Genomic DNA, 51038 nt, shown 5'->3' on the forward strand with positions numbered 1-51038 from the left:
ACCACGCGCTCCGCGCGTGCGATTAGTCGGCATCAGGATTATCAGCAAAATACATTCGAACTTTGTTTAATACACACCGCAACGGCCAATTTTAATACCTATAGAAACGGTATTAAAATTTTGCGTTAGTTTAGTGGAGTAGAGATTCGAAAGGCGGAGGCAGGGAAAAGTTTGTAAAACTTTTCGGTCTGCCGAGCCAGGGTCGTGAGCACATATTTATAAGAAGCGAAGTGACTATGTAAATAGCGACTCCTGACCGAATCTCACCTCTTCCGTTACCACCTAGGGATTTAATTATCCCAAAATTTTCCAAGGTGTCACCTTGGAAAAGTGTTTACTTGAGATTTATTATCCTCTTAGCTTTAATCAATAAAACCGAGATTACCGCAAGCGTTACTATCAAAATCAAAATAAGCCAACTTGAGAAAGAAAGTGTCTTTAAGGCATCAAAGATTGAAGCTCCAAGTCCAAAACCATCCCCCACCACAGAAGAAGCAGACAAAGAGATTATAGGCTGAGAGCTACCTGAAGTGTCTTGATAATTAACACTGGCAATAGCCGTCAATACATCTCCTACTTTAGCATTAGTCCTAACTCTCCCTGTTACCGTTTTTACTATCTCTTCTCCCCCGCCAAGGGTACCAAGATTAGCTGACAATATACCTGAATCATCGCCATTTGAAAGCGGAATATCATAATCTACTATTTCAATATTCTCCGGCATACCTAAAGAAAGTTGAACTATTTTCACAGAAGAGTCATTCTCATTTTTTATAACGATAAGATATTTTAATTTACCTTCAACATTCACCTCGCTTTTATCCACTTCAAATCTAACCAAGAGCGGTCTAAAAGCTTTAACAACCGGAGTCGTAGCCGGAATACTTAACTTTATACCGCCTGTAGTGAAACTATTTACCACTCCATAACTTATACCGGCTGAATTCTGCGCTACCGGCCTATAATAATATGTAGCGTTAGGCAAAAGTCCTTGCGCAATTATCGGAGAGTCTACATAATTATTGCCCATACCCGCGTTTCTAAATGTAGTTTTACTACCTAGCAAACCGGCAGATGCGCCATACTCAAACCACACGTTTGTTGCGCTGTTGTTTGGATTTACAGAAGCATCTAAAATAGCGGAATTTGAAGTAATGGAATATGCCGGCTTTGTAAAGATAGAAGGGAGTCCGCCTGTCCTTATCACATTTACTCCGCCAAGCGAAGTAAAGAAAGACATCTGACTGCCGTAATTTGTGCCGTATAGATTTTTACCGACAATCCTAAAGTCATATAAAGTGTTTGGCAAAAGATCTCTAACTTCAGCCGACACTTTTATAGCGTAATTGCTTTGCCCGGCCGAACGGACAGGAGTCACTCGATATACTTTATCTATTGAAGAATTATATTCAAACCAAACGTCGGTGCTGACGTTGTTTGGATTTACCATAGCGTTTAATATCGCTGAAGTCAGACCGACATTGGTAGCCTCAAGAGTGGAGACATTAGGACCAAGAGAGCTTGTGCCACTGGCAAAAGTTGTAGTAAACGAAAGCGTGGTGCCATAAGCGATACTATTGGAATTTTGCGCCACTACCCTAAAGTAGTAAGTGGTGTTTGGCAAAAGATTTAATATGCTTGAGGAAATATTGTAATTGAAGTTGCCTGAACCGACAGACTGAATAGAAGAAGACAGGGGCATAGAGCTCGGAGAGTTGCCGTATTCAAACCAAGCATTCGTGAACGAACCATTAGGATTAACAGTGGCATTTAGAGTAGCTGTATCTCTAGAGATACCTGAAGCGAAGTTTGTAGTAACAATAGGCGCTGAAATTCCTCCCCCGCCACCTCCTCCGCCATAGAAGCCGGTAGTGAAAGACAGAATATTGCCATAATTAGTGCCGGCTGAATTTCGCGCCACCGCCCTGAAGTAATAAGTGGTGTTTGAAGAAAGACCGTATATATTTACAGAAGTGTTTACACCGAAACTGCCAGAACCGATATTCTGCGAATTGGTAGTTAGACTAAAGAAACCGCTGGAAGTGCCATACTCAAACCAAACAGCAGTTAAGTCGTTGTTAGGACTTACTACGGCATTTAATACGGCTGAATCACTCAAGATATTTGTCGCGCCGTTAGTTGATACTGTCGGCGAACTTATATTTGTACCTCCGCCTCCGCCTCCAGAGAAACTGGTTGTAAAAGATAAAACATTACCATAACTGGTGCCGGCAGAATTCTGCGCCACTGCTCTGAAATAATAAGTAGTATTTGAAGAGAGGCCTGATACCCCCGCAGAAACATTCAGACTTGAAGTCCCCCCGCCAATACTCTGAGATGAACTCATATTAGAAAGCGATCCGGGAGATGCGCCATACTCAAACCAAACATTTGTATTTGAACCATTAGGATTAACAGTGGCATTTAGAGTAGCTGAGCTTGTAGAGATGTTTGTAGCTGTTGTAGTGTTCACAATAGGCGCACTAGCTTGAGGCTGACTGACACTGCCCACTAACGCTCTGAAGACGACATGACCTTGAGTTGCCCAACCCGGAGCGATGCTTCCTATATTTAGCCCTGAGCCCACCACCTCACTGCCGTTCTGCCCCAAAGGGAGTGCTTGCGCGATAAGAGTCTGGTTCGGGTACCATTTTACAGAACCGGGGATGAAGGTAAGAGTCTGTGCTGAAGTTAAGTTAAGAGATACGCTTCCACTCGCCTGACCGCCGGCGCTGTCTGTGATAACGACAGGGATATTAGCGCTAGTGAAAGTGCCGGACGGAAGTGTGGACCTAAGAGTGACATTGTTTGCCGTCTGACTGCCGGTGTTATGGTAATAGATATCAAAGCTCACTATCTCACCCTGGTTAGCAGAGGCCGAAGATGTCCAGCAAGTGGAACAGCCTGGATTTTTCGTATAATTTGATATCCTGAAAGTCGGATTATCTTGCGGATCATTATTAAAAGTAGAAGCAAGCGCGCCATACATAGGAGCGAAAACAACAATCAAAGCCACTACTGCCAAAAGAGCTGATTTTATTTTATTGTTTATAATTTTATTATACATATTTTTATTGATTATATTTATAATTTTTTACTCATTTTTAAGTTTTTAATCCGCCGTGGCGGATTAAAAACTTAAAAATGAGTCCCTTCCTGCACTGTATAGATAATATCCATGCAGTACAGGAAGAGACATTCTACTTAAAACTAAATCAAACTAATTGCCAGGAACTGACGCCGGTCCATTTGGCGGTTCTGGTCCGGGTTCTGTTGGAGGACTTGATCCCGGTCCTCCAGATGAAACACTGCCCGATTGGCGTGCATTATGGTAGCTAATACCACTGATTGCGCCGACAGTGCCACCAAAAAGGCCAGCGACCGCTTTACACGTTGGGTCTGAGTCCTTGTCTATAATGCCATAAGCACTAAGACCAGTACCGACAGCCATGGAACCCCATCCTACAGGATTAGCGATATTCGCCAACCCAAAAGTAAGGAAGAATCCTCCTGTACCTGAAGCGATAGTGCCCTTCCCAATGCAGTTTCTGTCAGTTAAGAACCAGAAAGTTCCTCCTTCTCTTTTACCGGCAATATTTATCGCCACTGCCTGATAAAAGTATCGGGAATTTGCATCCAGGTTAGTAAGCTTGGACTCCACCAGTCCGCCATTTGCATATTGAGGTCTTGTGGCAAACTTATTATTACCGCCATCTCTCCAATATACAAACCAAGCGATTGCTTGATCTTTGGAAGTGACGACGCCTTGAAGGATAGCCTCCGAAGAAGTTACTCCGGCTGGAGGCAATGTCTCCACCTCAAGAGAAACAGCGGGCAACTCTACCCTCAATGCTTCACCGCTTAGCAACGTGACTCCGTTTGCACAACTGCAAATACGAAGCACCTTACCAGTGGTATCAACTACAAGCACAGTCCCAAGAGGAAGAGTCCCTTTCACCCACTTACCGCCCTTTTGTTCAACCTTTAAAAGCTTATCCTGTTTGAGTCTTACGAGAAACTCCTTACCGGAATCATACCCGCGATCCGGATCAACAGGATTTCTTCCTAAATGGATATAATTAGCCTGCCTGCCCGGATCAGACACAGGGTCATCCTTAGGGCAAACAGTATTATCTCCATCATGATGAACAATGGCATTTTTTGCGGCATCCTCTACATCATAAGGCGCATATTTACCATACGCCTCAGGCGGCGGACCGCTATATTGGAATAGCTCTTTTTGACTGGCGCAACCAGCCAACAAAGCTATCACCGCCAACGACAAACATACTGCCAAATTCACGCCTTTCATTTATGCCTCCTGTCATTTTTAAGGCAGAAAATAGCCTGCCAATTAGTTATTCAATCTATTAAAGAACTGCTTCTAGATACTAGACTATACGCTTCTTACTCAAAATCGTCAACATCTTGTTGATAACATTTTAAACCCTCCTTATCATGTTATTTTTTGCTCTATTTTTACTTATCATCTATACTTTAAAAGTATGAGAATACTTGCCATTGAAACGAGTTGTGATGAAACAGCAATAAGCATTATTTATGCGAAAAGAACTCCCTCTTCAGGTCGGGAAAACGGAAAAAGCGCAAGCCATAAACCTTCCATTAAATATAGACGGCCACAAGTCAAAATCCTTTCAAATATCGTTTCATCGCAAATAAAACTTCACGCCAAGTGGGGTGGCGTTGTCCCGAATCTCGCGCGCCGCGAACATGAGAAAAATCTAATCCCAGTCCTAAAAAAAGCGCTAAAAGAGGCAAAAATACTAGACATCTCCTCCAGGGACTCACCTTGGACAGGTTTCCAAGGTGTCACCTTGAGGAAAATACTGGAACGCGAACCAGAACTGTTAAGACGATCACTAAAAGAATTTCCGAAGATAAAAACCCCAAAAGTGGACGCTATCGCCGTAACTTACGGTCCAGGACTTGAACCGGCTTTATGGGCTGGAATAAACTTTGCTAAAGCGCTAGCCTATCTTTGGAATAAACCCCTTATTCCTATAAATCATATGGAGGGACATATCCTCTCTGCTTTGCTCCCGCAAAATAGAGAAAGCACGAAGCACGAAGCACGAAGCACGAAAAAAAGTTTTCAATTTCCAGTTATCTCACTCTTAGTCTCGGGTGGGCACACCGAACTTGTGCTTATAAAAAAATGGCTTGATTATAAAATAATAGGAGAAACACGCGACGACGCTGTCGGCGAAGCCTTTGATAAAGTAGCGCGAATGTTAAACCTCGGATACCCAGGAGGACCAAAAATTTCTCACTTAGCAGAAAACTATAAGCCAACAGCTATAAGCTATAAGCTTAGCCTACCGAGGCCAATGATAAACTCAGGCGATCTTGATTTTTCTTTTTCCGGGCTTAAAACGGCTGTGCTTTATAAAATAAAGGAGTTAAAAGAAGCTAAAGATAGCGGAGCCAAGGATCACAAACTCAACAAAACAACGATATCGTCAATTTGCCATGAATTCCAAGAGGCTGTCGTAGATGTCCTCGTGTCTAAGACAATAAATGCCGCTAAAAAATATAAAGCCAAAACGATAATAATAGGCGGAGGAGTAGCTTCAAATACAAGACTAAGGGAACGGTTAAAAGAATCTTCGGCTGAAAACTCTGTGGATTTAATACTCCCGCCAAAAGAACTCTCCACGGATAATGCCGTCATGATAGCCATGGCGGCTTATCTAAGGATAATTGGAGTAAAAAATCCGGCTATTAAAGATATTTCCAAACTCAAAGCTAACGGAAATCTTAGACTTAGATAAACTACCTGCCTATCCCTTTATAGCTAATACCGGCTTTAATAAAAGCTTCTTTATCTAGGCAATTGCGCCCATCCACAACGATACGCACGCCTTTTTCTACCAGATATTCCGGATCAATCTCTTTGAAAACATTATGAGCCGTAGCAACAACCACCGCCTTTGCGCCGCAAATAGCACTAGAAAGACTCTCCGCAGAAGAAATAAAAGGATCATACGAAGAAACTGAGAGTCCGGCATCTTTAAGATGTTCTATTATTTTTACAGCCGGACTTTCTCTCATATCATCAATCTCCGGTTTATACGAGAGACCCAAGACAGCAATCTTAGTCCCTTCTGCCGGTATTTCATTTTTATTTAAGATATTTACAACTTGATCTGCTGTAAATTTAGGCATATTACTATTTATCCGGCGAGCTAAAGAAAGAAACTTATGATCAAAACCGCTTTTTTTTGCATACTCAATCAGATAATAAGGATCTACCGGAATGCAATGCCCGCCAACACCGCAACCCGGATAATGAGCCATAAAAGCAAACGGCTTTGTAGAAGCCCCTTCAATAACCCTAACTACATCAATATCAAGATGGTCAAATGACATAGCAAGTTCATTAACAAAGGCAATATTTATATCACGAAAAGAATTCTCTACCACTTTGACAGCCTCAGCTTCCCTAAGAGACCCCATACGTTTTATATTGCCGGAAATAATTGATTCATAAAATTCAACCGCCTTAATGAGACCGATATCATCCAAACTTCCGATTACACGATCTATGTTTTCTACACTCCATTTCTTATCACCGGGATTTATTCTCTCCGGGCAATGAACAAGGTAAAAATCATCTCCTCCTTTCAACCCGGAAGACTCTTCAAGTAACGGCAAGACGACCGTCTCTGAAACGCCAGGATTAACAGTTGATTCCAACACAACCAATTGTCCTTTCTTCAAAAAAGGACCGACACTTTTACATGTATTCTCTACGGGAGACAAATCGGGCATATTATCTTTATCAACCGGAGTAGGTACGCAGATTATAATAATATCTGCTTCATTAACTTTTCTAAAATCAGTAGTGGCTTCAATAGAATATTTTTTAAGATCTGCATCAATCTTTTCATCTTTAAATGGAGAAGTATTATTCTTTATGGAATTAATTTTTTTCTCATCAATATCTATGCCCATAACACGATACCCCTTCTTTCTGGATAATAAAGCAAGCGGCAAACCAACATAGCCTAAGCCGATAACTGCTATTGTCTTAGATTCTTTTTGCATATATTTTAATAAATTCTACCAATAAATAACATTAATATCAATAGAAAAATAATTTGAATTAAAGCGTTTTTCTGATATCATTTATTGTATGAACGAAAAACTATTAAGCCCTTACGACCCAAAAGAGACTGAGGGAAAAATTTATAAACTCTGGGAAGAGGGGGGTTTTTTTGCGCCCGAGGCGCATCAGCCAGAAGATGATAATCCGAATTCAAGAAAGTCCTTTACCATAGTATTACCTCCCCCTAACGTAACAGGCGTACTCCACATGGGGCATGCATTAAATTCCACAATCCAAGATATCCTAATAAGAAAAAAAAGGATGGAAGGATATAAAACACTCTGGCTACCGGGGACAGACCACGCCGGTATCGCCACCCAAAATGTAGTTGAGAAAAAATTAAAAAAAGAAGGCATCACCAGGCATGACCTTGGAAAGGAAAAATTTCTTGAGAAAGTCTGGGAGTGGAAAGAAGAATATGGCAACAAAATACTTGGACAACTCAAAGAACTCGGCGCATCATGCGATTGGTCTCGGACTCGCTTCACAATGGATGAAGATTATCAAAAAGCTGTTGAAAAAGCCTTCTTGGAATATTACAACAAAGGGCTTATCTACCAAGGAGAGCGCGTTATAAACTGGTGCAAAAGATGCCAAACATCACTCTCTGACCTTGAACTTGAATATGAGGAAGAAAAAGGTGTCTTATATTATATAAATTACCCGCTAAAAGACGACACGAGTAAATTTATAACTGTCGCCACAACAAGACCGGAGACAATGCTCGGTGACACAGCGGTGGCCGTATCCCCGAAAGACGACCGATATAAAGACCTAATCGGCAAAATGCTGATTTTACCGATTGCAGACAGAGAAATACCGATAATTGCCGATATCGCCATAGACAAAGAATTCGGGACAGGCGCTGTAAAAGTGACCCCTTCTCACAGTATCATTGACTCAGAGATTGGCGACAGGCATAACCTGCCAAAATTAAAGATAATAGATCCGTATGGAAAGATGACTAAAGAGGCTGGGGAAGAATTTGAGGGCCTATCAAGTAAAGACGCGAAGGAAAAAGTGATAGAAAAACTTAAAGCACTTAATCTCTTAGAAAAGTCTCTGGAACATACTCACCGCATATCAAAGTGCTATAGATGCAACTCCGTCATAGAGCCACAGCCGAGCAATCAATGGTTTCTGAAGATGAAAGAGCTTGCCCAAAAGACCAAAGAAACGCTTGAAAGCGAAAAAGTTAAATTTAATGATGAACGATGGAAGAAACTTTCTACTGATTGGCTCGAAAATATCCGCGATTGGTGTATTTCACGCCAAATCTGGTGGGGGCACAAGATCCCGCTTGAAGGCACTGACGATGTGCTTGATACTTGGTTCTCGTCAGCCCTTTGGCCATTTGCCACACTTGGCTGGCCTGATAAAGGCTCTAATGACCTAAAAGACTTCTACCCTACTCAAGTGCTTTCAACCGCAAGAGACATTATAAACTTATGGGTAGTAAGAATGATTTTCTCCGGACTTGAATTTATGGACGAAACACCGCCATTTACAAATATTATCATTCATCCGACCGTCCTCGCAAAAGATGGAAGAAGAATGTCTAAGTCGCTTGGCACAGGAGTGGACCCTATAGACCTTATAAACAAATATGGCGCTGATGCGACGCGCTTCGGTCTTATCTACCAAATGATGGGAAATCAAGATATGAAATTCGACGAATCTCACCTCTTGGCCGGCAAGAAATTCGCAAATAAATTATGGAATATAAGCCGTTTTGTAATCCAAAAAGTTGGTGACGATTTTCACTATGAATTACCGAGAGAGAATGATCCAAAGAGCAAAAATTATGATGCATTAGATGGCGCGGACGGCGACTCTTTACTTAAAAATTTATCAGAAACAATTGAATTGATTAATAAAGATATTGAAGAATATAATTTCGGACAAGCGCTTCACGCTCTATATAATTTTATCTGGCATGATTTTGCCGATAAATACATTGAGATTTCAAAATCAAAAGACACAAAGGATGTTAAGATCATATTATCTTATACGCTCGTGAACATCCTAAAGCTCCTTCATCCTTTTATGCCTTTCATCACAGAAGAGATATGGCAAAACAGCCCCGCAAAAGACACTAAGCCTTTAATAATCCAAAAATGGCCAGCTTAATAACATTTAGCATACTTATGCCTCTTGCGACGGGGATTATCCCTGCTCTTATTTGGCTTTGGTTTTGGCTTAAAGAAGACAGGAAATATCCTGAGCCAAAAAGGCTTATTGTGCTAACATTTATATTCGGAATGATTTTTGTCTTTATGGCGCTAGCCCTGGAATATTTGCTTCATTTGCTTATTAAAGGTCAAAATGCCATAAATATCGACAAGGGAATAATATTCCTGCTTTCTCTTGCCTTCATAGAAGAAATTATGAAATACTTCGCCGCCAGGCCGGCCCTAAAATCAAAAAACTTTGACGAACCGATAGACGCCGTAATGTATCTGATAATAGCGAGTCTTGGTTTTGCCGCTATGGAAAATATATTTTTCCTTATAAGCACATTCAAAGATGGAGGTATGACAATAGGCTTCCTAACCGGAGATATGCGCTTCTTAGGAGCAAACCTTCTTCACAGTATGACTTCGGCAGTTATAGGCATAAGTATTGCAATGTCATATTATCGCAGAAAAACAATCAAAATAACCTATTTAAGTATCGGGGTTATCCTCGCGACTTTATTGCATGCTATTTTCAATTTATATATAATAAAGATGCCAGGACAAAACAGTTTAAATGTATTTTTAGGTCTATGGATTTTTACAATCATAATAATCCTGGCTTTTGAAAAAGTTAAAAGAATAAAACTAAAACAAATAAAATTAGAATAAGAATTCTAACACTTACATACAAAAAAATGTTTAATAAAAATATGAATATGAGAAAAAATAAACAATCATTTTTTGAAAGACTCACCGGAAGCGCCACCATAAAAGAAGACGATGAATTTGTATCTTTTGGAGAAGAGAAAAAAAAATTAGAGAAAGAATCTTTAGAAAATATGAACAATGACGAATGGTTGGAAGAGGAAGAAGAGGCTCAGCTCACAATAGACTTGCTTCAAGACCACGAATATATCATTATTCAATCAATGTTAGCCGGCGTTAAACCAGAAGACTTAGATGTGGAGATAAGCCAAGAGATGATAACTATCCGCGGTAAAAGAAAAAATCCTCACGGAGGACAAAAACAAGAAGATTATTATTGCCAAGAATTATATTGGGGACCATTTTCAAGGTCAGTGCTCCTTCCTCAAGAAGTTGACACGGAAAAATCCGAGGCTTCACTAAAAGAAGGACTTCTTATAATCAAGCTTCCTAAAGTAGATAAAGAAAGAAAACAAAAACTCAAAATAAAGAGCTCATAGATTAAATAAAAAAAACCGTCCGCTCGCCAGTTAGAGAACGGACGGTTTTTAACTGGTACATGGGGGCAGGATCCCTATTCATCACCATATCAGACGTCCGACGTTTGACATAAGATGGGTATATATGAAATAATAATACATATGACACGAGCAAAAGATATTGATGTCTCAGCTGGAGAATACTATCATCTTTACACGCGTGGTGTAGGGAAAAAAAATATTTTTCTCGATAATCGCGACTACGCGCGTTTTCTTTTTTGCCTTCTCTATTTTCAATACAATGAAAGCTTTAATAACATTAGTGGTGCGGTTACCAGATTTTTGAGTAGTGGGTCATTTACATATCAAAAGAGAGGAGATCCGGATGAGGAAAATCGCGAAGTTGAAATCGTTGCATTTGTGTTGATGCCGAATCATATACATATAACTGCACTCGAATTAAAAGACGGAGGTATTGCTCGCCTTATGAAGAGGGCTCTTGGTGGCTATGCAAAATACTTCAATACAAAATATAAAGTGTCAGGACATTTATTCCAAGGTGCATATAATGCGGTCCATATTAAAGATAATACCCAATTATTACATGTATCGGCGTATTTACACCGAAATCCGCGGGAATTACGCACATGGAAAAATAAAGAGGATCAATATAGATGGTCAAGTTTTTCTGATTTTGTCAAAAAAAATAGGTGGGGTAATTTAATCAAACCAGAAATTATCCTCAATCAATTTTTAAAGAAATCTGAGTATCATGATTTTGTTAATGAAAGCACCGCTAAAGAAAAGACAAAAGATCCAACGAAATTCGAAGTATAAATATAATAAATATAAAATGAATATAGGGATATAACACCCCTCCCTTTTCCTTTATCAGACGTCGGACGTCTGATAAATGTTTTAATACATCTAATAAATGTTACTTTCCTTCCGCAGGGCGGGCAAACTAAGCTGTATTCACTATGTGCCTGGGGGCAGGATCGAACTGCCGACCCCTGCTTTTTCAGAGCAGTGCTCTACCACTGAGCTACCCAGGCATTAAATTTCATTTTTACGGAAACAATTTTTTTATCTTTTCTATAAGGTCAGGAGAGATATTGTTTGGATTAACCGCTCCACCTACTGCCTCGCCCGTCTTCTGGATACCTTGCACTCCGGAAACCAACCCCTTATATGTATCTAGTATATCTATAAGTATTGGTTGGACATAATAATAAACCCCTACCATAGAACTGATTATTATAACCCAATATAACAATTTAAAAATCCGCGCCCATCTATTAGCGCTGACAATCTTCCGCAAAAGGCGGTTGTTATCTTCCGCAATCCTTATATTCTCGCGGATTAGATTTTTCAAATCGCTTGTCGGTTCCACTTCAAACAGTATACCAAAATAAAGAAAAATGGCAAAAAAAATAGCCTGTCGTCGCAAAAGAGCAACGACAGGCTGAGGACGAAAGGTTACAGCGGCAACGGCGACAAACGGGCGTCCATGTGCGCATAGGAGAGTTCCATGTGCACGATACCCTTTGTAGTCTTGAGCGCGGTGATGATGTTGCGCTCAAGTGTCTCTAGAAGATGATTGGGCGTGACCACTCCGCCAAGGCACTCGTCCACGGTGGGAGTGATCCAATCCCCTTTTTTAGAAGTCGGGGCGCAGACCCTCCTCCCGTTTATTGACGGCTGGACGATAAAAGCCCCAGCCTTCGTCTTCACAACACATCTGTCTTCCTTGGAGTGACACCCCTCGCAGTCTGCCATAACCTTCTTTGACATAATTTCCCCTTTCTTTCTTATAAATAATTTTTAAAAAACGGCCATCCATTGCCTTTTACTGCCTCCACACAGCGACAACAACCTCCTTTCTTTATATTTTATCCTCTAAATTTATTATACAACTATCTATAAAAAATACAAGACCATGTGGATTACTTAAATCAAAGCTCTTTTATAGGATTACAAGCCTTGCATATCCCCATCTCTTCAAGTTTCTCAAGGTACCGCTCAACAACCAACACAAAACCGGCATGACTCCAAGTCAGAGGGGATGCCGAAATTTGCTCGCCTGTATAAGCGTTAAGCTGTTCCGGCATGACTCCTGAAGGCAGAGCGTATTTAACAGCCCAATCGAGCCAGCTTTTTACATCCTCTAAATCTTTTTCATTTTTTGCCAATTCAATTTGATATTCTGCAACCCATAGAGTAGTGATAAACCACGGATTAGACGGCGCATCATTTCCCACCTGATAATATCTATCCCCTTCATAACGAAAGACGCCGTCCACTTCTGTTTTAGAGAAAAGTCTCCTTTTTAGCGTCTCGTACGAATCTTTCAACATCTTGTCATCCTTATCAAGCACACCAAACCTGAACACCCCATAGAAACTGCTAGCATCTATTGTAGGGTCATAATAAATCTCATTCCCGTCTCTTGTATCCATAAGTTTATAAAAGAAACGTCCTTCTTTGTTATAAAGATGTTCAATGACAGCTTGTTTTATATCCAAAGCCACAAGCTCGTAACGCTTAGCGTCTTCTTCCTTGCCTAAAAGCTTCGCAAAGTTACTTGCGGAAACAAGCGCGCCATAGACAGCCGAAGCCGTGAAAGTGGAAACTCCATATTTTTCCTCCCACAAATCATAACTTTCATGCGGAAGATGAGTATCGCTGTTTCTGTATTCAATCAAAAATTCAGCCGACTTTTTAATCAAAGAATTATATATACTCTCAATAAATTCCAAATCTTTGCTTATCTTATAATGTTCCCAGAGAGAATATAAGACGAGGGCGGTTTCATCTTCTTGTATGGCAAGCTGTCTCTTGCCGTTCCTTATCCACGGATGCCAAGAACTGCCTATTGATTTATCTGACCTGTATTTATGAAAGAAATAACCTTCCGTGCTTATAATATCGTTACAGAAAGAAAAGAACCTTCTGGCAATATCATTGTATCCGGCCTTATCAAGAGAAAGGACGGTAAAAGCGGCGTCTCTCGGCCACATATAGGCGTAGGTATCGCGTCCGTTCTGAAGCATATCCGAATCGCAAGAAGCTATCACTGCGCCGTCATTATCAATATGCGTTCTTATTATAAGGAGAGATTTTTTAAACAAATCACCGGCATCTTTTTTTAATCCAAAAAAATTAAAATTGCTTTTATTGACCCACGCCCTCCAGAAATCCTGTGTAGTCTCTATAAGATGACCGGGAGTCTTTTCAAGAATATAATCATGAAGTTCTTGAGCCTTCTTTAGGGTTGTTGAGGCTGACGTCCATAAAATCACTTCTTTTTCTTCTCCAGCTTCAATTTCAAAACTAAAAGAAACTACCGAGTCAACCGATCCGTGCTCAACCGGATTCTTATCTAAGACACCGTCTTCGGCGTCCTTCCATGTCCCCTCTTTTCCTTCAATAGCAAAAATACCAATACTATAATCATTAAAACTTCTTCCGTCACAAAGTCCTCCGGTTATAAAAACTCGCCGACCTTCATAATGCACTATCACTTTCCTATCCGGGTCATAATACCCCGTATCGCCGTCAGAGTTCCCATACATATCAAACTGCTGATGAAAAAAAATCTTTACTTCTCTTTTTCGTGAAGCTAAATTTTTAACAACCGCTTTTCTTATAAAAATATCTTTCTCATTATAAACAATATCAAGAAAATCTATTTCTATCTCAATACTGTTATTTAAAGCTTTAATATCAGAAGCAAGTGTCTCGTCTTTATACTTAATAGAGATATTCCACGTGCCATCTGAAATCCAGCTAAAGCGACCATCTGCAAATATACCAATCTTATGGACGAGATTTTTGCCCATTTGGTTTTCAAGACCGACACGAGGAGAATAAAAATCGCTTACTTGGCCAAATTTATCCAAGCCTACTAGAATATTTCCATTCCCCAGCACTAATGATTTAGACATTCTTAAATTCTATAAAAATCTTTTAAACGAGTGCTTACTGCCTTTAGTGTGCCTGTCCTTGTTTTATATTTCATAAGCATCCTTGCTAAAATCTTGTCTTCTAAAACATCTTCAATCCACCTTGAAAAATCATTCTTATTTTCATTGACATGATAAGAATACTGTTCGTCAGACATAGTCTTCAAAGCTTCAGCCAAGTCAGGTAAGCTTCTTAAGACAGGACCGCTATTCACCCAAAAACATATCTCCGGCGAAGCGACTGTAAGAGCTTTCTTCTTTTTTATTTTTAACGACGCCTTCTTTACTTTTGTCTTTACTGTCATAGTAATATTATAACAAATTATAATTTATATAATCGACCATTTTTTATTTTTCTCTTTAACTCTTAATTTAAGATCATTAAAAGCATTCATAAATGATATAAAAGCATCATAAGGAGTCTCATATGGATTAAAATACTTATGCACGTCGCCATCTGAGAACCATTTAGTGCACATATAATAGAAGTGATCCGAGGTCTGCATCTTCCGCCAGTCATCGATAATATCCTTATCCATAGTTTTCAAAACATCAGGCTCAATATCGTAAAGCTTATTTAAGGCGTCATATTGCATCGGATTGGAAAGCCAAGCAGACAAATCACGCTCAATATCAGCCCAAGAGATAAAGTGATGCACATCAAGCTCGGCAACATTATTAAATCTGCGCACCATCTCGCTCGGTGTGACGAAACTATTGTCAGGGTGCTTTAAAATCTCACCCGGCATAGCGCGGAGAAAATCAAATATACCGGTATCCTCCCATTGGTGCTCGCCAAAAGTCTCATAATCCATAAAAAGATTTACTACTTCGCCTCCGCCATTTACGGCAGAGACCCAGCTTGCAAATTTAGGGGCATCAAGAGGGTACTCGCTCCAATCCCGAGAAGAAAAACGAAAAGCGATATCATCCGAGAGCTTATAATTCTTCAGAAAAAGTTTTATCCTTTCTGTACCAACCGGCTTATAAACAAAATTCGGACTGCGCCAATCAAGGATGTGGTCCGCCCCCTCCGCTAACACCCCCTCATAACCCATCTTCTCCAGCTCTTGGGCCAACTCATTGTTATAGATAAGTTCCGTGTTTCTAAAGACCCTAGGATCTTGGTAAAATAAGCGTCTTACTTTATCCCTATGCAAAGCTACTTGTTTCCTAAATTCTTCTTTTGAACGAACGAAGGCCAGAGAATGATAGTATGTCTCGCTCAATATCTCTACCCTGCCTGTCATAGCGAGCTTCTGAAATGACTCAAGCACTTCAGGGTAAAATTCCTCCATTTGTTCTAATGCTATGCCTGAGATAGAATAGGTGATCTTAAATTCCGGGTGCTTCTCTAAGAGCTCCAACATAATCTTATTGGTTGGCAAATAACATTTATTGGCTACTTTCTCAAGAATTCGCCTATTGTTTAAGTCGCTTTCTGAATCATCGTTAAAATAATTACTATCTTTACCAATATCAAAAACGCGATATTTCTTAATACGCCTAGGCTGGTGTACTTGAAAATATAAGCAGACGGCTGGCATTATCTTAATACTTAAACTTAAGCAACTCTCTCTTTATAATTATTAAAACTATTTAAAACTTTTTTATAAACATTGATACACTTATCTGCGCTTTTGTGCCAATTTATATTTTTAACCTCAGCGTGCCCATTTTCTGTAAGACACTGGCTGAGCGGTTCGTATTCCAAGACGGCGAGGATCTTATGCGCCATATCATCTATATCCCAAAAATCAGCCTTAAGCGCGTGAGAAAGGACCTCGGAAGAGCCGGATTGCCTAGACACTAAAACGGGAGTCTTGTTCATCAAGGCTTCAAGCGGAGTGATACCAAACGGCTCTGACACAGAAGGGAGGATATAAAGATCGGCTAATTTAAAAATTTGATTCAGCTCGTCGCCTCGCAAGAAACCGGTAAATAAAATTTTGTCTGAGATGCCAAGATAAGCGGCGTCATTTAGAATCTGCGCTTCCATATCACCTGACCCCGAAACTATAAAAAGAACTTTTGGATTATAATCTAAAACTTTCTTTGCCACTCTTATAAAATAATCCGGACCTTTCTGAAGAGTAATTCTCCCTACAAAAAGCACTATCTTCGTGCCGTCTTCCTTAAGTCTCATCAGATTTTCCGGAGGCAAAAGATGATGGTTAAACTCTCCTTCCTCCACTCCGTTATGAACGACATTTATCTTCTCCGGGTTGATGCCATAATGCCTAACAATTATATCTTTAGTGAAGTTGCTTACCGCAATAATAGCGTCAGCTTCTTCCATTCCTCTTCTTTCTATCTCGTAGACTTCTTGATTTACACCTTTGCCGCCTGTCCTGTCAAACTCTGTCGCGTGAACATGAACGATAAGCGGCTTACCGCTAACTTTCTTAGCATGAATGCCAGCCGGAAATGAGAGCCAGTCATGAGCATGGATAACATCAAAATCATTATGCCTTGCAATGTCGGAAGCTTTAACGGCGTAACGGATTACCTCTTCCATAAGATTTCTACCATAAACCGAAGAATGCCCGCTTGAAAGATGCGCGCTGTATTCTGTAGAGGTTATGTATGGATATATTAGAGAATCAATCGCTCTAACCTTTATATTATAATCAATGTCGGCAAAAACAAGCTTCAAGCGACTTTCAGAAACATCAACTCTCTTAGGAAGCACAAAAATTATCTCAAACGCGCGACTAGCCAAGGCCATTGAAAGCCCCTTGCATGCGACTCCCAATCCCCCGCTATTGTGCGGTGGGAACTCCCATCCAAACATAAGAATTTTTGTTGCCATTTAATATATCCTCGTCGGCAAGCGCGAGTTTACTAAATTAATTATAACCTAAAAACAAAAGCAAGCAAAATAAAAAGTGAAAAAACTGCGTCTAATCAAAAATTCCTATTGGTGGACATGTTATTATGATATAATTATTAAATGAATAAAAGCGGCCGTGAAATTTATCCCGCCGCGGTTTTGAGAAAAATCGCAATTCTTCCAGGAGAAAAAATATCCCTTATTCTTGAAGAAAAAGAGATGGTTGACGCCGTAAAAATCGCTTCCCAAGACGACCACTCTATTGTCTTTGCTTTCAAAAAAAACGGGGAAATGAGCCGCATTGCCACTAAAAGCCGTATTATTCAATTTTGGCACCTTTCTCCTTCCATTATCGGTATCGCCATTGAAGGATTGGAAAGAGTTGAACTTTTCCGCCTTTTTGAGGAAAAAGAAATTAAAAAAGCTGAGATTGAACCCATTAAAGTAAAAGTTGAAGAAACAACTGAGTTGGAAGCGCTTTCAAGAAGCGTTTTTGACCAATTAAAAAAACTGATTCAAATTGAAGGAATTATTCCGCTTTTAATCGTTTCCGAAATCCAGAAAGACCACATTCCGGCAGGCCGGATGAGCGACCTTATCGCCTCGGCAATAAGACTGGATTTTCCGGAAAAATTAGAGCTTCTGGAAACCACGGATGTCAAAAAACGGCTTGAAATTCTTAATGAAAAATTAGCAAAAGAATTAAATGTTGCCGAAACGGAACAAAAAATTCAACATGAAGTGGAAAAAAAAATGACCAAAGAACAAAGAGAATTTATTTTAAAGGAACAACTCCAAGCGATTCAGAAAGAACTCGGAATAACCAAAGAAGAAGAGGAATACTCGGAACTTGAAAGAAAAATCAAAAAAGTAAAAATGTCAGAAACCGCGGAGAAGAAAGCCCTTAAAGAATTAAGCCGGCTCAGGGCAATGTCGACTTTAAGCGCTGAAGCGCCATACATTCGCGCATATCTTGACTGGATGGCGGAGCTTCCATGGTCTCAAAAAAGCAAAACCGTTATTGATTTTAAAAAGGCAAAAAAAATTTTAGACGAAGATCATTACGGACTTTTAAAAACAAAAGAAAGAATCCTGGAATACCTGGCAGTCCAAAAACTGACGAAAGGCAAAGGACGAGGAACGATTATGTGCTTTGTCGGTCCTCCTGGGACCGGTAAAACTTCCGTTGGTAAATCAATCGCCCGTGCCCTCGGCCGAAAATTCGTCAGAATTTCCCTTGGTGGTATCCGCGATGAAGCCGAAATCCGCGGACACCGGCGAACTTATGTAGGAGCATTGCCAGGCAGGATTATTCAGGGGATGAAAACCGCCGAAACGAAAAATCCGGTTTTTATGCTCGATGAAATAGACAAAATAGGTGCTGACTTCCGAGGCGACCCGGGAGCCGCCCTTTTAGAAGTTTTAGACCAGGAACAAAACTACGCTTTTTCCGATCATTATCTTGAAACGCCGTTTGACCTTTCGGAAGTTATTTTTATCACCACAGCCAACATACTTGATCCTGTTCCGCCAGCCCTGCGCGACAGGATGGAAATCATTGAATTTCCCGGTTACACTGACGAAGAAAAATTTCATATTGCCAAAAAATTTCTGCTCCCTCGCGCGCTTTCCTCATCCGGATTGGATGAAAAACGACTTTTGATAAATGACGAAGTTATTAAAAAAATCATCGGCAAATACACGCGTGAAGCCGGTGTGAGAAATCTTGAAAGGCAACTTTTAAAAATCGCCAGAAAAGCCGCCAAAAAAATCGCCGAAGGAACCGCCAAGGAAAAAATCTCCGTAAGAGAAACCAATCTTTTTGATTACTTAGGACCCGAAGAATTTAAAATAACAATGAGTGAGGAAAAAGACGAAATCGGCGCGGCAACCGGCCTCGCATGGACTCCAGCTGGCGGAGAAATCATAATTATTGAAACCATTCTTATGCCTGGCAAAGGCAACCTGATTTTAACCGGGCAACTTGGCGAAATAATGCAGGAATCGGCAAAGGCCGCTTTATCTTACATCCGTTCAAAAAGCCACGAACTTAAATTTGAAAAAGATTTTTACCGCAAAAACGACATCCATATTCATGTTCCTTCCGGTGCCATCCCAAAAGACGGGCCGTCTGCCGGCATCGCCATCGCCGCCGCCCTGGCTTCGACGCTGACAAAAAGAAAAGTAAAAAAAGAAATCGCTTTAACCGGCGAAATAACACTTTCGGGGAAGATTTTGGAAATCGGCGGGATAAAAGAAAAAGCGCTTGCCGCCCACAGGGCAGGTGTCAAAACAATGATTCTGCCGAAAGAAAATGAAAAGAATTTAGCCGACATTCCCGATGAAGCGAGACGAGAACTTAAATTCAAATTCGTCAAACATATGGACGAAGTCTTAAAAATTATTCTGAAATAACGACACACCACCAACATAAAAACAGCCGTATGGCTGTTTTTATGTTGGTGGTGTATTCTAAACTTTGCGCGAACTTTTTTTGAACGAAACTGACCGCCTCCGCTTCGCTCCGGCGGAACGCTCGGGCGCGGCGGAATTCCCCCCTTAAACCCCCCTTCCGCCGCGCCCTCGCGGGAAGCCCAAAATTTTTTCGCCGCCAGTCATTACAATACAGGTTTAGGGACAAGCCGCCTTCTGAAAAAACAAAACAGAAAAAGTGCGATATTGGCAGATGTTATCGCGGCAAGATAAGTCACAGTTAATAAATTGTATTCTTTTAATGCCAATATCGCAAAAATATTTGATACTGAAAATAAAATCCAAGAAACCAAAGTTTCGCTCCACGGCTCTTGATATGATTTTCTGAAACTTGGAACATAACCGATTACATCAATCGCCGAAACCATTATTACAGAAATAAGTGGTTTATCTAATTGCCACCAAACTACAATCGCGGATAGAGCGGCAATCAAAATAGCCGTGTCGCTTTTGGTAATATTTTTTGTTCCGTATTTTAACGAAAAAAGAAAAACTGCAATAACAAAAAGTGTGCCAACTGTTAAATTTAACGCACCCCAGCCACCTCCTCCATACCAAATTCCAAAAACTGCCGTCCCTTGAGTAATTGCCCAAATAAGCCAAGTATAAGCATGGGGTTTTGTTTTTAACGAGAAAGTATCTTTTAGATATGGGAAGAAAGCTACAATTCCGATGAGCGTGGCGATTATTGTAAGAATAATTTTTATATCCATAACTATTTCAAAACTTCATAATGAAGCTGTATCTCATTATCACTTATTTGCTTTTGCCCGACTAATTTTAGGTTCCGCTCAAAATTTTTATCTCTGAAAAGTGGGATACCTTGACTTAAAATTATCGGCTCAATATCGATAAAAATTTCATCAACCAAATTTTCTTCAACAAAAGAAGCGTTAAGCATGCTACCACCTGCGACAACAACTCGCTCAAAATCGCTCAAAAGTTTTAACGCTTCTTTTGGCGAATGAGCGACTAAATGATTTTGTACTAAAGTTTGGAAATCCTCTTGAGCGACGACGACAAGTTTTACATCTTTGAATTCCGCAAATTCTGGCTGTTTCGTAAGTATGCCATAAGTACGATGACCAACAACAAGATTACCGGCGGTTCGCACAGCCAAACTATAATTGTCCCACTCCTCTTTTGAAATCCATCTTGTGTCGTCGTCGCTCTTAGCGATCATGCCGTTCAAACTTATCGCCATGTATAAAATGATTTTTTGTTTCATAATTATTTCAATAACTCATCAACCGAAACACCAAGCGCATTTGCCAATTTTTCTAAAACAATCAAGGTGATGTTTTTCTTGCCGCTTTCAATCGCACTCATATAACTTCTATCCATATCAATCGCTTGGCAAATGTCGCCTTGCGACATACGCTTTTTTAGGATTAAAGGGGTCAGGTACCTTTTTGGTCCACTTCTTGCCGAACCGACGACGATTGTCGGTTTTGCGCTGCCCATTACACTATCCCCACAATATCATCTATTGCGATATGTTTCTAGGAGGTTACGTAAGTGAGACTTATGTAGTGAATTTTCTCAATAATACCAAAGATTCATATTAAATGTTTTTTTGTAAAAGCATAACCTGAGCTTGACTTAAGATATTTTTCAAATTCATACGCTCGAACTTTTTCCGTAAATGCTGAATACCAAACTATTTTATATGGTCGTTTCGTGCTTGAGTAGCGAGCACTGCCATTGTTATGTTCACCTAGACGACGTTTTAAATCTTCGGTAACACCAATATATCGACTGGCATCTTTCTCGCTTTGTAAAATATAAACATAATACATAATCCCACTTCACCAAGGTTCCGCGGGACACCACTTCGCCTTGTTTGCTATTTACATTTTATCTGAACTTCAACATTTGTGCTAGCACCGCGTAGCTCTCGAGTATACGAGAGAGCGAAGTGGTGGACCTATGGAGAATCGAACTCCAACCTCATCCATGCCATGGATGTATTCTACCACTGAACTATAGGCCCGGTCTTTCATATCCCCTCGAAAGGAATCGAACCTCCATCTCTCCCTTAGGACGGGATTGCTCTATCCATTGAGCTACGAGGGGATGTATTCAATGCCCCGACTTAAGCCGGGGCATTGAAACTAATACTCTATTTCTATTATTTTATTCCCAATTTATCAGAAAGGAGAGCTTGGTCAAATCCGATAACATACTCTGGATCTTTCCCCTCTTCGGAGATCTCTATCACCGGCACGCTCATCTGATTAGTCTTCTTCACCACCTCATCACGAGCGGCTGAATCAACGGACAAATCTACATCTGTATACTCTACCCCTTTATCATCAAAAAAATCTTTAGTCATCTTGCAATACATACAAGTTGGCGTTGAATAAATTTTTACTTTTTTCATGATTATCGCGCTAAAAGCGTGTTAAATTAATAATATCCTTATTATACCCAAATACCTCTTAAATTCAACCACGTCGCTCGCGCCTGCCTACCGGCAGGCAGGAGCGACGTGGTCAACCTCTTTATATTGGCGCTAAAAATCAAAATGAGTTAAAATAAAATCATAAGTTTTGAATAATAATTTTCCATTTTGATTTTTAAATTTTAATCTTTTATTATGTGCCTTGCCACGCCAAGTAAAGTTATAAAGATAGATGGAGAGTGGGTAGAAGTAGAGTCCATGGACCACACCCACCGAGCCAATATCAGCCTCCTTAGAAACAAAGGGGTTAATTTGGGCGACTATCTTCTAATCCACGGTGACCTGGCTATCCAGAAGCTACCTGAAGATGAAGCGCTGAAAATCCTTGAGATGATAAAGACAATGCCTTCTCACGAGCATGAAGATTCTCACACACACGAACATGAACATATTTGCAACTGCGAATAACTAATTAAAATGTGCTTAACTATCCCCGGTAAAATCATAAAAATAGATGGAAATATTGCTTCTGTAAAACGCTATGATGGAATAAAAGAAGTTAATATCTCTACTACCCCCGGCGTGAAGAAGGGAGACTGGCTTCTTGCTACCGTAGGACTAGCAGTAAAAAAGATAAATGAAAAAGATGCAAAAGAGATTATAGACCTCTTGGAATCTCACAGACTGATAAGAGAAGACAAATTATCTAAAAAATTCAAAGAAATCATTCTTAACTCAAAAAAGGGGGAACTTAAAAAAGACGAGATAGAATATTTACTCTCGCTTGATAACAAAGACGAAATAGAATCATTATTCAGCGAAGCGGATGTCGTAAGAAAGACAAGCCTAAAAGATTTCATCTGTCTTCATGGGATAATAGAATTCTCAAATTACTGCGGGAATAATTGCTTGTATTGCGGAGTAAGAGCTGAGAATAGAAATTTAACAAGGTTCCGCATGAGTCCTGAAGAGGTGGTAGCGACAGCCGATGAAGCCGTAAACAAGAAGGGATATAAAATGCTAGTGCTTCAGTCAGGAATGGACTTGGGCTACAGAGACGAGGAGATTGAGAGAATAGTAAAAGGAATTAAAGAAAGATGCCGAGTCTTCGTCTTTCTTTCAGTGGGAGAGAGATCTCCCGAAGCATATGAAAAATTCAAGAAGGCTGGCGCCGACGGAGTGCTTTTCCGCTTTGAGACAACTAATCCTAGCTTATATGAAAAGTATCATCCGGGCGGTGTGAATAAAGGAAATAAAGAAAATAGATTTGAGTTACTGAAAAAGATGAAAGAGATGGGTTACTACATAGCCTCCGGTCCTCTCATAGGACTGCCGGGGCAGACTATAAGTGATTTAGCTAATGACATAATCTTTATGAAAGATTTTAAAGTAAACATGGTATCAATGGGGCCATTTATACCATCAAAAGAAACTCCGCTTAAAGATGAGGAAAAAGGAGATATGGAAATGGCTTTAAAAATGATAGCTGTCTCTCGCCTTGTTATGCCTCGCTCAAGAATAGTGGTGGCAAGTTCTCTTGAAACATTAGACAAAGAAGGAAGGAAAAAGGGTCTTCAATCTGGAGGCAATTCAATAATGTTTAATCTGACACCGGCTAAATATAGAGAGGATTATAAAATATATCCAGGCAAGAAGAGCCTCCCCGAGGAATCTTGGGAGAAATATGCTCTATTCTCCGGAGAAGAAGACAGCTACCAGATGATTGAAGACGAGATAAGAAGTGGATTATCCGCTAGATAATAACATATGACAAAAGTTACAGAAATAATAAACGAAAAGAAAATTTTAAACTTGCTAAAAACCGTATTAGAACCCGAAAAGAATACCGTATTAAAAATACTGAAAAAAGCTTCAAAGAAAAAAGGCTTAAATCTCAAAGATGTCGCTTGTCTTCTAAATACAAAAGATAAGAAACTTGTGACTGAAATGCACAAGACGGCTGGCCAGATAAAACAAGATATCTACGGTGAGAGATTAGTTCTCTTTGCTCCTCTTTACATATCAAGCTTTTGTATAAACGACTGCGAGTATTGCGGTTTCCACAGACGCAATACTGACGAGCGGAAAAAGCTTTCTACAAAAGAGATTGAGCAAGAAGTAAAAGTCCTCTTAGATATGGGACACAAGAGACTTCTCTTGGAATTCGGGGAACACCCCCTCAACAAAATAGAAGATGTCGTTAATGCTATAGATACTATTTATAAAACTAAATCAAAAAACGGGGAGATAAGGAGAGTAAATGTTAACATAGCGGCTACCTCAGTAGAGGATTATAAAAAATTAAAAAAAATCGGCATAGGGACATACCAGCTATTTCAAGAAACTTATCACCGCGAAACCTATGACAAAATGCACGACGGACCAAAAGCTAACTACGAAAGACAGCTCTTTGCTCACGACAAAGCATTTGAAGCGGGGATTGATGATGTTGGACTAGGCGTCCTATTCGGGCTTTATAACTATAAATTTGAAGTTTTAAGCTTATTGTCACACGCCAAGTATTTAGACAAGAAATACGGCGTCGGACCGCATACCTTTTCTGTTCCTCGCTTCCAACCGGCCCCAACCGTCAAGATGAAAACTCCTTATAAGGTTAATAATGATGATTTTCTGAAGATAATAGCCATCCTTAGAATGGCAGTACCTTACACCGGCATTATTATCTCAACAAGAGAGACGCCAGAAATACGATCTAAAGCATTTGAAATAGGTATTTCCCAAGCAAGTTCCGGCTCCATAACAACCCCTGGTGGCTACAGTGAAAAAGAAAATAGATTAAAACAATTTGAGTTGGGCGACCACAGAGATATTAATCAATTCCTAATAAGCGCCATTAGACAAGATCTATTGCCTAGTTTCTGCACCGCCTGCTACAGAAAAAAACGCACGGGAAAAGCTTTTATGGACTTGGCCAAGCCCGGCGATATCCAGAACTTCTGCAGGCCAAACGCCATCTTAACTTTCAAAGAATATCTTGAAGATTACGCTCAGAGTGAAGTTAGAACAGAAGGAGAGAAATTGATGGTTAGATATTTAGAGCAGATCCCGAATGAAAATATAAAAAAAGAAACCAAAAAGAGGCTAAAAGCTATAGAGCAAGGAAAGAGGGACCTTTATTTTTAATGCACGGAGCAAGTGATGCAAGGATCATAGGCGCGAATTAACATCTCCATCAGGTGTTCAAGCTCTTCGTGAGACTTCTCGCTATGCTGAGCTAACAAGGCCTCAGCGGTATTTTCCATAGAAGTGAGGTTCTGCACTGTCGGCGTAATAATGTTAGCGTATTTTATAATGCCATCTTTATCAAAATGAACTTCATTATAAAGACCTCCTCGTGGCGCCTCTACCGCGCCTATACCAACAAGAGATGGATTCTTCGAAGGAGAGGCTACCCTATCGTCAATATCTTTTTTCAATAACTTCCCTAAGATAGAAACCGCTTCTTCAAGTTCAAAAAGCGTCTCTATGACTTGTGCCAAATTATTGTGATACGGATTTTTAAAGTCTAGCCCGAAAAAAGAAATGTCTCTGTCATAAAAACTCTTATGATAAAGTCGGGCCAGAGAGCCCACCATATAAACATTGCCCTTATACGAACCGAATTTGGCAGTGGAATATTTCTTCACCTCCTCTTCAATATTCTTCTTATAATCTTTAATACTGAAAGATTCTCTTTTATTTGAAAGCACTTTGCCATCTTTCTGAGCCAAAAGTTCAAGATCAACCTGCAGCTCAGGATATTCAAGAGTAGCGAAGAAGTCTGCCAGTGCCTTCGCTTTCGGGATCGCTATTTTTACTTTCTCCAATAAACCGCTAAGCTCTTCTTTGGTCGGCGTTTTATGAAAACCGCCCACCGTAGTTCGCGTAGGATGGACATTGCGTCCCGCCACCACATAAGCAATCTCATCTCCAAGCTCTTTAAGAGAAAGTGCAAGTTCAAATTTCTTCGGGTCCTTAAAATCAAGCTCTGTAATCCTATCTATCCCTATATAATCCGGCAAAGCCAAAAAGACTGCGTGGAGTACGTGACTCTGCACATTTTGTCCAACCTGCATAAGCCGGCGAAGCAATTTCGCAGTCTCTGTAATCTCCACCCCTAGAGCATCTTCAGTGGCGGCAAGCGAAGCCAAGTTATGGGCAATAGGGCAGACACCGCAAATCCTCGGGGTGATCCAATGCATCTCATCGGCCGTTCTTCCAACCAAGATCCCTTCAAACAAGCGCTCTCCCTCATGGACATTAAGCTCCACTTTCCCCTTCCGCCAATCAATAGCCAAAGAGCCGTGCCCTTCAATCTTGGCAATATATTCATCGGCTCTTTTTTTTACTAGATTCTTTTCAGACATAAAATTCGTTTATAAAAAAATCGGGAAATCGGTTCCCGGCGAATCCCTATCTCGTCCGTGAGCTAAGGGCGCCGATTTCCCGATTTTTCTAAATAAATTTTTACTTTAATTTAATAATAACAAACTTTCGCCTATTTTAAAAACGTCCCCCGCGCCGATAGTGATAATAACATCGCCTTTTTGAGCATTTTTAATCAAAAATTTTTCAATTTTACCAAAAGGACCGATATATTGGGTATTCCTGTTATATTTCCTGATTTTCTCCGCCAAATCTTTCCCGCTGATTGTTTTATCTTTTTTCTCCCGCGCCGCGTAAATATCGGTAATTATAACTTCATCGGCACTATTGAAGCTCTTGGCAAATTCGGTGAGAAGTAATTTTGTCCTAGAGTAAAGATGAGGCTGGAAGACGACCCATACTTTCTTCTTTTTGAAATAATCTCTAGCGCCTTTGAGTGTCGTTTGTATCTCTGTCGGATGATGAGCATAATCATCATATATAGAAACACCATTAATTTTTCCCTTATACTCAAATCTTCGCCAAGTTCCTTTAAAATTATTAAGTGCTTCCACTATTAGAGGATTTTTCACCTTCAATATCTGCGCCACAGCCATAGCTGCTTTAGCGTTATCTATATTATGATTCCCCGGCACCTTGAGATTTAATCTAGTTGATATTTTGGAATAATCAACAATCTTACAGCCCGTCTTTTTTGCCTCATTGATAATCGGCTTCATATTTTTACCTGACACACCACAAACAAAATGCCCGTCTTTACCTAATTTTTTTACAAGAGAAATAAAAGCGCTTTGAATGTCTCGTAGGTCCTTATAATAATCCAAGTGATCTTTATCAATATTTGTGATAACTATAATCTTCGGCGAAAGATTAAGAAAAGCGCGCCTATACTCACACGCCTCCGTGAGAAAATATTTTGACTTTCCGAAAACGAAATTACTTCCGCCCTCTTTCAATATACTCCCCACGACAACAGTAGGATCCACTTTTGCATCACTTAGCGCCTTGGCAATCATCGCTGTGGTTGTCGTCTTGCCGTGCGTACCGGAGACAGCAATGGTGTATTTTTCTCCGGAGACAAACCCGAGCATCTCAGGGTAACTTATGGCAAAAATCCCCATCTTCTTTGCCTTTTTAAGTTCAGGGTTGTTGGGAGATATAGCTGTGGTATAGACAACTAAATCTGTATTATCAGGAAGATTAGGGGATTTATGCCCTATCTTTATATTCATTCCCGCTTTCTTAAGATCGGCAAGGATCGCCGAGCCATGGAGATCCGAACCGCTCACCGCTTTCCCTTCCCTCTTCATCATCCTGGCAATAGCCGAGACACCGATACCCCCTATACCGATAAAGTGAACGCTTTTTATATTATCCAATAGATTTTTTTTCATTTTTAATGTTGTAATCTTTTTACTTTAACTTCCTTACCTCTCTTACAAACTGTTTGCCCCTGTCAAATTCATTCTTAAACAAACCAAAGCTTGCCGCGCCCGGAGAAAGCAACACTATGTCCCCTTTCTTGGAAAGACTCCTCGCCAATCTCACCGCCTCCTTCATTTTGTGCACCACCGAGTGGTGCACATTTATCTCTTTTAGAAGCTTATCTGTGGCAGTGCCAGGGAAAATGATTAACTCTTTTACTTCTTTTTTTATAGTTTTCGCAAATTCTTTATAATCAAGATTTTTATCAACTCCTCCGGCAATCAGAATTATTCTTTTCTTCTTCTCCTTGAAAGCCTTCAGGGCAGACACCGCTCCGTCCGGATTCGTCGCAGTCGTGTCATTATAATACTTTATGCCCTTTATTTCACGCACCAGCTCAAGCCTATCTTTAACCCCCTTAAAATCTCGCAAGACCATTCTAATATCACTATTCTTCACACCGAAAATTTTTGCCGCACAAACTCCAGCTAGCACATTCTCCAAGTTATGATCGCCGGGAACCTGGATGTCGCTAATTTTCACCACTTTTTCTTCTTTTCCGTCTACCTTGAATACAATGTCTCTACCTTCAATAAAAATACCGTCCTTACCATTAAAATGTTTTTTAGAAAACCAAAAAATCCTGCTCTTTATACCTTTGCCCGCTTTCTTAGACTCTTTATCATCCTTATTTAGAATAAGGAAATCTTGCGGTCCTTGAAATTTAAAAATAATCTTTTTATCATTATGGTAATCCTCTAAACTCTTATACTTATCAAGATGGTCTGACTTTAGATTAGTAATAACCGCAATATTAGGACTCTTCTTTGCCGGCAAAAGACCTCTTAAAAGCCAGCTTGAGAATTCCGCCACAACAACATCTTCTTTTTTTATCTTATCCATATACTTAAGCGGAGAAACACCTATATTTCCGCAAAGAATAGCCTTATTCTTCTTTTTAATAAATTCGTAAACTAAAGAAGTGGTCGTACTCTTGCCCTTACTCCCAGTAACGCCTATAAGGAAATTGTCATTGTTATCTAAAAATAGACTCCAGTCATTGATGATAGGGATATTATTTTCTCTGGCAATTTTAAGATAAACCGAAGAATCAGGAACTGAGGGATTTTGAAAAATCAGATCCGCCCTCTGGAAATCCTTTTCCCTATGTCCACCAAAAAAGTATTGTATATTCTTAAACTTATTCAATTTTTTAATCTGATGTCTTAGATCTTCTTCTTTCTTAAGATCTGTCACGAGGACACGGGCGCCGACCCGCGCAAAAAACAAAGCGGCAGATATGCCGCTGCCGTCTCCATACCCCCCCAAGCCCATCACGACAACTCTCTTATTTTTAAATTTATTTTCCATTTTTCTTTTTCTTCATTTCTTTTTCAAACACTTCTCTATATTCTTTAATCTTGTTAAAAAACATAGAAAGATGCCTATCTATCTCTTTATTGGCGGCAAACTTCTTTAATATCTTTACCAGTGCCGGTATATTAGCCTCTTCCCTGGGGCCAAAACATCCATAACAAGGGCTTCCTCCGGAGATGCACACCGCCTTACACCCACCTTGAGTTATAGGACCAAAGCATATCTTATCTTCAAGTAAACGACAAGGATTCTCTCTTTCCTTACATTCAAAGCAAACCGAGTAACCATGATAACGGGGGGTCTTCCCGGCTAACAGCTCTTCAAGAGCTCTCATTATTTCGTCTTCTTCTACAGGACAACCATGTATCATATAATCAACCTTCACATAAGCTGAAAGAGGGAGTGCATCAATCCCTTTAGGCTTATACCCTTCACCATAAATTTTCTTATACCATTTTTCTCTATCTTTTTTATCCATTATCCCCGGTATGCCGGCTATAGAAGCGCACGCGCCCAAAGCGACAATCACTTTTGATTTTTCGCGGAGCTCTACAAGAAGGTCAATCTCGTCTTTGGTGACAGGTGTTCCTTCTATAATAGTGACGTCATATGGACCGTCTTCAAAATGCTCTTGACCTAGCCTCCAATTCACGATATTAAATCTCTTCTCCAGATCCAAAAGCTTCTCTTTAATAGAAACGAGTTTTACTTCACATCCTTCGCAGTCGGTGAAGTCGTATATGGCTATTTTTGGTTTTGCTAAATTTTTCATATATATTAAGTTGGAAACAAAAACTTAATTTCTGTAGAATTTCCCTCTATGACCGTTCTTAAGGAAATTAAGATTTTTGATTCCAACGCTTTCCTACATCATTTATCCCACGCTTTATCTATCTCATCTAAATTGAATACTGGTCCGTCAACGCATACATATTTATCCCCGCAGACACAATGCTGACACCGGCCTACCCCGCACTGCATCTTTCTCTCCATACTTACGAAAATTCTCCTATCAGGTATGCCCATTGGATTAAGTAAGTTCTCTATGGCGTCAACCATCGGACCAGGCCCACACATCGCAACCACTGTGTTAGCCGAATTTATCTTCAGGTGTTCCAAGCAATCAGTCACAAAACCGGTATTACCGTCCCAATTACAAGCCGGCTTATCAACAGTCAAAGTAACATTTATCCTCCTCTTCCATTCATTCATCCTTTCCTTCATTAAAAGATCTTCCGGAGTAGTGGCGCCATATAGAAGATTAACTTCTCCAAAATCGCTCCTATTTGAAATAATATATTCAACAAGCGAAGCTATTGGCGGAATACCACAGCCGCCTGTTATTAAGATAACATCTTTCTCGCGAAAAAAATCTATCGGATACCCATTGCCATAAGGTCCTCTTAGTGTCAGTTCATCTCCCTCTTCAAGAGAGTGCAAAGCGCTTGTAACTTGGCCGACTTTTCTAACAACAACCTCTATACACGAAGAATCATTTGGGTGAGAAGCCGGACCAAACGGCGACTCTCCATACCCCCACAAACCAGCGAGCACAAATTGACCCGGCACAAATACGAGTCCATTTTGATTTAAAGGGAAAGGGCTTCCATCTAACTTAGCCATACGGAAAAGCTTAACGTCACCTGAATATATTTCAATTTTTTGAATTTTTACCGGTATCGGCTCGTAAATATTTTGCATAATTATTATTTATTTAAGATGAAAACGGATAAAAATCTTGTGAATTTAATTTTTAATTTTTTTAAACCTATTCATTATCTCCAAAAGAACTTCCTCTATATCAATCCGCGCCGGACAATATTTCTTACATCTACCACAGGTGACACACTGGGATTTGCCAAATTCAAGATAACCTCTCACAAATTTATGATAAAACCAATTATAATACCTCTCTTTCACTCCTTTATGAAAACTATGCCCCGGTCGCCCTATTCCTCCGGCAACCTTAGCGAACTCGGGCAGAGTGCAAGCATCCCACTTACGACAACGCCTACATTCGTCTCCGGAAAGATCCATTTCATCTTCTACAGAAAAACAATGGCAAAGTGGGCAAACATAAGTGCAGATCCCGCAATTAAGGCATTCCCCCGCCAGCTTATCCCAAATCTCCGGGTAACCTTGCCAAGACCACTTCACAGCATCATGGAGAAGCTCAGGGTCGGACAAAAGTCCATGAAGCTCTACCATCGTCTTGCTCTTAGAAATTTTATATTCAACTCTATCTTTTTCTTCCTTACCTGCCGGCAGGCAAGTAAAAGGAAAATCCAATCTCTTTAAAAACTTCTCCCCTTTTTTTGTTACGACAACGACTTCATACTCATCGTTCTTTAATTTCCTCAAGATAATATCTCCCCCTGGAGCAACATTGAATTCTTTCCCAGTCAAGCCTATTAAAATTGATTTGTCTCTTTTGTTAAAATAAAAATCATCCCGCGCCGGCTTTTGCATTATCTCATCAAGATAAGTAATAGCCTCTAAGTCCTTAAGTGAAATTCCAAAAAGAATAAAATCTTTAGGCGCCTTTTGGCTTGAGAGACTTTTACTTTTTTTATCAAATGTAAAAGTTATCTCTCTTGAAGGAAAAAAATATCGCTTCGGAGGCAAAATACTTTCACGAACATCAAATAATTGCGCCTGTTTTCCGAGCTTATCTAAAAAAATATTTAGTCGTTTTTCTTCTAAAATCTTCATTTATTTCATTATAATAAAATAAATAAAGTTATTCCACCTCCCTCCAGTTAACAATATCCCAGGCGCCGGAAGGTCCGGCTGAAAAATTCAAGTCAGCCAAACCTTGTTCGTAAGTAACCACGGCAGTATTATCAAGCCTGAGTTTATAAGCGATAATTTCCGTAACATTGACGCCATTATGCAAATTTATCATACCGTTTTGAGCGTAGAAAATGACACCAGATGCATTGTTATGTATATCAACCGCGCCATTGTGATGAGTACATCCTATCCCCGACGTGCCATCGCAATTTGAAGTCGTTAGCATCATCAAATAACTACCCGTCTCGCCTGATCCGCGAAAATTACTGTTATTTTCTGTATGAATCCAGCTGTCAGCAATAACAATGCAAGAATTCGCGCCATAAGAAGGATCACATTGAATAGTTGACCCATTTGCAATATCAATATAGCCATGAACATACACTGTTCCGGTAATTGTCAGTATTTTATTATTGGATGTCATCATAAGATTTCCCGTAATCTCTTTCGGTCCAAGAGATATATTAGAAATGACAGAAAGATCCCCAATGACTTGTCCGCCGACACTCGCATCAGTCTTCCAGCTCTCAATATTCGCATCAGAAATAGGCATGCCTTGATATGGTTGATCAGAAGATACTAAATAGCCGATACCGGGAGTTAATGGATTCAAACAAGTCGGACTTGACGGACTATTTAAAAAATCCAAAGAAGCTGAATCAATGGATTGATAATAAGCATCACCGCAAATCTTTGAGTTCGTTATAGTATTAGATTTAGCGTCGCCTGTCACAATAATATTATCTATAAAATTAATGCCAGACCCCCAATAAGTCCTGAAATTCAGATCGCCTGTGATTTGCGTCCATGGATCATTGTCCCAATCCTCGCTGTATTTGCCAATACCATTGCCATAACCATTATTAGAATCAGAACACCAATACCAATACTTAGTTGAACTCCTGCTGGCATCAAAAACAATCCAATAAGTATTTCCGTTCACTAGCATTGGGGGAGATAGAAAGACGACATCAATCCATCCGTACTCCGTAGTTACCAAACTGGCAGAAAGGGTCGCGCTGGCAAACACATTATTTTCATCCGGCGATCCGCTACTGTCACCGGTTATCCTTATGGTTCTGTTTGACGGGTTGCTTACTTTTTTAATATAAATGCTGATTTTAGCGAGCTTACCGGTCTGTGGCGCGATAAAACTTTGGGCCATATCTACCACGGGGTTAACTTGACCAAAAAGCTGGTCCTGGTTGCAGACCGCTGATTTTACCTGACCGCTCTCTTCTATATTGGTCGCTACAATCGCATCACCGGATATTTTTGATCCATTTTCGCCTGTAACCGAACCATTTGAATAAATATTACCTATAACAGCGGAATTCTCATCCATCTCTAATCCCCCTTCACCCACCTCTACGCCGTAGAAAAATTCAAAGCCATACGCAGAAGAAAGAACAGCTTTTATTTTCCTCACATATCCTAAAATATCAGCAGTTGCGACTATTTCTTTATTGCCCCCTAATGGACTTGAAACGATAATATTAACTTGCCCGTCTGGAGTAAATATAGACCCGGATGATGAAACATTCTTCCCTCTTTTTATCCTGTATACCACATCTTCAACACCTGACTCAGCCAAAAAATAACTTTTCTTAGAATTTGAAAAGACCTTTCCTGCCTTTACATCCTTTGACGCAAGCGAAGAGGCTCCGGCTATAAGTCCAATAGAAATAAAAAGAAATAAAACAACAACAGTAAGACCGGCCTGACCGTTATTAAGGTCTAAAGTATATTGCTTTATGAATAGTTTTTTCAAAAATCTCATATATATTTCTATTAACTAATGGCTAATAACTACTGGCTAATCAATAACTTCTCTTCAATACTGCGGTATTATAAAATTTTTCCACCTTATTGCCAAAAAGACTGATTCCATTTACTTCAATTTCTATTTTTATTGACTCAGAAATTCCGGGAACAACAATATCATGAAAAATCAGATTCGTAACAGAAAGCGATGAAGGAGTTATATCTTCAGCTACCCCTGCGCCTTCTTTAATCATAAGATCTGTCCCATCAATATAGAACTCAACAGTAGTCGGTGATTCGCTTATAGGATCTATAGTATTCAGTTTTAAAATACCCGGATTAACTCCGAATGTACTGCCCAAGGTATCTACGCTACTTGCAAATCTTATCTCCCTGACAAGCCTCTCTAAAGATGTCTCTGCGAAATTATTAATCTTTCTTGATGTATTAATACTGCTCAATGACTTAGACATAGCTAAAACAGATGAAATAACCAAAACAACGATAACAGATAGAATGGCGATATAAATAACCATCTCAATAAGAGTAAATCCGGCTATATAAGACTTAAATTTTAATCTATTACTCATCATTAATTTTAAAATTTAATTATTGAAAATATTTGTAATGTATGATGAAACGAAGCTTGTGGTAGTGGCGCCTCTTTCTTGCCAAGAAACATAAAAAATCACATTCTTGGTATCCGGGTCAATTGTGCCGAACTCCGATATATCGTCATTGGCATCACGCAAAACATCTTCAATGATAAATTTTCTTTCAAAAAAACCGTCTATAAGACTCGGGATAATAGACACTTGCCAATTTAACCCATCAAAGACAAGGTAATAATCCAATCCTGAAGAGAGCGCGCCAAGACTGGTGCCCCAGCCAGTATCACGCATAATTTTGGCCGCTTCAATTCCCTCTTCAAGCAAAAATGACGCTTTTATGTTATTTGCAGTCTTTCTCTCTGCTCTAAGAGAAAGCTCAAAAATAAAAAATAGGCTAAAAACAGAGAAAGAGATAATAGCCACAGCTATTACAATCTCTACCAATCCGAATCCGCGATCGTTTAATTTATTTTCTCTCATTTTTTTTAATAATTAATTTTGATCAATAGACCCGCTCTGCGTAATATTTGCAGTCTTTGTATTGCCAACATCGGACTTAACTCTAAAAATAATCGTGCCATATTGTTCTGTCTTTCCCGTAAGTTTTTTAAACATAATATCAGATCCTCCGCCATTTAAAGAAATTGAAGAAATTTCAATCAATGGAGAAAAAAGAAGACTGCGATTGTCAGGATTCGGTTCCGAAAAAACCGCCCCCTTAAATAAAACCGCCCTATTTGTTTCAAAATGAATCCCGTAAGCAGAGTCGTCTTTTGAAGAAATGGTATTAATCTTTGCTTCATTTATCATAGAAACGGCATCCGAAATAGTATTGCTTAAAGCCTGATTATTGCGAAAAGAAGCAAATGATATTACAGCGAAACTGGCTAATATAGACACAATGACTATAACTATAATAAATTCAATTAAAGTAAACCCTTTATTCATATTTTTATAAGCCTCCTGCCATAGAATACATAGGCGATATCATTGATACGGCAAAGAAGCCTACGACAGCGCCCACAACAACCATCAAAAGCGGTTCTATGACGGTTGAAAGATTCTTAGTCGTATTATTAACCTCCTCTTCATAAAAATCAGCGACTCTCTCAAGCATTTCTGAAAACTTTCCCGTCTCTTCGCCAACCGCCATCATCTCGCCCACCAGCACAGGGTATAGATTCTCATTTTCTTGAAAGACTTTTGAAACAGGAGAGCCTTTTTGAATTTCTATCTTAGCCTTTGAAATAACTTCTTTATAATAAGAATTTTGGATAACATCAATCGTTATATCAAGCGCTTCTATTATCTTAACTCCGGACCCCGTCAAAGAAGAAAGCGTTCTTGCTGTGCGCGCAGAGTTAATTTTTTTCACTAAAGGAGATATAATTGGGACTCTAAGCAATACATATTCAAAAAGTCTCTTTCCTTTCGGCAGTCTTAATAACCAAGTCATCAGAGAAAAAAAGGCGGCGGAAAATATAATTGTAATTAAGGAATTATTTATTAAAAAATTACTTAAACCGATAATCATTCTAGTGCTTAAAGGAAGTTCTATTTTAAGCTCTGAAAAGGTAGAAACCAAAGTAGGAACGACAAAAACCAAAAGGAGAATCCCTATTATTATAAGCGCAATTACCACGATCACAGGGTAAATCATCGCTCCCTTAATCTTCTTTTTTAGAGTCCAATCCCTCTCAAGCTGTATCCCTATAATCTCAAGCGCTTCGCTTAATTTGCCCGACTCTTCTCCCATTTTTACCATCGCGACAAAAAGGCTTGAAAAAATCTTCGGGAATAGCGCCATTGACTCTGATATGGATTTACCTTTCTGTATATTATTTTTTAATGACTCAACTGTTTCTTTGAATTTATTATTTTTAGTCTGTTTTACGATAATAGACAAAGCCCTTGTCACAGAAAGTCCGGCGCTTATCATAACGGACAAATTTCTTGCAAAGACCATTTTCTCCGACGCAGGCACAATACTTAAAAACGAAAAAGACAAAAAAGGCTTCGCTTCTTTTTCTTCTTTATATGAAGTAAGCATATAACCTTCGGCTTTCAAATCCTTAGCAAGCTCAAACCTGTCTTTTGCATCAAGTTCTCCCTCCGTTTCCTCACCGGTTATTTTTTTCGCTTTATATTTGAATTTCATAAATTATTGCTGTTATTACTCGCTGGTAACTCTCAGGACTTCTTCAATGGTGGTAATTCCTTGGACTGCTTTTATAATACCATCTTCAAGCATCGTTATCATCCCCTCTTTTTTCGCTTGATTTTCAATTTCATCAGAAGTGGCGTCTTTCATAACCAAATTTTTTATAGTTTCTGTCACTTCAAGCACTTCATGTATTCCGATTCTGTCAAAATACCCGTCAGGAGAATCTTTTGTCTGTTTCGTCTTATAAAATGGTATTTTGTCAAAAGAAATATTCGGCTCTATGACTTTTTCATCCTTTAAAATTTCTAACATTCTATCCAAATCAACCACGTCGCCTAAATCCTTCAATTGATCTTTGTTTAGAAAATATTTTTCTTTTGTTTTGGATAATTTCCTGACAAGACGCTGAGCAACAGCCATATTTAATGTTGACACTAAAAGGAACGGTTCCACTTTCATATCAAGAAGCCTCGGGATGGAGCCAGCCGCTGAATTAGTGTGAAGCGTTGATAAGACAAGATGGCCGGTCAATGAGGCATTTATTGCCAAAGATGCCGTTTCATTATCTCTAATCTCGCCGACCATTATAATATCAGGGTCTTGCCTCAAAAGAGACCTTAATCCGTTTGAGAAAGAAAATCCTATTTCAGGCCTGACTTGGCTTTGATTAATCCTTTGCATTTGATATTCAATAGGGTCTTCAACAGTAGATATATTCACCCCTGGTTTATTCAATATATCAAGAACAGTATAAAGAGTTGTTGTTTTTCCAGAGCCGGTAGGGCCCGTTACAAGAATCATGCCGTTTGGCTTTTTTATCGTTTTCTGCACTTTATCAATCTGGCTCTCCGAGAAACCTAAAGCTTCCAAAGAAAAACCTTTCGCTCCTTCATGCAAAAGCCTCAGTACGACTTTTTCCCCGTTATAAACCGGCAAAACAGACACTCTGAAAGCCACTCTTTCTTCAGGAGTCTCAATCTTAAATCTGCCGTCTTGAGGCAAACGCTTCTCATCAAGCCTCAAGCTTGAGAGAATCTTAATACGAGCGACGATTCCATCAGCGGCGCTTTTTGGCAAAACCATGGCATCATGCAAAACACCGTCAATTCTATAACGGACAATAACATCTTTATCAGTCGGTTCAATATGAATATCGCTTCCCCGCTCAAGTATGGCATGACGAAGAAGAGTATCCACAATCTTCACAACGGGAAGATCTTCTCCGAGTTTTTTTAATTCTTCAACTTTTTCTTCTCCGCCAATCTCGTCAGAAATGATTTTTATAGATCCTGATTCTTTTTTTATAATATCGCTAAATTCAGCACTCAAACTCCTTTGATACTGAGATAACGCATATTTGATAGAATCAGGTGTGGTAAGTCTTGGTAGTATCTTTAAACTTGATTTTTTCTTTATAAAATCTATCGTCTCAAGGTCTTCAGGATCAAGCATTGCCACCTCCAGTGATCCGTCATAAGCTTTAAAAGCGACTATATTATGAGTCCTCGCTATCGGCTCAGGGATCATGCTTAAGACGTCAAAGCTTATCTTTTCATTCTTCAAGTTTACAAACGGAATACCGAGTATATATGCCTCAAGATGTATTAAGTCATCTTCATTCACTTTCCCGTCGCTTAATAGAACATCTCGCAAACTTTTTTTTGTCTTCTTTGCCTTCTTTTCCGCTTCATCAATGTCACTGCTATTCACCAAGCTTGAATCAAGCAAAAAGGCTTTGAGTTGTTCCTGTTCAACTCTCATTTTTTTCTTTATTGTTAATTTTTAGAGTATCTTTTACTTTGGCTACAATATCATCAAGTGTATAATTTGCTTTCACCAGATACATATTGGCGCCGGAAGAAATAACTTTTTCAACATTCTGATTTTCTTCCAAGTTTGTGAGAATAATTATAGGAATATTGGAAATATTAGGATTATTTTTCAATTCATTAATTACATTAAATCCGTCTTTTTTAGGCAAAACTAAGTCAGAAAGTATAATATCCGGCTTTTCTTCTTCCGCCATCCTTACTCCGTCAACGCCATTAAAAGCGGAAAAAGTTTCAAAGCCCTCAGCCTTAAAAATAGTTTCAAGCATCTCCTGAAAACGCCGTTCGTCTTCTATAAAAAGTATTTTTTTCTTTTTCTCCATAAGAAATTACAAAGCGCAATTTAACATCAGCATTAAGCCTTCTTTTCCGAAGAAAGAGGAAGCATAAACCAGAATGTAGAGCCGCGGCCTTCTATGCTCTCAAAACCTATCTTTCCTCCGGAAGCTTCAATGACAGCCTTGGCTATAAATAATCCTATGCCGGTGCCTCTTGTCTGATAGCTGACGATGCTTTGATTTCTAAAAAATTTTGTAAATATCTTCTTAGCATCAACAGATGATATTCCTATACCATTATCAGTGATAGAGCACTTGGCAAATCCCGAAACCTTTTCTATTGATATTACGACATTACCCTTTTTAAAACTATAACGAATAGCATTGTCTATCAGATGGCCTAAAACATCTTTTACCTTCCTGTCATCGGCAAACACGAAAATGGGTTCGCCTGATAGATTTTTAACAAGAGTAATGTCTTTTATATAAGCAAAACCTTCTTGTTCTTTCAAGACAGTCTCAATCGTTTTATTTAAAGAAAAAGAAACCGGTTTTAATACAAGACCATTGCCCTCAATCTGATCTATCTCCAAAAGTTTATTGGAAAGCTTAATCATTTCCTCATTCTTCTCTTCCAGCATTGAAAGCATAGGAAGTATCTCTTCGCCGTTTGGCTTTAATCGCTGTATTAAATTAAGCTGCCACTTCATTGCAGAAAGCGGGCTCCTTAGTTCATGAGACATAATATTAACAAATTCCGATTTTGTCTGAGACGCTATTACTACCTGTTCAAAAGAATAAACTATAACGTAGCTTATTACAAAAAGAACCGCGGTTATAATTAAGACTATAAGCGCGACTATTTCAGGCTCTACATAATATTGAGCCAAATAATATGTAGAAATAATAGATAGGATTATGAATAATCCCATTATCAAAAATAAGAACTGAGGGCATTGCCATAACTTAACTCTATAATTTCTGCAGTCTTTAATTAAATTTAAACTTCCAATCATTTAACTTAATTATACTACTCACAAATCATCTCGCAAATGCCTTATGTGTAAAAGTAATGATATTTCACGCAAGACTACAGATATAACCCGGTCGTTTGAGTTATCATACTTTTAAAAGAGAAACTATTTTCTATTTTCTGCTTTAAGTTAACGCCTAATTTTTCTCTCTTTTCTTTATCTTTCAATAAACTTTCCAATTCAATCTTTATAGAGTTATAATCAGCCGGCTTTACTAAAACACCGCAATCGCTTGAAATTACATCTCGCACGCCGCCGACAGAAGAAGACACTACCGGAAGACCGACAAAACCCGCTTCAATAATAGAATAAGGAAATGCCTCAGTGATTGAGGATAAAAGAAAAATATCAAAAGCCTTAAGATATCTTTTCGCATTATCAATAAACCCCAAAAGAATAACTTTTTGCTCTAACTTCTCTTTCTTTATCATTTCCTCAAGATTGATCTTCAATTCACCCCCGCCTATTATCAAAAAAACTATCGGGTAATCCCTTAATAAAGAAATGGCTTTAATTGCATATTCTAAACCTTTATTTTTATGAAGTTCAGAAAGCGTCCCAATCCATATTGCTTCGCTTGGCAAATCAATCATAGAAATATTTTTTAAAGCGGTCCTCGCTTCATTTTTCTCTAAAAGATCAAAATCTGGAATCCCATTATAGATAACTCGTGTCTTTCTATATACAAAAGGAAAATTTTTTATATTTTCCTTTGTAGCTTCTGAAACACAGATTATATTATCCGCTAAAAGAAGGGTCACCCAAACAAATATTTTTATCAGAGTCTTTTGCCAAAAAGGACGATCTTCATTAAAAGCCCAACCATGAGCTGTAAAAATTATATTACGAACACCGGCAATTTTTGCTGAGAGAACGCCAAGCCCACCGGCCTTAGAACTATTTAAGTGCACTACATCTGGCCTCTCTTTTCTAAATAATTTCAAAAGACTAAAGAAAACCTTAATCTCCGCAAATAAATTTATATCTCGCGAAAGTTTTTCTATTGATACTGTTTTTATGCCAGCGTATTTAAGTTTTTCATTAAGTATTCCTCCTCCTCCTGATAAAACCATCACTTCAAAATCATCTTTTGGCAGACTGGTGGCCAAATCAAACACATATCTTGTCGCCCCTCCCCAAGATGACTTTGTAATAAGATATATTATCTTTTTTTTTCTATCTTCCTTCATTAGAGATGATTGTCTTTAATGTTTTTAAAGCAATAGACACATCAAGGGCCAGAGAGCGATTTTTTATATAAAATAAATCATACTGCAATTTTTCCAACGCATCCTCAATAGAAGATCCGTAAGGAAAATTTATCTGCGCCCAGCCGGTAAGCCCGGGCTTTACAAGGTGTCTCATTTTATAATGAGGCAATTTCAAAGAAAGCTCTTTTACAAATTCCGGCCTCTCCGGCCTTGGACCGAAAAAAGAAATGTCCCCGCGAATAACATTCCAGACCTGAGGCAATTCATCTATCCTTGAACCCCTTAATATTCTCCCAAAATAAGTAATCCTATCATCATTTTTCTTAGACCACTCCGCTCCATTCTTTTCTGCGCCAGAAACCATTGACCTGAACTTTATAATATGAAAAATTTTTCCGTTTTTACCTATTCTATTCTGCTTATAAAACACATCTCCGCGACTTGTAATTTTTATAAAAAAAGCGGCAAAAGGAAGAAAAAATAAAAAGACAATACCTACAAACACAGACAATGCCAAATCAATAACCCTTTTTATATTCTCGTATTCTCGTTTATTTATTTCAACAAGATTCTCAAGAAACCAAGCTTTGCCTATCACGGAAACAGGGACTTTCCCGGTCACAGATTCATAAAAATTACTAAAATCAACTATAGCCACGCCTAGCGGTATTATATTGTAAAAAACAGATATCAAACTGTCATCTTGCCTCATATCATCAGAAACAGCTATAACTTCAACATTATGTTCTTTAACATATCTCTCAATATCAATCTCTTTGCTTTTATCCTCGTCAAATATATCCAATACTTGATAAGCAAGTTGTGGTCGGTCATTTATAAAACCGGCAAAATCTTCAATCTCTTTTGATGACCCGAAAAAAATAACATTTATCTTGGAACTTTTAACCACATTATTAAAAAAGAACTTTCTCCATAGCCACATAAGACCAGTGACTATAAGCAAATTTATCAATAAGATTGTTTTAGGCGTTATCCCCCAGATTGGAACAGTATAAAATACCAAAACTGAAATAATGCCAACGGCAAGCATTGTCTTCAAAAAACGATTCCTTAAATCATTAAACGAAATAAACTTCTCAATCTCATACAATCCCGCGATAAAAAATATGATAATCCATATTATGTACAACATGATCATCGGCATAGCGTTTGTACTTATAACAGTAGAAGAAGGAAATTCCAAAGACCTCAAAAAAAAAGTTAAAAAGAATGAAAAAAACAAAAGAATCAAATCTCCGCTTAATATAATAATTTTTCTAAAATTATGAGTCTTAATCATATATCATCAATTATATCAAAATCACTCTCTTTTAAAACCTGCCTGCCAAAAATAAATTTAAATATAATAAAAGCATATATAACATAAATAAGAAACATTATCCACAAAGGAACCTGAAGCTTAATTGATGCAAATGGGATAGAGCTGAAAATATCCACCACCTTGAGCTCGTATTCCAAGAGAAGATAAGTAACCCAAGCAAATGGCGTAGAAATAATTATACCCAGAAAGCCAAAAAACCCGGCCAAAAACCCGAAAAACATAGTAACCGGTACAAAGATAAGAATAAGAAGATTCACCGGCAAAGAAACGATAGATATTTCCCCGATCTTATACAGCAAAAACGGCAAGACAAAAATTTGAGTAGCTAAAGTGGCAATAGCGACCTCGCGGATATTCCACTTCTCCGGGATAAATTTAAACTTTCTCTCAAAAAACGGGGAAAAATAGATAAGCCCGACAGTTGCGAGAAAAGAAAGCTGAAAAGACGGATCAAATACAAGAATCTTCGGGTTATGAAAGATCATCAAAAAACCGGCGATAAAAAGAGCTATTGTAATATTATAAATCCTGCCTGTAGTTTTCGCCAAAACAACAATAAGCGCCATTATTGAAGAGCGCACAATGGTTGCCGAAGCGCCTGTCAAAAGAGCAAATAATATTATTCCAAACGACCCAAGCGCGATACCAAAAACCTGAGGAAGAAAAGAGAATATTCTCATCATTGAAAGGACGACTATCGTCACATTGTATCCGGATAAAACCACGATATGGATAACACCCGTCTTACGAAAATCATCCAGAAGTTCTTTTCCCATAGCCTCTTTTGAACCTACGACCAATCCGCCAAGGAGAGCTGAATGAGGAGAAGGGATAACCCGTGAAATATTTTGCAAAAATCTTCTCTTTACGGCGAACAAGCCCTCTTTCAATATAAAACCATTTCCAGATGAAATAAGTTCCATCTTCGGATAAAACATCTCATAAAAAATATTGTCCTTAGCCAGATAAAGAGGCCAATTAAAATCCCCTGAGAAATTCTCAGGTTTTTTTAATTTACCCTTGACCCCGACTTCATCGCCATAATTAAATTCCGGGTAACGCTCTCCATAAACAAGTATTCTCACCCCGTCACCTACCTCAATAATATACCTTGTATTGTCTTCTCTGTAGTCAGGCTCATCGGAAACAATACCTTTAAAACTAATTGCTTGATCAATGTTACTTTCAAAAAATATATTCTCTCTACTGTTTGAACTGATATCATATCTGAAAATTCCAAGACCTGTTGAGAAGAACAAAAGAGAAGCGAAAATAATAATCTTTTTCTTCCCTTGAAAAAAATAAACGAGAACCAAAACTGCGCCAAGTAAAATAAAAAGTCCGGCAAAAGCCGGGCCGAAATCTAAAAAAGAGCGTATAAATACACCGAAAACAAAACTGCCCAAAAATATCGTAAAGATTTTGTTCATAAAAAGATTTCCACAAACCCAAAACTTGATTTCTTGATATCTCAAGCAAAAGTGAGAAAAACTGTTTTGGAAGAATTTCCCTCTATGACCGTTCTGGAAAAACAGTTGTTTCTCACTTTTGCCTTTATAAAACTAAAATAATGTTTTCTTCTTATCCATCGCTTCATTTGCCAGCCTGTCTGCCTCTTTATTCTTCTCTCTGGGAATTTCCACAAAAGAAATTTTTCCCAGTTCCGTCTTCAAGTTCCAGATCTTTATAAATAAAGGAAAAAGCTTCTCTTCATTAAGCTTATACTCCCCCTTCAACTGTCTAGCAATAAGCTGGCTGTCTGTCCTTATTTCAATCTCAAGATTTTTTGTTTTTTCTTTTCCAAACAGATGTTTAACTTTACTTAAGGCTAAAATAATCGCCTCATATTCTGCCTCATTATTTGTCCGCACGCCGATATCGCTTGAATATTCCTTTAAGACTTTACCCTGGCTATCAACAATAACCACGCCTACTCCAGCGGGACCCGGATTCCCCCTTGAACCGCCGTCTGTATAGATTACAATTTTATCTTGTTTCATCTCGTTAAAAGTTATAGTTATATACTCTTAATATCTATTATTTTATACGGCTTTTCGTATATCCACAATCCTGAGGCGGAGCTCCGGCACGCCGCGAAACATTGATTTCTCCATTGTCGCTACTAAATCTATATCTTGCTCATCTTTAAGAGTTATATCTTTAAACTTGTCCACTTTCATGAAGAATCCTATCGCTTTCACTGTATCTCCGCTTGTCTTAGTAAACGAAAGCTCAAGGTGAATACCACCGTTGCCAAACTCTCTCACCTCTCCTATCTTTATATTCTCAAACATAAAGACCGGCTTCGGATTATCCATACCAAACGGCGCAAATTTCTCAATAATATTCCAATTCTTCCAATTTATATCGTCCAAGCCGAGCTTGCTGTCTATCTCAAACGTAGCAAATCCGTTTTCCATCTTCTCCACTTTCTTATACGCTTCCACCGCCTCCACTTCCAGTGAATCAAGTTTTTCAGGAGCCACACTGAAACCGCCAGCCAAAGCATGTCCGCCAAATCCTGTGAATAGGCCACTGACTCCTTCCATAAATTTAACAAGGTCTATGGTCCCATCTGAACGGCAAGAACCTTTTATCTCATGAGCATCAGCCTTGCCCCAGAGAAATACTGGCCTCTGATATTTCTCCATTATCCTATTGGCGGCAAGCCCAAGCACTCCAGGCATCCAACTAAAATCACCCAAGACGATAATCGGCGGAATATTATCTTCCTTTCCGGCAAACTTCCCTTCTACGGCATCAAGTATCACCTGCACCGATTCCTTTCTTTCGCCATTCTTCCCTTCAAGGTCAGAAGCGATACTTTGAGCTTCTTCTTTATTTTCTGTTATCAATAAGTTAAAACTTGTAGTCGCATGCCCCATTCTGCTTGCCGTGTTTATCCTTGGCGCCACCATAAATCCGATATCATCTTCATTTAAATATTCATTATTTAATTTCAATCTCTTGTATAAAGAAACAAGACCGACTCTCTTTGTCTTACGAAGAACCTTCAATCCGAAATGAACAATCGTCCTGTTTTCATCGCGAAGAGAAACCATATCGGCAATAGTGGCAATAGACGTCACATCAAGAAGCCATTTTTCCCAGCCTTCTACAATATTAAATTGACCGGTATCAATCCCTCTCTTAATAAGACCTTGAACTGTTTTAAAAGCAGCTCCAGCTCCTGATAGAAATTTAAAAGGATATGTCTCTCCTTCCTGCTTGGCGTCAATTATCGCATACGCCTCAGGCATGTCTTCCTGCACGATATGATGGTCAATTATAATAGTATCAATACCGGCATCTTTTGCTTTCTTCACTTCAGGCGTATCTGTAATACCGCAATCAACAGTAATTATAAGATTAATACTATCCTTTATAAATTCATCAATCGCCCCCAAGGTAAGGCCGTATCCGTCTTTATACCTATTTGGAATATGAATATGAAAATTCTCAAAACCTATTTTTTTAAAAAAATCATAAAAAATCACACTGCCTGAGATGCCGTCGGCGTCATAGTCGCCGAAGACCACAATCTTCTCTTTATTCTCTATTGCCTTAAGAATCCTCGTGACTGACTCCTCCATGCCAAGCATAAGAAAAGGATCATGCATATCTCTCCCGTAATCCGGATTGAAGAACCTCTCCGCTTCATCGGCACTCTTAATATCGCGATAAAAAAGAAGCTGGCGAGCCAGCTGGGGATAAGCTTCAAGTTTTTTATCCGCTTCTTTTGGTATCTCTTTATTTACAATCCACTTTTTTGTCATTTAAGAGAGTATATCATATAATTAAAAGAAAAAGTGTAGAATAATTTTTCAAAAACTAAAACTTGATTTCCGAAAACTGTCCCTTGCTGTTTGGCTCTTGCAGGAAATTAAGATTTTAGTTTTTGAAAATTCACTTTCCATTATTTAAATTAAATAATTTCTAAGACATTATGAATGATTGTATATTTTGTAAAATAATAAAAGGAGAAATACCGGCAGATAAAATCTATGAAGATGATAATTTCCTAGCTTTTCTTGATATCACGCCAATCAACTTAGGTCACGCCCTTTTAATCCCAAAAAATCATTACAAAGATCTTTTTGAAATTCCCGATGATACTTTATGCAAAATCGGTCCGGTTATAAAGAAGGTTGCAGGAGCAGTGAAAGAAGGAACAAAAGCTGATGGTATAAATATAGGGATGAATAACGGCAGAGCAGCAGGACAAATCGTCTTCCATGCCCACATCCACATAATGCCAAGATTTTCTGATGACGGATATAAACTCTGGCACGGCAAAGAATATGATAAAGATACAAGCAAAAAAACCGCCAAAGAAATAAGAAAATTCATCTAACCCCAACGGCTATCCGCCGCGGCGGATAGCCGTTGCTTTTTGCCTAAACTAATTAAAAAAGATTTCGTTATAGCGAAATCTTTTTTGTTTATTTCTTCTTTTTCTTAAGCGCTTCTATACCTGGCAAAGTTCCCTCTGATAGGAAAGCAAGCATTGCTCCACCACCGGTTGATACAAAAGAAAACTTATTTAATATATTCAACTTCTTTATAGCCGAGATGGTATCCCCTCCACCAACGATAGAGATCGCTTTAGACTTAGCTATAGCTTTTGCTATTTCAGTAGTGCCATTCTTATATCCTCCTTCAAAGTTGCCAAGTGGTCCGCTCCAGATTACAAATTTAGATTTACTTATAATCTCCTTTAATTCTTTTATTGCATCAGTGCCAATATCCCAATTGATACCGCTCTCTGTGAGCATGTCTTTAGGAATAACAATCTTTTTGCTCTTCACAAATTTCTTTATATCAACGTCTTTGTCATAAATAGACTTGCCTATATCAATTCCTTTTTCTTTAAGGAAGACGTTTGCCAACGCCCCTCCTATAAATATCTTATCAGCAGTCTTTATAAATCTCTTAAGCACGCCTAATTTACTCTCAAATTTTACACCTCCCAAGATTAGGAGAAAAGGGTGTTTTGACTTAAATGCTTTAGACAGATTTGAAACTTCTTCATCCATAAGAAGTCCTGAATACGAAGGAAGAAACTTGGGTAAACCCACTATAGAAGCGTGCTTTCTATGAGAAACCGAGAAGGCGTCGTTAACATAAATATCCCCAAGGGAAGCTAACTCCTTGGCAAAAGCGGTATCATTATTTTTTTCTCTATCGTCTGATCTTAAATTCTCAAGCAGAAGAACTCCGCCATTTTTCATATTATTGATCTTCTCTCTTGTTTCACTTCCTAAGACCTCCCTCGAGAAATCTACTTTAAAATATGAATTAATATATTCTGCCACAGGCAACAAACCCGCAGCTCGTCCTTTTGTAACGTGACTTAATATTATAACTTTTGCTCCATTTTTCTTCAAAAATCTGATTGTAGGAAGAATTTGTTTTATCCTGAAATCTCCTTTCACTTCGCCATCTTCTATAAATACGTTTAGGTCCCCTCTTAAAAGAACCTTTTTACCCTTTAAATTCTTCGCCTGTTTTATACTTGGTAATTTCATAATTAAATTAATTTTTAATATTATTTGCCATCTCAAGTATTTCTTTAAAAGACTCTATCTCTAGTGACTTGTGCCCTATCAAGAGACCTGACACGCCTCCCGAAGAAAGAAAGCCGGCTGTATTTTTAGCATCTACAGATCCGCCATAAAGTATTGGTATCTTTTCTCCCTTTTGTCTTCCAAAAACATCTACAAGAATCTTTTTAATATAAATTGATACTTCAAACACCTTCTCCGGAGAATCGGCATTCTTGCCGGACTTGCCTATCGCCCAAATAGGCTCATAAGCTATTATCAAATTGCCTGCTAGTTTACTTGGTACGGATTTGAGCCCTTCCAATAACTCTGTCTTTATAAAATTAAGATAATCACCGTCTTCATCTCGCTTTCTCTCTCCAACACAAAGTATAACCTTAAGCCCTGAGATAAGCGCGTACTTTACCTTCTTGTTTATCATCAAATTATCTTCCCCTAAGTGCTCCCTCCTCTCAGAGTGTCCGATGATTACATATTTCACTCCGAGCTTCTTTAGCATTGTGGCGGAGACCTCTCCCGTGTACGCTGTTTTCTTCTCATCCCAAAATATATCCTGAACACCAAGCGCCAGTTGGCTCTTGGTGTGAAGTCCGCCTTGGGCGGATGGAGCTAAAATCCCCAAATAAACAAAAGGTGGGCAACTAACCATCTCTACATTCTTTAAATTACGAGAATTCTTCTTGGCGGAATTAAAAATCTTTTTTGCTGTCTCTTTATCAGCAGGATTCATCTTCCAATTAGCGACAATCAATTTCTTCATATCTATAAAAATTATTTATTTTTATCAAGTTTTATATTTTTCTTCACCTTATCTTCAATAGCCCACATAATAGTGAAAATAAATATAGTAAGGGCACTGACAAAAACGGCTATGGCATAAAGCTCATAACCAACCGCCATCCCTATACCGGCTGCCATCCACAAACCAGCCGCTGTGGTAAGCCCTCTTAACTTAGACCTCTTGAAGATTATAAGCCCGGCGCCTATAAAACCGATTCCAACAATGACCTGAGAAGCGACTCGAAGCGGGTCAAAATTTGTAATCCCTATATATCGAGATGTAACAGTATTTGAGATGACAATAAAAAGAGCCGCACTCATGCTTACCAAGGCATAAGTCCTCATGCCCGCTGTCTTATGAGCAACTGATCTCTCAATACCTATAATGCCACCTAGTAAAGCCGCGACAGCCAACTGAAGAAATATATTTAAATTTTGGATAAATGTTAATTCCATAAAAAGATTATACCGTTTTTCCGATATTTTTTATATCCGATAAAAGCTCTTGTTTTTTTTCATCATTAAATTTTCTTAAAGAGCTTATAATTTTAATATCTACCGGGTTAACGCCGCAAAATTCCAAAACAATTTTTTTTAAAGCGACAACGCTTGGCGCGCCAAAAAGCTTCTCGCTTATTTTTTGCTTATTGTCCATGGTAACTATAAGGTGAGCGCTCTTCCCGCTTAAAAGTCTGTCCGGGTAAGGTTGCCCTTTATTGAACTTGAAACCGAAACCCGGCAAGAAAACCCTATCCACAAATCCCTTCATAAGAGCCGGCATTCCTCCCCACCAAGTAGGGTACACAAACACAAGATGATCTGCCCAGCGCATATCTTCTTGAGCTTTCTTTAAATCTTCTTCAAGCTCCTGAATAGATGAATACCCTTTCCATAAAATCGGGTCAAATTTTAAATCACCAATATAAACCTCTCTCACCTCCTTCCCGCTCTCTTTTGCTCCGTCTATATAACTTTGCATTATAGATCCGCAAAAACTCTCACGAGACGGATGCCCTAATATGACAGTTACTTTCTTATTCATAGAGACATAATAAACTATTTTTCGTTTATAACAAAATAAGAATGTTGACAGCAAAGGATACTCAGATTATCGCGCAAAATAAAAAAGCGCCGAAGTTTTTAGGCTTCGGCGCTTATAGGAACTTGGCAAGGAATTTTGTCTTTTTAAAACTTACTACTACCTTTTATGACTTATATCCTAAATGGCCTCGGCTATAGCCATGCTCTCCGGTGAAGTTGAAGGGAATATGTTTATCCCCCCACCCTTCTTGGTTATGAAGGCCACGACACCGGCATGCAGTCTGAGAACCGCTGACGGCGCCTCTTCCGAAGATGCCACGAAGACGCTTTTGAAGCTTCCGTCCTTGAGGTTTAAGGCGAAGATGTCGCCCCCCACAGTGACCAGCGCCCTTCCTTTCTCTACGCGGTCTATATAGAGGATAGTCTTATCGCCCTTGACCTCTGCGATCTTCATGGCTTTTGCCCATGCCTCTTTGTAAAGGTCGCCCAAGGATATCTCCTTGATGACCTTATCATCCGTGAAGATAATACCCTTGGAAAGAACGCTTTGGTACTCCCTCCTTACAGTGAAGGGCTGGACACTCTTCATCCAGCCGGGGAGCTTGATTGCATCAACGGCATAGTTTTTCCAGCTGATGTAGAACTTCACCCTTAAGGACATCCCGTAAGCCGGGAAGTATGCGCCGTTTAAGCCGTCCCTCCTGACGATCTCCGCAATCTTTGATACCAGCAATTTCACCTGCGAGGTGATGTTGCCAGTGATGCCAAAGAGGACATTGCCGTCAGGCAGTATAGACACACTCTGTATCGTTGTGGACACCTCCCTTGAAACGTGAGGGAAGATGCTTACGACTTTCTCTCTCACTGATACGGCCTCATCAAAGGCCATGATGTACACCCTGCCTGAAGTGCCACCTTCCGGCAACAATATGCCGGCCATTCTCTGCAGGTCTATGCCCTTTACCTCATTGAAATAACCCAGGTTTGTTTCTTTTTTAAGAATCACGATTATCCCCTTTTTTAATTGTTATTTTGGTTTACCCTTGCCAAGGAATCCCCAAAAAAAATATAAAGAACTAATTCCGCGCTAACTATACGCCATACGGAAACAAGATTATAGTTTACATGATATATTTCTTCTGTCAACAACAAAAAAGGTCAGTTCAACAAGTAAGTGCAACACTTTGATTAAACAGATAATATCAAAGTGTTATGAAATACAAGCATTTAACGATTGAGGAAAGGGAAAAAATA

General features: G+C 39.0%; 49 protein-coding genes and 3 tRNA genes. 11 read left to right on the forward strand and 41 right to left on the reverse strand.

The features are described 5' to 3' along the window. Positions 1-334: 334 nt before the first annotated feature. Together NUV40_03415 and NUV40_03420 are read right to left on the reverse strand one after the other, a co-directional pair. Positions 335-3067, reverse strand: a complete 2733-nt coding sequence (locus NUV40_03415; GenBank protein MCR4342920.1) for a DUF11 domain-containing protein — start codon at positions 3065-3067, stop codon at positions 335-337. Between the two features lie 153 nt (positions 3068-3220). Further along, on the reverse strand, positions 3221-4312 hold the full coding sequence (locus NUV40_03420) for a hypothetical protein (protein ID MCR4342921.1): 1092 nt from the start codon (positions 4310-4312) through the stop codon (positions 3221-3223). A 193-nt stretch (positions 4313-4505) separates the two neighbouring features. Between NUV40_03420 and tsaD the strand changes: the two genes are divergently transcribed. Continuing rightward, positions 4506-5792, forward strand: a complete 1287-nt coding sequence (gene tsaD / locus NUV40_03425) for a tRNA (adenosine(37)-N6)-threonylcarbamoyltransferase complex transferase subunit TsaD (GenBank protein MCR4342922.1) — start codon at positions 4506-4508, stop codon at positions 5790-5792. A gap of 1 nt (position 5793) precedes the next feature. On the opposite strand, the gene NUV40_03430 is transcribed toward tsaD, so the two are convergent. Then, on the reverse strand, positions 5794-7068 hold the full coding sequence (locus NUV40_03430) for a nucleotide sugar dehydrogenase (GenBank protein MCR4342923.1): 1275 nt from the start codon (positions 7066-7068) through the stop codon (positions 5794-5796). 88 nt (positions 7069-7156) lie between these two features. Here NUV40_03430 and NUV40_03435 point away from each other — a divergent pair, with 88 nt between their 5' ends. The 4 genes from NUV40_03435 to NUV40_03450 all read left to right on the forward strand — a co-directional run bounded on the left by NUV40_03435 (position 7157) and on the right by NUV40_03450 (position 11327). Then, entirely contained in the window at positions 7157-9259 is a 2103-nt protein-coding gene (locus NUV40_03435) for a valine--tRNA ligase (protein ID MCR4342924.1), read from the forward strand. Continuing rightward, positions 9247-9975 carry a PrsW family intramembrane metalloprotease gene (locus NUV40_03440; protein MCR4342925.1) on the forward strand — a complete coding sequence of 243 codons (729 nt, stop codon included), beginning with the start codon at positions 9247-9249 and terminating at the stop codon, positions 9973-9975. Before NUV40_03435 ends, NUV40_03440 begins: the two co-directional genes overlap by 13 nt. Before the next feature lie 47 nt (positions 9976-10022). Continuing rightward, positions 10023-10511, forward strand: a complete 489-nt coding sequence (locus NUV40_03445) for an Hsp20/alpha crystallin family protein (protein MCR4342926.1) — start codon at positions 10023-10025, stop codon at positions 10509-10511. Positions 10512-10652: 141 nt separating this feature from the next. Next, complete coding sequence (locus NUV40_03450) at positions 10653-11327, forward strand: transposase (protein ID MCR4342927.1); 675 nt, start codon at positions 10653-10655, stop codon at positions 11325-11327. Positions 11328-11473: 146 nt separating this feature from the next. On the opposite strand, the gene NUV40_03455 is transcribed toward NUV40_03450, so the two are convergent. The 7 genes from NUV40_03455 to NUV40_03485 all read right to left on the reverse strand — a co-directional run bounded on the left by NUV40_03455 (position 11474) and on the right by NUV40_03485 (position 17267). After that, a tRNA-Phe gene (locus tag NUV40_03455) sits at positions 11474-11545 on the reverse strand. Between the two features lie 14 nt (positions 11546-11559). Then, positions 11560-11865 (reverse strand): hypothetical protein, encoded by a 306-nt coding sequence (locus NUV40_03460; GenBank protein MCR4342928.1) that lies wholly within the window; start codon positions 11863-11865, stop codon positions 11560-11562. A gap of 104 nt (positions 11866-11969) precedes the next feature. Continuing rightward, a complete protein-coding gene (locus tag NUV40_03465) occupies positions 11970-12284 on the reverse strand; it encodes a hypothetical protein (protein ID MCR4342929.1) in 315 nt (104 codons plus the stop codon). A 161-nt stretch (positions 12285-12445) separates the two neighbouring features. Further along, positions 12446-14437, reverse strand: coding sequence for a glycoside hydrolase family 15 protein (locus tag NUV40_03470; GenBank protein MCR4342930.1), 1992 nt, complete (start codon positions 14435-14437; stop codon positions 12446-12448). Between the two features lie 2 nt (positions 14438-14439). Beyond that, positions 14440-14760 carry a hypothetical protein gene (locus tag NUV40_03475; GenBank protein MCR4342931.1) on the reverse strand — a complete coding sequence of 107 codons (321 nt, stop codon included), beginning with the start codon at positions 14758-14760 and terminating at the stop codon, positions 14440-14442. A gap of 24 nt (positions 14761-14784) precedes the next feature. Next, complete coding sequence (locus NUV40_03480; GenBank protein ID MCR4342932.1) at positions 14785-16002, reverse strand: glycoside hydrolase family 57 protein; 1218 nt, start codon at positions 16000-16002, stop codon at positions 14785-14787. A gap of 17 nt (positions 16003-16019) precedes the next feature. Next, positions 16020-17267, reverse strand: a complete 1248-nt coding sequence (locus tag NUV40_03485; GenBank protein ID MCR4342933.1) for a glycosyltransferase family 4 protein — start codon at positions 17265-17267, stop codon at positions 16020-16022. A 141-nt stretch (positions 17268-17408) separates the two neighbouring features. On the opposite strand from NUV40_03485, the gene lon reads away from it, so the two are divergent. Then, entirely contained in the window at positions 17409-19703 is a 2295-nt protein-coding gene (gene lon / locus NUV40_03490; protein MCR4342934.1) for an endopeptidase La, read from the forward strand. 203 nt (positions 19704-19906) lie between these two features. Here the strand turns inward: lon and NUV40_03495 are convergent, their stop codons facing one another. The 7 genes from NUV40_03495 to NUV40_03525 all read right to left on the reverse strand — a co-directional run bounded on the left by NUV40_03495 (position 19907) and on the right by NUV40_03525 (position 22164). Continuing rightward, positions 19907-20494, reverse strand: a complete 588-nt coding sequence (locus tag NUV40_03495; GenBank protein MCR4342935.1) for a hypothetical protein — start codon at positions 20492-20494, stop codon at positions 19907-19909. 2 nt (positions 20495-20496) lie between these two features. Then, positions 20497-21009 carry a dihydrofolate reductase family protein gene (locus NUV40_03500; GenBank protein ID MCR4342936.1) on the reverse strand — a complete coding sequence of 171 codons (513 nt, stop codon included), beginning with the start codon at positions 21007-21009 and terminating at the stop codon, positions 20497-20499. 2 nt (positions 21010-21011) lie between these two features. After that, positions 21012-21245: a helix-turn-helix domain-containing protein gene (locus NUV40_03505; GenBank protein ID MCR4342937.1), complete on the reverse strand. Its 234-nt coding sequence runs from the start codon at positions 21243-21245 to the stop codon at positions 21012-21014. A 95-nt stretch (positions 21246-21340) separates the two neighbouring features. Next, positions 21341-21580: a GIY-YIG nuclease family protein gene (locus NUV40_03510; protein MCR4342938.1), complete on the reverse strand. Its 240-nt coding sequence runs from the start codon at positions 21578-21580 to the stop codon at positions 21341-21343. Between the two features lie 120 nt (positions 21581-21700). Then, positions 21701-21774: transfer RNA gene (locus NUV40_03515), tRNA-Ala, on the reverse strand. An 11-nt stretch (positions 21775-21785) separates the two neighbouring features. Further along, a tRNA-Arg gene (locus NUV40_03520) sits at positions 21786-21857 on the reverse strand. Between the two features lie 55 nt (positions 21858-21912). After that, entirely contained in the window at positions 21913-22164 is a 252-nt protein-coding gene (locus NUV40_03525; protein MCR4342939.1) for a glutaredoxin family protein, read from the reverse strand. A 216-nt stretch (positions 22165-22380) separates the two neighbouring features. On the opposite strand from NUV40_03525, the gene NUV40_03530 reads away from it, so the two are divergent. The 3 genes from NUV40_03530 to hydG are packed head-to-tail and all read left to right on the forward strand — an operon-like array spanning position 22381 to position 25329. Further along, positions 22381-22653 carry a HypC/HybG/HupF family hydrogenase formation chaperone gene (locus tag NUV40_03530; GenBank protein MCR4342940.1) on the forward strand — a complete coding sequence of 91 codons (273 nt, stop codon included), beginning with the start codon at positions 22381-22383 and terminating at the stop codon, positions 22651-22653. A 9-nt stretch (positions 22654-22662) separates the two neighbouring features. Beyond that, positions 22663-23946, forward strand: a complete 1284-nt coding sequence (gene hydE / locus NUV40_03535) for a [FeFe] hydrogenase H-cluster radical SAM maturase HydE (protein ID MCR4342941.1) — start codon at positions 22663-22665, stop codon at positions 23944-23946. Positions 23947-23952: 6 nt separating this feature from the next. After that, entirely contained in the window at positions 23953-25329 is a 1377-nt protein-coding gene (gene hydG / locus NUV40_03540; protein ID MCR4342942.1) for a [FeFe] hydrogenase H-cluster radical SAM maturase HydG, read from the forward strand. Here hydG and NUV40_03545 read toward each other — a convergent pair. The 19 genes from NUV40_03545 to recJ all read right to left on the reverse strand — a co-directional run bounded on the left by NUV40_03545 (position 25326) and on the right by recJ (position 46175). Next, positions 25326-26552 (reverse strand): Ni/Fe hydrogenase subunit alpha, encoded by a 1227-nt coding sequence (locus NUV40_03545; GenBank protein ID MCR4342943.1) that lies wholly within the window; start codon positions 26550-26552, stop codon positions 25326-25328. The genes hydG and NUV40_03545 overlap by 4 nt on opposite strands. A 105-nt stretch (positions 26553-26657) precedes the next feature. After that, complete coding sequence (locus NUV40_03550; GenBank protein MCR4342944.1) at positions 26658-27965, reverse strand: UDP-N-acetylmuramate--L-alanine ligase; 1308 nt, start codon at positions 27963-27965, stop codon at positions 26658-26660. A gap of 19 nt (positions 27966-27984) precedes the next feature. After that, entirely contained in the window at positions 27985-29367 is a 1383-nt protein-coding gene (gene murD / locus NUV40_03555) for a UDP-N-acetylmuramoyl-L-alanine--D-glutamate ligase (protein ID MCR4342945.1), read from the reverse strand. Further along, complete coding sequence (locus NUV40_03560; GenBank protein ID MCR4342946.1) at positions 29357-30145, reverse strand: NADH:ubiquinone oxidoreductase; 789 nt, start codon at positions 30143-30145, stop codon at positions 29357-29359. Before NUV40_03560 ends, murD begins: the two co-directional genes overlap by 11 nt. Positions 30146-30243: 98 nt before the next feature. Beyond that, complete coding sequence (locus NUV40_03565) at positions 30244-31074, reverse strand: FAD/NAD(P)-binding protein (protein ID MCR4342947.1); 831 nt, start codon at positions 31072-31074, stop codon at positions 30244-30246. Positions 31075-31119: 45 nt separating this feature from the next. Then, positions 31120-32085, reverse strand: coding sequence for a 4Fe-4S dicluster domain-containing protein (locus tag NUV40_03570; GenBank protein ID MCR4342948.1), 966 nt, complete (start codon positions 32083-32085; stop codon positions 31120-31122). 28 nt (positions 32086-32113) lie between these two features. Beyond that, on the reverse strand, positions 32114-33946 hold the full coding sequence (locus tag NUV40_03575; protein ID MCR4342949.1) for a hypothetical protein: 1833 nt from the start codon (positions 33944-33946) through the stop codon (positions 32114-32116). A 40-nt stretch (positions 33947-33986) separates the two neighbouring features. Continuing rightward, positions 33987-34523 (reverse strand): prepilin-type N-terminal cleavage/methylation domain-containing protein, encoded by a 537-nt coding sequence (locus NUV40_03580; GenBank protein ID MCR4342950.1) that lies wholly within the window; start codon positions 34521-34523, stop codon positions 33987-33989. Between the two features lie 12 nt (positions 34524-34535). Continuing rightward, the gene (locus NUV40_03585) at positions 34536-35021 is read right to left on the reverse strand and encodes a type II secretion system GspH family protein (GenBank protein ID MCR4342951.1); all 486 of its coding nucleotides are present in this window, start codon (positions 35019-35021) and stop codon (positions 34536-34538) included. A gap of 12 nt (positions 35022-35033) precedes the next feature. After that, positions 35034-35489, reverse strand: coding sequence for a prepilin-type N-terminal cleavage/methylation domain-containing protein (locus NUV40_03590; GenBank protein ID MCR4342952.1), 456 nt, complete (start codon positions 35487-35489; stop codon positions 35034-35036). A 4-nt stretch (positions 35490-35493) separates the two neighbouring features. Then, the gene (locus NUV40_03595; protein ID MCR4342953.1) at positions 35494-36699 is read right to left on the reverse strand and encodes a type II secretion system F family protein; all 1206 of its coding nucleotides are present in this window, start codon (positions 36697-36699) and stop codon (positions 35494-35496) included. Positions 36700-36714: 15 nt separating this feature from the next. Continuing rightward, positions 36715-38466: a GspE/PulE family protein gene (locus NUV40_03600; GenBank protein MCR4342954.1), complete on the reverse strand. Its 1752-nt coding sequence runs from the start codon at positions 38464-38466 to the stop codon at positions 36715-36717. Beyond that, a complete protein-coding gene (locus NUV40_03605; GenBank protein ID MCR4342955.1) occupies positions 38456-38857 on the reverse strand; it encodes a response regulator in 402 nt (133 codons plus the stop codon). The genes NUV40_03600 and NUV40_03605 overlap by 11 nt, the downstream gene beginning before the upstream one ends. A gap of 32 nt (positions 38858-38889) precedes the next feature. Next, positions 38890-39744 (reverse strand): HAMP domain-containing histidine kinase, encoded by an 855-nt coding sequence (locus tag NUV40_03610; protein MCR4342956.1) that lies wholly within the window; start codon positions 39742-39744, stop codon positions 38890-38892. 158 nt (positions 39745-39902) lie between these two features. Then, entirely contained in the window at positions 39903-41036 is a 1134-nt protein-coding gene (locus NUV40_03615; GenBank protein ID MCR4342957.1) for a glycosyltransferase family 4 protein, read from the reverse strand. Beyond that, a complete protein-coding gene (locus tag NUV40_03620; protein MCR4342958.1) occupies positions 41023-42357 on the reverse strand; it encodes an exopolysaccharide biosynthesis polyprenyl glycosylphosphotransferase in 1335 nt (444 codons plus the stop codon). Before NUV40_03620 ends, NUV40_03615 begins: the two co-directional genes overlap by 14 nt. Continuing rightward, positions 42354-43829, reverse strand: coding sequence for a ComEC family competence protein (locus NUV40_03625; GenBank protein MCR4342959.1), 1476 nt, complete (start codon positions 43827-43829; stop codon positions 42354-42356). The genes NUV40_03620 and NUV40_03625 overlap by 4 nt, the downstream gene beginning before the upstream one ends. Before the next feature lie 132 nt (positions 43830-43961). Beyond that, positions 43962-44399, reverse strand: coding sequence for a ribonuclease HI family protein (locus NUV40_03630; protein ID MCR4342960.1), 438 nt, complete (start codon positions 44397-44399; stop codon positions 43962-43964). A gap of 42 nt (positions 44400-44441) precedes the next feature. Then, positions 44442-46175, reverse strand: coding sequence for a single-stranded-DNA-specific exonuclease RecJ (recJ, locus tag NUV40_03635; protein MCR4342961.1), 1734 nt, complete (start codon positions 46173-46175; stop codon positions 44442-44444). 170 nt (positions 46176-46345) lie between these two features. On the opposite strand from recJ, the gene NUV40_03640 reads away from it, so the two are divergent. Then, positions 46346-46753 carry an HIT family protein gene (locus NUV40_03640; GenBank protein MCR4342962.1) on the forward strand — a complete coding sequence of 136 codons (408 nt, stop codon included), beginning with the start codon at positions 46346-46348 and terminating at the stop codon, positions 46751-46753. An 88-nt stretch (positions 46754-46841) separates the two neighbouring features. On the opposite strand, the gene NUV40_03645 is transcribed toward NUV40_03640, so the two are convergent. The 4 genes from NUV40_03645 to NUV40_03660 are packed head-to-tail and all read right to left on the reverse strand — an operon-like array spanning position 46842 to position 49785. After that, positions 46842-47927 carry a phosphoglycerate kinase gene (locus NUV40_03645; protein ID MCR4342963.1) on the reverse strand — a complete coding sequence of 362 codons (1086 nt, stop codon included), beginning with the start codon at positions 47925-47927 and terminating at the stop codon, positions 46842-46844. A gap of 7 nt (positions 47928-47934) precedes the next feature. After that, complete coding sequence (locus tag NUV40_03650) at positions 47935-48723, reverse strand: triose-phosphate isomerase (GenBank protein MCR4342964.1); 789 nt, start codon at positions 48721-48723, stop codon at positions 47935-47937. 11 nt (positions 48724-48734) lie between these two features. Beyond that, positions 48735-49199, reverse strand: a complete 465-nt coding sequence (locus NUV40_03655) for an MgtC/SapB family protein (GenBank protein ID MCR4342965.1) — start codon at positions 49197-49199, stop codon at positions 48735-48737. A 7-nt stretch (positions 49200-49206) separates the two neighbouring features. Beyond that, positions 49207-49785: an NAD(P)H-dependent oxidoreductase gene (locus NUV40_03660; GenBank protein MCR4342966.1), complete on the reverse strand. Its 579-nt coding sequence runs from the start codon at positions 49783-49785 to the stop codon at positions 49207-49209. A 41-nt stretch (positions 49786-49826) separates the two neighbouring features. On the opposite strand from NUV40_03660, the gene NUV40_03665 reads away from it, so the two are divergent. Beyond that, positions 49827-49982, forward strand: coding sequence for a hypothetical protein (locus NUV40_03665; protein MCR4342967.1), 156 nt, complete (start codon positions 49827-49829; stop codon positions 49980-49982). On the opposite strand, the gene NUV40_03670 is transcribed toward NUV40_03665, so the two are convergent. Then, positions 49963-50790: a hypothetical protein gene (locus NUV40_03670; protein ID MCR4342968.1), complete on the reverse strand. Its 828-nt coding sequence runs from the start codon at positions 50788-50790 to the stop codon at positions 49963-49965. The genes NUV40_03665 and NUV40_03670 overlap by 20 nt on opposite strands. Positions 50791-51038: the final 248 nt, after the last annotated feature.

Source organism: Patescibacteria group bacterium, assembly GCA_024654625.1.
Classification (GTDB): Bacteria; Patescibacteriota; Minisyncoccia.

Coding starts and splice junctions, on each gene's coding strand:
- NUV40_03415 (MCR4342920.1), bottom strand. CDS start 3,067: ATGTATAATAAAATTATAAACAATAAAATAAAATCAGCTCTTTTGGCA.
- NUV40_03420 (MCR4342921.1), bottom strand. CDS start 4,312: ATGAAAGGCGTGAATTTGGCAGTATGTTTGTCGTTGGCGGTGATAGCT.
- tsaD (MCR4342922.1), top strand. CDS start 4,506: ATGAGAATACTTGCCATTGAAACGAGTTGTGATGAAACAGCAATAAGC.
- NUV40_03430 (MCR4342923.1), bottom strand. CDS start 7,068: ATGCAAAAAGAATCTAAGACAATAGCAGTTATCGGCTTAGGCTATGTT.
- NUV40_03435 (MCR4342924.1), top strand. CDS start 7,157: ATGAACGAAAAACTATTAAGCCCTTACGACCCAAAAGAGACTGAGGGA.
- NUV40_03440 (MCR4342925.1), top strand. CDS start 9,247: ATGGCCAGCTTAATAACATTTAGCATACTTATGCCTCTTGCGACGGGG.
- NUV40_03445 (MCR4342926.1), top strand. CDS start 10,023: ATGAGAAAAAATAAACAATCATTTTTTGAAAGACTCACCGGAAGCGCC.
- NUV40_03450 (MCR4342927.1), top strand. CDS start 10,653: ATGACACGAGCAAAAGATATTGATGTCTCAGCTGGAGAATACTATCAT.
- NUV40_03465 (MCR4342929.1), bottom strand. CDS start 12,284: ATGTCAAAGAAGGTTATGGCAGACTGCGAGGGGTGTCACTCCAAGGAA.
- NUV40_03470 (MCR4342930.1), bottom strand. CDS start 14,437: ATGTCTAAATCATTAGTGCTGGGGAATGGAAATATTCTAGTAGGCTTG.
- NUV40_03475 (MCR4342931.1), bottom strand. CDS start 14,760: ATGACAGTAAAGACAAAAGTAAAGAAGGCGTCGTTAAAAATAAAAAAG.
- NUV40_03480 (MCR4342932.1), bottom strand. CDS start 16,002: ATGCCAGCCGTCTGCTTATATTTTCAAGTACACCAGCCTAGGCGTATT.
- NUV40_03485 (MCR4342933.1), bottom strand. CDS start 17,267: ATGGCAACAAAAATTCTTATGTTTGGATGGGAGTTCCCACCGCACAAT.
- lon (MCR4342934.1), top strand. CDS start 17,409: ATGAATAAAAGCGGCCGTGAAATTTATCCCGCCGCGGTTTTGAGAAAA.
- NUV40_03495 (MCR4342935.1), bottom strand. CDS start 20,494: ATGGATATAAAAATTATTCTTACAATAATCGCCACGCTCATCGGAATT.
- NUV40_03500 (MCR4342936.1), bottom strand. CDS start 21,009: ATGAAACAAAAAATCATTTTATACATGGCGATAAGTTTGAACGGCATG.
- NUV40_03505 (MCR4342937.1), bottom strand. CDS start 21,245: ATGGGCAGCGCAAAACCGACAATCGTCGTCGGTTCGGCAAGAAGTGGA.
- NUV40_03510 (MCR4342938.1), bottom strand. CDS start 21,580: ATGTATTATGTTTATATTTTACAAAGCGAGAAAGATGCCAGTCGATAT.
- NUV40_03525 (MCR4342939.1), bottom strand. CDS start 22,164: ATGAAAAAAGTAAAAATTTATTCAACGCCAACTTGTATGTATTGCAAG.
- NUV40_03530 (MCR4342940.1), top strand. CDS start 22,381: ATGTGCCTTGCCACGCCAAGTAAAGTTATAAAGATAGATGGAGAGTGG.
- hydE (MCR4342941.1), top strand. CDS start 22,663: ATGTGCTTAACTATCCCCGGTAAAATCATAAAAATAGATGGAAATATT.
- hydG (MCR4342942.1), top strand. CDS start 23,953: ATGACAAAAGTTACAGAAATAATAAACGAAAAGAAAATTTTAAACTTG.
- NUV40_03545 (MCR4342943.1), bottom strand. CDS start 26,552: ATGTCTGAAAAGAATCTAGTAAAAAAAAGAGCCGATGAATATATTGCC.
- NUV40_03550 (MCR4342944.1), bottom strand. CDS start 27,965: ATGAAAAAAAATCTATTGGATAATATAAAAAGCGTTCACTTTATCGGT.
- murD (MCR4342945.1), bottom strand. CDS start 29,367: ATGGAAAATAAATTTAAAAATAAGAGAGTTGTCGTGATGGGCTTGGGG.
- NUV40_03560 (MCR4342946.1), bottom strand. CDS start 30,145: ATGAAAAATTTAGCAAAACCAAAAATAGCCATATACGACTTCACCGAC.
- NUV40_03565 (MCR4342947.1), bottom strand. CDS start 31,074: ATGCAAAATATTTACGAGCCGATACCGGTAAAAATTCAAAAAATTGAA.
- NUV40_03570 (MCR4342948.1), bottom strand. CDS start 32,085: ATGAAGATTTTAGAAGAAAAACGACTAAATATTTTTTTAGATAAGCTC.
- NUV40_03575 (MCR4342949.1), bottom strand. CDS start 33,946: ATGAGATTTTTGAAAAAACTATTCATAAAGCAATATACTTTAGACCTT.
- NUV40_03580 (MCR4342950.1), bottom strand. CDS start 34,523: ATGATGAGTAATAGATTAAAATTTAAGTCTTATATAGCCGGATTTACT.
- NUV40_03585 (MCR4342951.1), bottom strand. CDS start 35,021: ATGAGAGAAAATAAATTAAACGATCGCGGATTCGGATTGGTAGAGATT.
- NUV40_03590 (MCR4342952.1), bottom strand. CDS start 35,489: ATGAATAAAGGGTTTACTTTAATTGAATTTATTATAGTTATAGTCATT.
- NUV40_03595 (MCR4342953.1), bottom strand. CDS start 36,699: ATGAAATTCAAATATAAAGCGAAAAAAATAACCGGTGAGGAAACGGAG.
- NUV40_03600 (MCR4342954.1), bottom strand. CDS start 38,466: ATGAGAGTTGAACAGGAACAACTCAAAGCCTTTTTGCTTGATTCAAGC.
- NUV40_03605 (MCR4342955.1), bottom strand. CDS start 38,857: ATGGAGAAAAAGAAAAAAATACTTTTTATAGAAGACGAACGGCGTTTT.
- NUV40_03610 (MCR4342956.1), bottom strand. CDS start 39,744: ATGGGATTATTCATAATCCTATCTATTATTTCTACATATTATTTGGCT.
- NUV40_03615 (MCR4342957.1), bottom strand. CDS start 41,036: ATGAAGGAAGATAGAAAAAAAAAGATAATATATCTTATTACAAAGTCA.
- NUV40_03620 (MCR4342958.1), bottom strand. CDS start 42,357: ATGATTAAGACTCATAATTTTAGAAAAATTATTATATTAAGCGGAGAT.
- NUV40_03625 (MCR4342959.1), bottom strand. CDS start 43,829: ATGAACAAAATCTTTACGATATTTTTGGGCAGTTTTGTTTTCGGTGTA.
- NUV40_03630 (MCR4342960.1), bottom strand. CDS start 44,399: ATGAAACAAGATAAAATTGTAATCTATACAGACGGCGGTTCAAGGGGG.
- recJ (MCR4342961.1), bottom strand. CDS start 46,175: ATGACAAAAAAGTGGATTGTAAATAAAGAGATACCAAAAGAAGCGGAT.
- NUV40_03640 (MCR4342962.1), top strand. CDS start 46,346: ATGAATGATTGTATATTTTGTAAAATAATAAAAGGAGAAATACCGGCA.
- NUV40_03645 (MCR4342963.1), bottom strand. CDS start 47,927: ATGAAATTACCAAGTATAAAACAGGCGAAGAATTTAAAGGGTAAAAAG.
- NUV40_03650 (MCR4342964.1), bottom strand. CDS start 48,723: ATGAAGAAATTGATTGTCGCTAATTGGAAGATGAATCCTGCTGATAAA.
- NUV40_03655 (MCR4342965.1), bottom strand. CDS start 49,199: ATGGAATTAACATTTATCCAAAATTTAAATATATTTCTTCAGTTGGCT.
- NUV40_03660 (MCR4342966.1), bottom strand. CDS start 49,785: ATGAATAAGAAAGTAACTGTCATATTAGGGCATCCGTCTCGTGAGAGT.
- NUV40_03665 (MCR4342967.1), top strand. CDS start 49,827: ATGTTGACAGCAAAGGATACTCAGATTATCGCGCAAAATAAAAAAGCG.